Annotated in this window: 47 protein-coding genes (1 of these 47 running past the window's edge); 17 read left to right on the top strand and 30 right to left on the bottom strand. The window is 68.1% G+C overall.

Translation table 11 applies throughout. The features are described 5' to 3' along the window. The 3 genes from J8I34_RS18560 to J8I34_RS18550 form a co-directional block, all read right to left on the bottom strand. Positions 1–236: acyl-CoA dehydrogenase family protein (locus J8I34_RS18560; RefSeq protein WP_209806659.1), on the bottom strand; the 236-nt coding region annotated here is incomplete at its 3' end. Positions 237–272: 36 nt separating this feature from the next. Next, positions 273–749, bottom strand: a complete 477-nt coding sequence (locus J8I34_RS18555) for a PaaI family thioesterase (RefSeq protein ID WP_029047746.1) — start codon at positions 747–749, stop codon at positions 273–275. Positions 750–854: 105 nt separating this feature from the next. Next, positions 855–1,319 (bottom strand): MerR family transcriptional regulator, encoded by a 465-nt coding sequence (locus tag J8I34_RS18550; protein WP_209806658.1) that lies wholly within the window; start codon positions 1,317–1,319, stop codon positions 855–857. A gap of 221 nt (positions 1,320–1,540) precedes the next feature. Between J8I34_RS18550 and J8I34_RS18545 the strand changes: the two genes are divergently transcribed. Next, positions 1,541–2,617, top strand: coding sequence for an MBL fold metallo-hydrolase (locus J8I34_RS18545; RefSeq protein WP_029047748.1), 1,077 nt, complete (start codon positions 1,541–1,543; stop codon positions 2,615–2,617). Positions 2,618–2,639: 22 nt separating this feature from the next. On the opposite strand, the gene J8I34_RS18540 is transcribed toward J8I34_RS18545, so the two are convergent. From J8I34_RS18540 to argS, 5 genes are all read right to left on the bottom strand, one after another. After that, positions 2,640–3,473, bottom strand: coding sequence for a helical backbone metal receptor (locus tag J8I34_RS18540; RefSeq protein WP_209775885.1), 834 nt, complete (start codon positions 3,471–3,473; stop codon positions 2,640–2,642). 2 nt (positions 3,474–3,475) lie between these two features. Further along, positions 3,476–4,279, bottom strand: coding sequence for an SDR family oxidoreductase (locus J8I34_RS18535; RefSeq protein ID WP_029047750.1), 804 nt, complete (start codon positions 4,277–4,279; stop codon positions 3,476–3,478). A 93-nt stretch (positions 4,280–4,372) separates the two neighbouring features. Then, positions 4,373–5,008 carry a thiol:disulfide interchange protein DsbA/DsbL gene (locus J8I34_RS18530; RefSeq protein ID WP_029047751.1) on the bottom strand — a complete coding sequence of 212 codons (636 nt, stop codon included), beginning with the start codon at positions 5,006–5,008 and terminating at the stop codon, positions 4,373–4,375. Positions 5,009–5,163: 155 nt separating this feature from the next. Next, on the bottom strand, positions 5,164–5,919 hold the full coding sequence (locus J8I34_RS18525) for an SPOR domain-containing protein (protein WP_209775886.1): 756 nt from the start codon (positions 5,917–5,919) through the stop codon (positions 5,164–5,166). 100 nt (positions 5,920–6,019) lie between these two features. After that, entirely contained in the window at positions 6,020–7,807 is a 1,788-nt protein-coding gene (argS, locus tag J8I34_RS18520; RefSeq protein ID WP_209775887.1) for an arginine--tRNA ligase, read from the bottom strand. Between the two features lie 266 nt (positions 7,808–8,073). On the opposite strand from argS, the gene J8I34_RS18515 reads away from it, so the two are divergent. Continuing rightward, on the top strand, positions 8,074–8,397 hold the full coding sequence (locus tag J8I34_RS18515) for a DUF1840 domain-containing protein (RefSeq protein ID WP_209775888.1): 324 nt from the start codon (positions 8,074–8,076) through the stop codon (positions 8,395–8,397). A gap of 137 nt (positions 8,398–8,534) precedes the next feature. Here the strand turns inward: J8I34_RS18515 and J8I34_RS18510 are convergent, their stop codons facing one another. Next, entirely contained in the window at positions 8,535–8,960 is a 426-nt protein-coding gene (locus tag J8I34_RS18510; RefSeq protein WP_029047755.1) for a DUF883 family protein, read from the bottom strand. Positions 8,961–9,009: 49 nt separating this feature from the next. After that, positions 9,010–9,174: a DUF1328 domain-containing protein gene (locus tag J8I34_RS18505; RefSeq protein ID WP_029047756.1), complete on the bottom strand. Its 165-nt coding sequence runs from the start codon at positions 9,172–9,174 to the stop codon at positions 9,010–9,012. A 283-nt stretch (positions 9,175–9,457) separates the two neighbouring features. Here J8I34_RS18505 and J8I34_RS18500 point away from each other — a divergent pair, with 283 nt between their 5' ends. Then, positions 9,458–10,861, top strand: coding sequence for a sensor histidine kinase (locus J8I34_RS18500; RefSeq protein WP_209775889.1), 1,404 nt, complete (start codon positions 9,458–9,460; stop codon positions 10,859–10,861). A 43-nt stretch (positions 10,862–10,904) separates the two neighbouring features. On the opposite strand, the gene J8I34_RS18495 is transcribed toward J8I34_RS18500, so the two are convergent. From J8I34_RS18495 to J8I34_RS18475, 5 genes are all read right to left on the bottom strand, one after another. Next, positions 10,905–11,312: a response regulator gene (locus J8I34_RS18495; protein ID WP_209775890.1), complete on the bottom strand. Its 408-nt coding sequence runs from the start codon at positions 11,310–11,312 to the stop codon at positions 10,905–10,907. A 67-nt stretch (positions 11,313–11,379) separates the two neighbouring features. Continuing rightward, positions 11,380–12,012, bottom strand: coding sequence for a response regulator (locus J8I34_RS18490; RefSeq protein WP_029047759.1), 633 nt, complete (start codon positions 12,010–12,012; stop codon positions 11,380–11,382). A 297-nt stretch (positions 12,013–12,309) separates the two neighbouring features. Further along, the gene (locus J8I34_RS18485) at positions 12,310–12,753 is read right to left on the bottom strand and encodes a hypothetical protein (RefSeq protein WP_029047760.1); all 444 of its coding nucleotides are present in this window, start codon (positions 12,751–12,753) and stop codon (positions 12,310–12,312) included. Positions 12,754–13,018: 265 nt separating this feature from the next. Continuing rightward, positions 13,019–15,766: a methionine synthase gene (gene metH, locus J8I34_RS18480; protein WP_209775891.1), complete on the bottom strand. Its 2,748-nt coding sequence runs from the start codon at positions 15,764–15,766 to the stop codon at positions 13,019–13,021. A 16-nt stretch (positions 15,767–15,782) separates the two neighbouring features. Beyond that, a complete protein-coding gene (locus J8I34_RS18475) occupies positions 15,783–16,844 on the bottom strand; it encodes a homocysteine S-methyltransferase family protein (protein ID WP_209775892.1) in 1,062 nt (353 codons plus the stop codon). Between the two features lie 221 nt (positions 16,845–17,065). On the opposite strand from J8I34_RS18475, the gene J8I34_RS18470 reads away from it, so the two are divergent. Continuing rightward, entirely contained in the window at positions 17,066–17,458 is a 393-nt protein-coding gene (locus J8I34_RS18470; RefSeq protein ID WP_209806657.1) for a rhodanese-like domain-containing protein, read from the top strand. Positions 17,459–17,555: 97 nt separating this feature from the next. Here J8I34_RS18470 and J8I34_RS18465 read toward each other — a convergent pair whose 3' ends face one another. From J8I34_RS18465 to J8I34_RS18450, 4 genes are all read right to left on the bottom strand, one after another. Further along, positions 17,556–17,813 carry a BTH_I0359 family protein gene (locus tag J8I34_RS18465; RefSeq protein ID WP_012351433.1) on the bottom strand — a complete coding sequence of 86 codons (258 nt, stop codon included), beginning with the start codon at positions 17,811–17,813 and terminating at the stop codon, positions 17,556–17,558. 227 nt (positions 17,814–18,040) lie between these two features. Continuing rightward, a complete protein-coding gene (locus J8I34_RS18460) occupies positions 18,041–18,883 on the bottom strand; it encodes an alpha/beta fold hydrolase (RefSeq protein ID WP_209775893.1) in 843 nt (280 codons plus the stop codon). Positions 18,884–18,986: 103 nt separating this feature from the next. Beyond that, positions 18,987–19,982 (bottom strand): DUF3108 domain-containing protein, encoded by a 996-nt coding sequence (locus J8I34_RS18455; protein WP_029047764.1) that lies wholly within the window; start codon positions 19,980–19,982, stop codon positions 18,987–18,989. Positions 19,983–20,040: 58 nt separating this feature from the next. Continuing rightward, the gene (locus tag J8I34_RS18450) at positions 20,041–20,874 is read right to left on the bottom strand and encodes an IclR family transcriptional regulator (protein WP_029047765.1); all 834 of its coding nucleotides are present in this window, start codon (positions 20,872–20,874) and stop codon (positions 20,041–20,043) included. 196 nt (positions 20,875–21,070) lie between these two features. On the opposite strand from J8I34_RS18450, the gene J8I34_RS18445 reads away from it, so the two are divergent. The 7 genes from J8I34_RS18445 (at position 21,071) to rfaE2 (ending at position 28,182) form a co-directional block, all read left to right on the top strand. Next, on the top strand, positions 21,071–22,069 hold the full coding sequence (locus J8I34_RS18445; protein ID WP_371748098.1) for a Bug family tripartite tricarboxylate transporter substrate binding protein: 999 nt from the start codon (positions 21,071–21,073) through the stop codon (positions 22,067–22,069). Positions 22,070–22,174: 105 nt separating this feature from the next. Then, positions 22,175–23,155, top strand: coding sequence for a fumarylacetoacetate hydrolase family protein (locus J8I34_RS18440; protein ID WP_209806656.1), 981 nt, complete (start codon positions 22,175–22,177; stop codon positions 23,153–23,155). 132 nt (positions 23,156–23,287) lie between these two features. Beyond that, a complete protein-coding gene (locus tag J8I34_RS18435) occupies positions 23,288–24,124 on the top strand; it encodes an enoyl-CoA hydratase/isomerase family protein (RefSeq protein ID WP_029047768.1) in 837 nt (278 codons plus the stop codon). Between the two features lie 63 nt (positions 24,125–24,187). Then, on the top strand, positions 24,188–25,096 hold the full coding sequence (locus J8I34_RS18430; protein WP_209806655.1) for a PhaM family polyhydroxyalkanoate granule multifunctional regulatory protein: 909 nt from the start codon (positions 24,188–24,190) through the stop codon (positions 25,094–25,096). 45 nt (positions 25,097–25,141) lie between these two features. Then, entirely contained in the window at positions 25,142–26,437 is a 1,296-nt protein-coding gene (locus J8I34_RS18425; RefSeq protein WP_209806654.1) for a patatin-like phospholipase family protein, read from the top strand. Positions 26,438–26,632: 195 nt separating this feature from the next. Then, positions 26,633–27,496 (top strand): ferritin family protein, encoded by an 864-nt coding sequence (locus J8I34_RS18420; RefSeq protein ID WP_029047771.1) that lies wholly within the window; start codon positions 26,633–26,635, stop codon positions 27,494–27,496. Positions 27,497–27,687: 191 nt separating this feature from the next. Beyond that, positions 27,688–28,182, top strand: coding sequence for a D-glycero-beta-D-manno-heptose 1-phosphate adenylyltransferase (rfaE2, locus tag J8I34_RS18415; protein ID WP_029047772.1), 495 nt, complete (start codon positions 27,688–27,690; stop codon positions 28,180–28,182). A gap of 9 nt (positions 28,183–28,191) precedes the next feature. Here rfaE2 and J8I34_RS18410 read toward each other — a convergent pair whose 3' ends face one another. The 3 genes from J8I34_RS18410 to J8I34_RS18400 are packed head-to-tail and all read right to left on the bottom strand — an operon-like array spanning position 28,192 to position 30,207. Beyond that, positions 28,192–28,440 carry a hypothetical protein gene (locus J8I34_RS18410; RefSeq protein ID WP_209806653.1) on the bottom strand — a complete coding sequence of 83 codons (249 nt, stop codon included), beginning with the start codon at positions 28,438–28,440 and terminating at the stop codon, positions 28,192–28,194. A 49-nt stretch (positions 28,441–28,489) separates the two neighbouring features. Further along, complete coding sequence (locus J8I34_RS18405; RefSeq protein ID WP_209806652.1) at positions 28,490–29,329, bottom strand: type III pantothenate kinase; 840 nt, start codon at positions 29,327–29,329, stop codon at positions 28,490–28,492. Next, positions 29,326–30,207, bottom strand: a complete 882-nt coding sequence (locus tag J8I34_RS18400; protein WP_029047774.1) for a biotin--[acetyl-CoA-carboxylase] ligase — start codon at positions 30,205–30,207, stop codon at positions 29,326–29,328. Before J8I34_RS18400 ends, J8I34_RS18405 begins: the two co-directional genes overlap by 4 nt. Positions 30,208–30,431: 224 nt before the next feature. Between J8I34_RS18400 and J8I34_RS18395 the strand changes: the two genes are divergently transcribed. The 5 genes from J8I34_RS18395 to J8I34_RS18375 are packed head-to-tail and all read left to right on the top strand — an operon-like array spanning position 30,432 to position 35,386. Next, the gene (locus J8I34_RS18395; RefSeq protein WP_156914392.1) at positions 30,432–31,562 is read left to right on the top strand and encodes an MlaE family ABC transporter permease; all 1,131 of its coding nucleotides are present in this window, start codon (positions 30,432–30,434) and stop codon (positions 31,560–31,562) included. Then, positions 31,559–32,401 (top strand): ABC transporter ATP-binding protein, encoded by an 843-nt coding sequence (locus J8I34_RS18390; RefSeq protein ID WP_029047776.1) that lies wholly within the window; start codon positions 31,559–31,561, stop codon positions 32,399–32,401. Before J8I34_RS18395 ends, J8I34_RS18390 begins: the two co-directional genes overlap by 4 nt. After that, complete coding sequence (locus J8I34_RS18385; protein ID WP_035877830.1) at positions 32,398–33,339, top strand: MlaD family protein; 942 nt, start codon at positions 32,398–32,400, stop codon at positions 33,337–33,339. Before J8I34_RS18390 ends, J8I34_RS18385 begins: the two co-directional genes overlap by 4 nt. 20 nt (positions 33,340–33,359) lie before the next feature. Further along, on the top strand, positions 33,360–34,043 hold the full coding sequence (locus J8I34_RS18380) for an ABC-type transport auxiliary lipoprotein family protein (RefSeq protein ID WP_029047778.1): 684 nt from the start codon (positions 33,360–33,362) through the stop codon (positions 34,041–34,043). Positions 34,044–34,063: 20 nt separating this feature from the next. Further along, positions 34,064–35,386 (top strand): VanZ family protein, encoded by a 1,323-nt coding sequence (locus J8I34_RS18375; RefSeq protein WP_029047779.1) that lies wholly within the window; start codon positions 34,064–34,066, stop codon positions 35,384–35,386. A gap of 31 nt (positions 35,387–35,417) precedes the next feature. On the opposite strand, the gene pxpA is transcribed toward J8I34_RS18375, so the two are convergent. The 6 genes from pxpA to J8I34_RS18345 form a co-directional block, all read right to left on the bottom strand. Further along, a complete protein-coding gene (pxpA, locus tag J8I34_RS18370; protein WP_029047780.1) occupies positions 35,418–36,158 on the bottom strand; it encodes a 5-oxoprolinase subunit PxpA in 741 nt (246 codons plus the stop codon). Between the two features lie 72 nt (positions 36,159–36,230). Beyond that, a complete protein-coding gene (locus J8I34_RS18365; protein WP_209806651.1) occupies positions 36,231–37,250 on the bottom strand; it encodes a 5-oxoprolinase subunit C family protein in 1,020 nt (339 codons plus the stop codon). After that, a complete protein-coding gene (gene pxpB, locus J8I34_RS18360; protein WP_209775901.1) occupies positions 37,247–37,897 on the bottom strand; it encodes a 5-oxoprolinase subunit PxpB in 651 nt (216 codons plus the stop codon). Before pxpB ends, J8I34_RS18365 begins: the two co-directional genes overlap by 4 nt. A gap of 139 nt (positions 37,898–38,036) precedes the next feature. After that, positions 38,037–39,041, bottom strand: a complete 1,005-nt coding sequence (gene lipA / locus J8I34_RS18355; RefSeq protein ID WP_029047783.1) for a lipoyl synthase — start codon at positions 39,039–39,041, stop codon at positions 38,037–38,039. A gap of 40 nt (positions 39,042–39,081) precedes the next feature. Further along, positions 39,082–39,819 carry a lipoyl(octanoyl) transferase LipB gene (gene lipB, locus J8I34_RS18350; RefSeq protein ID WP_209806650.1) on the bottom strand — a complete coding sequence of 246 codons (738 nt, stop codon included), beginning with the start codon at positions 39,817–39,819 and terminating at the stop codon, positions 39,082–39,084. A gap of 164 nt (positions 39,820–39,983) precedes the next feature. Continuing rightward, on the bottom strand, positions 39,984–40,352 hold the full coding sequence (locus tag J8I34_RS18345) for a DUF2917 domain-containing protein (protein WP_029047785.1): 369 nt from the start codon (positions 40,350–40,352) through the stop codon (positions 39,984–39,986). A 249-nt stretch (positions 40,353–40,601) separates the two neighbouring features. On the opposite strand from J8I34_RS18345, the gene J8I34_RS18340 reads away from it, so the two are divergent. Then, positions 40,602–41,558, top strand: a complete 957-nt coding sequence (locus J8I34_RS18340; RefSeq protein ID WP_209760293.1) for a transcriptional regulator GcvA — start codon at positions 40,602–40,604, stop codon at positions 41,556–41,558. A gap of 1 nt (position 41,559) precedes the next feature. Here J8I34_RS18340 and J8I34_RS18335 read toward each other — a convergent pair whose 3' ends face one another. Together J8I34_RS18335 and J8I34_RS18330 are read right to left on the bottom strand one after the other, a co-directional pair. Further along, entirely contained in the window at positions 41,560–42,672 is a 1,113-nt protein-coding gene (locus tag J8I34_RS18335; protein ID WP_035877831.1) for a tyrosine recombinase XerC, read from the bottom strand. Positions 42,673–42,682: 10 nt separating this feature from the next. Then, on the bottom strand, positions 42,683–42,937 hold the 3' end of the coding sequence (locus tag J8I34_RS18330) for a DUF484 family protein (RefSeq protein WP_029047788.1). It continues 426 nt past the right edge of the window; only the last 255 of its 681 coding nucleotides appear in the window; its start codon lies off the right edge, out of view; it ends in the stop codon at positions 42,683–42,685.

The following is a 42,937-nucleotide window of genomic DNA, read 5'->3' as shown; positions in this document are numbered from 1 at the left end:
ATCGCGATCATGTGCGCCAGGTAGCCCATGTTGGCGCCGCCGTATTCCTCGGCCACGGTGATGCCGAGCACGCCGAGATCGCCCATCTTCTTCCAGGCGTCCATCGGGAACTGGTCGGTGCGGTCGATCTCGCCGGCGCGCGGGGCCAGTTCGGCCTGGGCCCACGTGCGCACGGAATCGCGCAGCATCTCGATGTCTTCGCCCAGATCGAATTTCAGGCCTGGCAGTTCGGTCATGTCGGTCTCCTGTTGGATTCGGTATGTATGAGTGCTTCAGACGTGGTCCAGGGTCTTGACCACGCACAGCGTCATCAGCATGGTGGCCACCTGCTTGCGGCGGCCCTGCTGCTCGACGTACACCTCGCCCTGCGCCACGATCAGCGTGCGCCCGGGCTTCAGCACCCGCCCCACCGCGACCAGGCGTTCGCCTTGCGCGGGGGATAGCAGGTTGATCTTGTATTCGGCGGTCAGCCCCGCCTCGCCCTCGCCCACCATCGACAGCGCGGCATAGCCGCAGGCGCTGTCGGCCAGCGCGCCGACCGCGCCGCCGTGGAAGAAGCCGTGCTGCTGGGTCACGCCTTCGGACCACGGCATCGCGATTTCGACCTCTCCGCGCGCCACCCGCTGCAGCGAGGCGCCGAAGCTGGTCATCAGACCCTGGCGCGAGAAACTGGTGGCGATGGCATCGGCGCGCGCGGCGGACAGCGCCTCGGGTTCGGCGGGTACGGCACTGGCGTTGGCAGACGTCATGGCAGGGATCCAGCGTGAATGCGGCGGTGAAGGCGTTGGAGTATTCTATTTACGTTTACGTAAACGTCAATCCGAATCGGCACGAAAGCCGTGCCGGGTGATGTATCAGGCCGATCGTTTCCGGACCGGCGCATCTCCGCCCTCCGTGGCCGCGGGCTTGCCGCCAGTCTGGGCGGCCAGCAAGTCCTGGCAATGGCGCTCATGCTGGTCGATCTCGGCAAGTTGCGCCTGCAGATCTTCCATCTGCCGCTCGAGCGCGCCGCGGTGGGCGGCAAGCGCGTGCAGGAAGCGTTCGAGCTGCGGTGCGGTGTCGCGCGGCGACTCGTAAAGGTCCAGGATCTCGCGGATCTCATTGAGAGTGAGCCCTAACCGCTTGCCGCGCAGCGTCAGCTTCAGCCGGGTCCGCTCGCGGCTGTTATAGACCCGCTTGCGGCCGCCCGGGCCTTCGCGCTCAGGGGCCAGCAGGCCCTGGTCTTCATAGAAGCGGATGGCGCGGGGCGTGACATCGAACTCGCGGGCGAGGTCGGTGATGGTGTACGTTGCGGAGGCGGGAGATTGCGTGACTGCCATGGGTGCGCCCAGTAAAGTGAACGGTCGTTCGTTGCGAAGTCAAGTTTTCGCTTAAGATGGAGACGAACCGTCAGAGTTGACGTTTACGTTAGCGTCAACACCGGCGACTGGCAACTGGCGCGAACCGGCGGATTGCCCCCTGCGCGCCTGGCATCGAGAAAGCCCGCCTGCCCCCGGCCGGATCACCGGCGCGGCACTAGGCTTCGAACAAGAGACTCCTCATGAATGCACTCGAACACCAGCTCCAATACCCGTTCGGCGACACCATGCCCGAGCCCGGCAGCAAGCAGGAAGTTGCCCCCGGCGTCTACTGGCTGCGCATGCCGCTGCCGTTCGCGCTCGACCATATCAACCTGTGGCTGCTGCGCGACCGCCTGGACGGGCGCGACGGCTGGACCATCATCGACTGCGGCATCACCAACGACACCATCAAGGCGCATTGGGAGACCATCTTCGCCAACGAGCTGGAAGGGCTGCCGGTGGTGCGCGTGCTGGTGACGCACAGCCATCCCGACCACGTCGGCCTGGCGCACTGGCTGTGCAAGCGCTTCGACGTGCGGCTGTGGATGAGCCTGGGCGACTACATGAGCGCGCGCGTGATGGGCACCGGCACCGGTGCCGGCTCCAGCGCGGGCGGCGACGCGGCCGCCGCGCACTTTGCGCGGCATGGCCTGACCGATCCCGACAGCCAGGAAAAGCTGCGTGCGCGCAAGACCTACTACCCGTCGCTGGTTCCTGACCTGCCGGCCCAGTACCGCCGCCTGATGGATGGCGACACTGTCCGGATCGGCACCGACGCGGCCACCTCGGGCTGGCGCGTGATCACCGGATTCGGCCATTCGCCCGAGCACGTGGCGCTGTACAACGAAGCGACCAATGTGCTGGTGTCCGGCGACATGGTGCTGCCGCGCATCTCGACCAATGTCAGCGTGTTCGACATGGAGCCCGAAGGCAACTCGCTGCAGCTCTACCTGGATTCGCTCACCCGCTACGAGCCGCTGCCGCAGGACGTGCTGATCCTGCCCTCGCACGGCCGCCCGTTCCGCAACCTGCATACCCGCATCATGCAGCTGCGCGAGCACCACGCCGACCGTCTCGCCGAAACGCTGGAGGCCTGCCGCGAGAAGCCGTGCTGCGCGCACGATATCGTCAGCGTGATCTTCAAGCGCCAGTTCGACATCCACCAGATGACCTTTGCCATGGGCGAGTCGCTGGCGCACCTGCACTGCCTGTGGCACCGCGGCGAGCTGCTGCGGCAGCTGGATGACGACGGCGTGTACCGCTTCCGGGCGGCCTGATATTGCCGACTGGAAACGCCGGCTAGTTGCCGGCCGCCAGCGCCGCCAGGTAGCGCACGCCATCCACCGCGCGGCTGCCGTACCACGACAGCATCTCGCCGTCGACCAGCAGCACCGGCTTGCCGAGCTGGCGCTCGAGCGCATCGGCGTGGTCTTCAGTGAAGCGATAGGGCTCGGTCGACAGCAGCACCAGGTCTAGCTCGCGCACCAGCGCATCGCTCCAGCGGAACGTGGGGTAGCGCTCTCCCGGTGCATTGGGGCGGCTGCAGTCGCCGCCTCCGCAGGCCTGCATGGCATCCTTGCCATCCGGCCACGTCTGCCAGTTGGCCAGCGCCAGCATGCGGCTGATATAGGTGTCGCGCGACACCGTCATCCACGGATCCTGCCAGATCGCGTAGAGCACGCGGCGCGCCGGCCAGGAACGTGCGCGGATGGCGTCCAGCTCGGCCTGCAAGGCCGCGCACAGCGATTCGGCCTCGGCACGGCGGCCAAAAATGCCCCCAAGCAACCGGTACAGCGGCACATTGTCTTCCGGCGCGCACGGATGCGTGACGATCACGTTGGGCACGAAGGCGCGGATCTCGTCGACGGTCTCGCGCCGGTTTTCGTCGATATTGACCACCACGTGCGTGGGCGCCAGCTCGCGCAGCCGCGCCACCCTGACGTCCTTGGTGCCGCCGACCTTGGGCACCGCGCGCACGGCCCGTTCCGGGTGGATGCAGAAGCCGGTGCGCGCCACCATCTGCGGCGCCAGCCCGAGCGCGAACAGCAGTTCGGTCACCGACGGCACCAGCGAGGCGATGCGCACCTCGCCGCTTGCCGCGGCGTGCTGCTGGCCAATGGCATCCGTCCACATGGTCAGGGCTCCCTGCTTTCCCCGCGCCGCGGCTTGCGCGGCGCGCCGGTCGCCAGCATGTCGTACAGCCAGCGCGGCATCACGTGCATCAGCCCAGCCACCACGCCCATCTGCCACGGAATCACGCGGAAGCGCCGGCCGGCGGCGATCACGCGCGCGGCCTTGCGCGCGAACACGTCGGCATCGGTCAGGAATGGCATCCGGTACGGGTTCTTCGCGGTCATCGGCGTGCGGATATAGCCGGGCGCGATCGTGACCACGCGGATGCCATTCGGGCGCTGCTCCAGCCGCAGGCTCTCCAGCAGCTTGATCACCGCTGACTTCGACGCGCTGTACGCACCGGCACCCGGCAGCCCGCGCACGCCGGCGACGCTGGCAATGCCGACCAGCGTGCCGCGCCGGCCGCCGGGGCCGGGTTCGCGCTGCTGCATCGCGTGCAGGAAAGGCTGGAACGTGGTCAGCACGCCGAACCAGTTGGTGTCCATCACCTGACGGAACGCATCCAGGTCCTCGCGTTCGCTGGCGACGGTGCCGACCGAGACGCCGGCATTGGCGATCACCACGTCCGGACAGCCGAAATGCCCGAGAAAGTCTTCCGCCGCCCTCGCCATCGCGTCGGCATCGCGCACATCGGCGCCGTAGATGCGCGCCGCACCCGGATTGGGCAGCGTCGCCACGAATTCGCGCAACGCATCTTCGCGCCGGGCTACCAAGCCGAGGATGGCGCCCTGCGACGCGTATTCGCGCGCCAGCGCCTGGCCGAGTCCGCTGGAGGCGCCGGTGAGGAAGACTTTAAGGGGACGCATGGAAGGATGCAGGCTGTCCGAAATGAAAAACGGCTGGTACAGGATACCAGCCGTTTGGCTAACCACCGGCCTGTGCAAGGCCGCCAGTCTTATTTACATCTTCTTCGCCTTCACCTGCTCCACCAGGTAATCCATGGCCTGGATCGCGCCCTGTTTGTTGCCGGTGATCGACGGCGAGGTCACGTACTTGCCCTGCACCACCACGGTCGGCACGCCGTCGATCTTGTAGGCATCGGCGATCTTGTTGGCGCGCTGCGCGTTGGTGGTCACCGTGAACGAGTTATACGCGTCCAGGAAGGCCTTGCGGTCGACGCCGTTCTTGGCCATGAAGTCCGCGATCTCGTTGCTGTCGAGCAGGCGCTTGCGCTCGACGTGGATGGCGTTGAAGACCTTCATGTTCATGGCGTCGAGCTTGCCGATGGCTTCGAGCGCATAGAAGATCTTGGTGTGCGGCAGCAGGTCGTCGCGGAAGGCGACCGGCACGCGCTTGAACACGACGTTGCTGCCCTGCTTCTTGACCCACGCCTCAAGGTCGGGCTCGAAGTCGAAGCAGTGCGGGCAGCCGTACCAGAAGAACTCGGTGACCTCGATCTTGCCCGGCGTGACCGGCTGCGGCGCCTTCAGGACCTGGTATTCCTTGCCCTCGGTGGGCGCGGCCTGGGACGGCGCGGACATCAGCAGGCCGCCCACGGCGGCGAACATGGCGAACAGTGCGGCGAGTTTCTTCATCTTGTGCGGCCTTGCGGTTGGGTCGATGAGCGTATGACCGCGGCGGCGGCGTCCGGTTCAGCCCGGGCGCCGGCCGCGTTGGTGACAAGGGTGTTGCGTTGGTTACGGCGTATTTATCGCTGTTTTCGTGGCGCTTTCGTGGCAAATACGCCAGCTTACTGCTTGGTGAAGCGGATCACGGACGCCTCGAAGCCCTGCGATTGCAGCCGCTCGCGCGTCTTGTTCATGTCTTCGATGCGGTTGTACGGGCCCATGCGCACGCGGTACATCTTGACGCCGTTGACGTCGCGCTCGGTGATCCGGGCCTCGAAGCCCTGCATCGCCAGGTTGGCCTTCTGGCGGTCGGCGTCGTCGGCCGAGCGGAACGCGCCCACCTGCAGCAGGTAGCCCACCTTGTTGGCGTCGGCCTGTGCGATCTCGGCAATCGGGTCGGACACAGGCTTCTCGGCCGGCCTGGTGGCGACGGGCTTGTCGGCGGGCTTTTCAACCGGTTTTTCAACCGGCTTTTCAACGGGCTTCTCCGCCGGGCGGGTGGCCGCCACCGGAGGCTGGCCATTCTGGTGCCCGTTCTGCTGGCTCGGCTGGGTGCTGGGCTTGGGCTCCGGCTCGGCGGCCTGGCCCACCGGCTTGGCCGGCGTCTTGCTCCACAGCGGCTTGTTCGGGTCGGTCGGGCCCTGGCCCTCGTCGGCGCGCTGCGCCGGCGGCGGCAGCTGGCTGGCGACATTGCCCGGCTCGCTCGGCCGCGGCGCGCTCTTCTGCTGGAACGGCGTCGGCGACTTGGTGATGTACAGGGCCACCACCACGGCGATGGCCAGCCCGACGATCAGCCCGAGCACAAGGCCCAGGAACGTCCCGCCGCGCTGCTGGCTGCGGCGGGCCTTGCGCGCATCGCGCTTGCGTTGCTGTTGCATGAAGTCCTCTTAGGTGATGCCGGGATTATAGGGCCACCGCCGGGCAGCCCTGTGCGCCCTTCTTTGCGCCCTTCGTTGCGTCCTTCCTTGCGCGCGTCGATTACATGCGGCGCGGCGCCGAGACGCCGATCACCGCCAGGCCGTTGCGCAGCACCTGGCGCGTCGCGGCCAGCAGCGCCAGCCGGGCGCGCTTGACCGCCTCGTCGTCGACCAGCACGCGGTCGGCATTGTAGAAGGCGTGGAAATCGCCGGCCAGGTCGCGCAGGTAGAAGGCGACCGCATGCGGCGCGAGCTCGGAGGCAGCGGCCGACAGCATGTCCGGGAACTCGGCCAGGCGGCGGCCCAGCGCCTGTGCCTGGGCGCTGGCCTCGGGGCCGGTCACGGCCGACAGGTCGGCGCCGGCCAGCTCGGCCAGGCGGCTTTCCCATTCGGCGCCGCCCCACGACTCGAAGATCGAGCAGATGCGGGCATGGGCGTACTGCACGTAGTACACCGGGTTCTCGTCGTTCTGCTTGAGCGCCAGGTCGACGTCGAACACGAATTCGGTATCGGCCTTGCGCGACAGCAGGAAGAAGCGCACCGCGTCGCGACCGCGGGTGAAGTGCTCCGGCCAGTCGGCCACGCCCTGCTCCAGGCAACCGCGAATGCTTTCATCACCGCCGTTGGACCATTCGATCAGGTCGCGCACCGTGACGTACGAGCCGGCGCGCTTGGAGATCTTGACCTCCTCGCCGTTCTTCATCACGGTGACCATCTTGTGCAGCACGTAGTCGGGATAGCCCTTGGGAATCCCCATGTCCAGGCCCTGCAGGCCGGCGCGCACGCGCGCGATGGTGCCGTGGTGGTCGCTGCCCTGCACGTTGATGACCTTGCTGAAGCCGCGTTCCCACTTGGTGGTGTGGTAGGCCACGTCCGGCACGAAATACGTGTAGGTGCCGTCGGTCTTCTTCATGACGCGGTCCTTGTCGTCGCCGTCGTCGGTGGTGCGCAGCCACAGCGCGCCTTCGCTCTCGTAGGTCTTGCCCTTGGCCACCAGCGACTGCACCGCGGCTTCCACGCGGCCGTCGCTGTACAGCGACGACTCCAGGTAGTAGCGGTCGAACTTGACGCCGAAGGCCTGCAGGTCGATGTCCTGCTCGTTGCGCAGGTAGGTCACGGCGAACTTGCGGATCGAGTCGATATCCTCGACATTGCCCGACGCGGTCACCGGCTCGCCGTCCGAGGCGCTGACGGTCTTGCCGGCGAGGAAGTCGGCGGCGATGTCGGCGATGTAGTCGCCGTTGTAGGCCGACTCGGGCCAGTTGGCGTCGCCCGGCTTCAGGCCGCGCGCGCGCGCCTGCACTGACAGCGCCAGGGTCTGGATCTGCACGCCGGCGTCGTTGTAGTAGAACTCGCGGTGGACATGGAAGCCCTGCCACGACAGCAGGTTGGCGAGGGCATCGCCCAGCGCGGCCTGGCGGCCGTGGCCCACGTGCAGCGGGCCGGTCGGGTTGGCCGAAACGAACTCCACCAGCACCTGGCCGTGCACGCCGCGCTCGCGCGCGCCGTAGTGGTCGCCCTCGGCAAGCACCGCGCGCAGCACGTCGGCCTTGGCGGCCGCGCTCAGGCGCAGGTTGATAAAGCCGGGGCCAGCGATCTCCATGGCCTCGACCAGGCCCTGCGCGCGCGCATCGGCCTGCACCGCGGCGACGATGCGCTGCGCCAGCTCACGTGGATTGCTCTTGAGCGCGCGCGCGACCTGCATGGCGACATTGCAGGCAAGGTCGCCATGGGCGGCCGCCTTGGGCCGCTCGAAAGTGACGGCGGGCAGGGAGGCATCGGCCGGGGCGAGCGCACGCACGGCATCGGTGAACGCAGCGGCAAGATTGGAGGTCTGAACAGGCAGCATGGATGTCGGAAGCCCTGTGGGCAAGTATTCAGGCGTCGCGTTCAGCCGGCTCGTCCGAGCGGCTTGAACGCGACACCAACGCCCTGATGCGGCATGTGACGGCAAAGGTACGCCGAGCCGCATAACAGGCATTGGAATCGGGAACGCGGAATTTTATCAGGTGCTATGCTGACATCATGCGCGAAGATGGCCCCGGGCCACAATCCATGCGGCGACCCGCCCCCGGGAACGCCGTTCCCCGCACGTCCGGAAAAGGAAACCACACCATGCTGATCACCTTCAAATCCCACGCTGCGCAAGACCTGATCATGATGAAGGATCTGGCCATCACGCTGCTGGGCATCATCGGCAAGCATCTCGGGGAACGAGGGGTGATCACCGTCGAAGAACTGCCACGCGCGATCCAGAAGCTGGAAGCGGCGGTGGCCGATGCCCGCCGCGACCATCCGGCCAACTCGGCGGTCGAGGAAGGGACCGCCGCCGCCGAGGACGAGGAAGAGCCGCTGCACCTGGGACAGCGCGCCTATCCCTTCCTGGACATGCTGCGCGCCTCGCAGCGGGAAGGGACCAACGTCTTGTGGGGCGTGTAGCCCGGCGGCAAGGCAGGCCGCGGGCGCACAAAAAAACGCCCGGCACCGCGTCGGGTTGCCGGGCTTCCGGACGAGGGCGCCGGAAAGGGGGGAATGCTTTTTTCGGCCCCGCCGCGCGGGGACCGGTGCCGCCAGGCCTACTCCTCTTCGTGGTGGCGGCCGTTGGCCAGCAGCAGGCCGAGCAGCGCACCGATGGCGGCGGCAATCGCTACTGCCTTGAGCGGCGATTCGACGACCCGCTGGCGCGAATGTTCGACCGCGCCATCCATCCGTTCGCGGGCGCGCATCATGCCATCGGTGGTCTGGTCGCGCAGCCGGTGCGCCATCTCGCTGGCACGGTCGCGCAGCCGCTGGCCGGCACGCAGGCTTTCGGCCGAGCCTTCCCGCGCCAGCACTTCGATGGTGTGCTCCAGCTGGGCGATCAGCGCCTTGACTTCGCCGGAAACCGGCGCGGCAGCCTCGCGCGAATCGCGTGCGGCGTGCTTGATATGGCGGATGGCGCTGTCAGCACTGTCGGACAAGTGGTTCAGTTCCTTCCGGACTTTGGGGTTCTGGGTCAGCATGGGGTCTCCTCAGGTTGCGATCGATACAGGAGCCGGCGCGCGGCCGGCGCTATCTCCTGCGAACCAGGCCCATCACCGCGGCCACCAGCGCCACGACCAGGAAGATGAAGAACAGGATCTTGGCGATTTCCACGGCGCCGGCAGCGATACCGCCGAAGCCGAAGATCGCCGCGATCAGGGCGATGACGAAAAATACGAGTGCATAGTGCAGCATGCTAGGCTCCCGAAGATGGCTGACCGGGCCGGCACTGGCCCGGGGCCCAAGTGAAGACTTGCGCCACAAGGTGCAAGCTCATAGCCTCATCGTAGGAAGCCTGCCGCCGCGCCAATACCGACAGCGAGCCGATTCGACTGTCAGCCGAGTCCTACAAGAGGCAGTACGGGTGCGGCACGCCCGAAACATCAAGGTTGACCCATGTGGATCGATGTGATCCCATGGGCGCTCCCTGGCGCTGCGCGGGCAAGCGGCGCGCCCCAAACACAGGACAAATGCCCCCATGCTCAAGCAATCATTTCTTCCTCATACGCTGCTGCTCGCGGGCGGCATCGTGCTGATGCTGGCGGTTCTGGTGGCGTCGGAAACCGGCAATATCCGCCTGCGCGAGAGCTACACCGACGTGATCCGCTCGCAGCGCGTGCAGACCGAGCTGGCCGCGCTCAACGGCGAGCTGGTCAATGCGGAGGCCGGCCAGCGCGGCTTCCTGCTGACCGGCAAGGAATCCTATCTTGAGCCCTACTACAAGGGCCTGCCTCGCATTGCCGAACTGATGGCGCAGATCCGCGCGGACTACGCCAACGACCCGGAGGGGCTGAAGATGTTCGGCGACACCTCCAAGCTGATCAACAGCAAGCTCAACGAGATGGCGCTGACGCTCGTCTACGGCAAGCGCGACCTGGAAGTGGCGCTGGACCTGGTCCGCACCGACTATGGCAAGCAGACCATGGACAATGCGCGCCGCGGGCTCGACCAGCTGCAGGCGCGCGAGGCGGGCTCGGTATCGCATCGGCTGGAAGGCGCGGAGAACGATGTGCAGCTATCGCGCTATGGCATCGGCCTGCTGACCGCGATCAATATCACCTTGCTGCTCGCGGTCGGCGTGGGCCACGCCAAGCGCCTGTCCATGGCCGAGGCGGTGCGCGCGCAGCTGGAAGAGGAAAGCGCCAAGCTGGACCGCAAGGTACGCGCGCGCACGCGCCAGCTGTCGGCGCTGGCGGCCCACCTGCAGCGCGTCACCGAAGACGAGAAGACCCGGCTGGCGCGCGAGCTGCACGACGAGTTGGGTGCGATCCTGACCGCCATCAAGCTCGACCTGCACTGGGTGCGGCGCCAGATCCAGGAGGCGCATCCGCAAAGCGCCGAGCGCCTCACGCGTGTGATGCTGCACGTAGACCAGGGTATCCAGATCAAGCGCCGCCTGGTCGAGGACCTGCGCCCCACCGTGCTGCTCAACCTCGGCCTGCGCGCCGCGGTGTGCCAGCTGGTGGAGGAAGTCGGTGCGCGCAACGGCTGGCAAACGGACGTCAGCGTGCCCGAGGACCTGCCGGCGCTGAGCGACGAAGCCGCGATCGCGCTGTACCGGATCGTGCAGGAATCGCTGACCAACGCCAGCAAGTACTCCGAAGCCAAGCGCGTCGGGGTCTGCCTGGCGTGCCGCGGCGAGCTGCTGACGCTGACCGTGCGCGACGACGGCAAGGGCCTGCCGGCCGACTTCGACGCCGGCAGCACCGCCGGCCACCACGGCCTGCTGGGCATGGAACAGCGCGTCACCGCGCTGGGCGGCAGCATGCAGATCGACTCGTCGGCGCACGCGGGCGTGCGCATCCACATCGAGGTGCCGCTGACGGCATCGGTGCTGGCGCCCGCGGAACAACCGGAAGGCGAAGAGCCTGCGCGCGCTTGACGCGTGCGGTGCTTGAGTTGTACTTGAGGGTTGCCTTGCCAGATCAGGACGGCGCCGCCGCGTGTTCCTCGATCACACGGAACACCTGTTCCAGCTCGAGTGACTTGTCGAAGAAATAATCGGCGCCCGCGGCTGCGCACTGGCTTCGGTACATCTGCACCTGGGCGTGGTTGGTATAGACAATGCGCACGGTATCCGTGCCTTTGCGCTGCATTGCGCGCAGCACATTGATGCCGTTGCCCTGGCGCAGCTGCAGGTCGACGATGACGACGTCGTACTTGCCGGTGTCGAGCAGGCGCAGGGCCATGGCTTCGGTGTCGGCCCAGTCCACGTTCTCGATAAACGGGAAATCCTTCAGGTATTCGAGCAGCATGCCTCGCAGGACCGCCGAGTCTTCGATCAGCAGTATGCTCAGCGCCCGGTAGGAAGTGTTCGAAGCCTGCTCCGACATGTTCTGGTTTGCGGGCCCGGTCCGGTGCGATCCGCCCGCAGGCCGCGATGCGGCCCGCGGCGTGCCGCTACTCGACCAGGCCGTTCTTGATGGCGTAGTAAGTCAGGTCCGCGTTGGTCTTCATGCCCATTTTCTCCAGGATGCGGGAACGATAGGTACTGACGGTCTTGACGCTGAGAAACAATTCGTCGGCGATCACCGACACCGACTGCCCGCGCGAGAGCTTGCAGAAGATCTGGAACTCGCGCTCGGACAGCATCTGGTGCACCGGCTGCTCGGTCGGCTTGTCGAGCCCGCCGATCAGCAGGTCGGCCACCGTGGCGCTGACATAGCGCCGTCCCTGCGCCACCGTGCGGATGGCCTTGACGAGATCGTCGGGCGCGCTTTCCTTGGTCAGGTAGCCTGAAGCCCCGGCACGGATCAGGTTGATGGCGTACTGGTCTTCGGGGTAGGTGGACAGGATCAGCACCGGCAGGTCAGGCTTGCGCTGCCGGATCAGCTTGAGCACATCGATGCCGTTGCGGTCGGGCATCGAGATATCCAGCACCAGCACATCGAATTCGGCATCACGTAGCCGCGCCATGACTTCGTCGCCGCTGCCGGCTTCGCCAGTCACCTGGATGTCGGGCTCTTCGGAAATGAATTGTCGCAGCCCGGCACGCACAATCTCGTGATCGTCAGCGATCAGGACGCGGATCATGTGGGGCTCCACGTGGTTGAACGGACCGGCACATTGCCCGGTGCAGTCGGGTGCAGGCGGAACCGCTTGCGTTGCTGTCATTGTAGTGCCGGCCGGGCGCGCGGGCTGTCGGTGTCAGGCTGACATGACGCGCGGCCACAACGCGTAAAGCGCACATGGACGGTTCCGCGGCTCAACGGTACGAGGCATGGCGTACAAAAGCAAAGCGGGACGGCCTGGAGTCCGTCCCGCTTTGCTGCGGCGCGTCAGGCCCCGGGAATCTCAGGGCCTGCGCGCCAGTGCCGGCTGGCGGCGAGCTTACTGCACCTTGGCGCCCGCCTCGGCGCCCGCGTCGACGCTGGCATCTGCCTTGGACTTCTTGGCCGACTTGGTGGTGTGCTTGTCGTGCTTGGCCTTGCTGCCGGCTTCGGCCTTGGCATCGGCCGACTTGCTGGCACCCTTCTCGACCGCCGCGCCGGCGGTGGACAGCCCCTTGTCAGCCGCAGTGCCCGCTGCCGACATGCCCTTGTCGGTTGCCGCGCCCGCGGTCGACAGGCCCTTCTCGGCGGCGCTGGTGGCGCCGGTGGCAGCGCTACCCGCGGTGTTCAACGCACCCTGCGTGGCGGCAGAGGGCGCCGGGGCGGTCACCGATGCGCCGACGTCGGCCTTCGCGCCGGCGCCCACACCAGTACCTTGTGCCATGGCCAGCGAGGAAGCGGCGGCGATCGACAGGGCGGACAGGGAGAGCAGCAGTTTCTTCATGGACAGACTCCTTTCAGGATGCCCCGCGGCGAAACATTCGTCGCGGTGTTCACGCGCTGGTGTTTGCGTGAATCGAGCCCTCAGTCTAGGGAGCGCACCGGCCCCGGTCTGTGAGGGATTGAAAGGCTCTGTAAGGAGTTGTGAGGCGCCGGATACACCGCCGCAAGCGGGCCAGGAAGCCGTCGCGCGAGGAAATTCCCTGTGGCATCAACGGGCTGGCGGCAAGGTCGCGCGGCCGTGGCCGGCGCCCTGCCGTCGCACCCCGTTACAGGTTGGGCGCGAGCGCGCGCTCCAGCGTGGCGCGCTCTTCATGCCGGCGCGACACCATGTCGTCGAGCTGGTCCTGGCCGATCTTGCCGATGGTGAAGTAGGTCGACTCGGCATGCGCCAAGTAGAAGCCGCTGACCGACGCGGCCGGCGTCATCGCCAGCGACTCGGTGATGCCCATGCCGATCTCGGCTGCGTCGAGGAACTGGAACATCGGGCCCTTGACGGTATGCTCGGGGCAGGCGGGATAGCCGGGCGCCGGGCGGATGCCGCGGTACGACTCGGCAATCAGTTGTTCGTTGGAGAGCTGCTCGCCCGCGTCGTAGCCCCACAGGTCCTTGCGCACGCGCTCATGCAGGCATTCGGCGAAGGCTTCGGCGAGGCGGTCGGCCAGCGCCTTCAGCATGATCGCGCTGTAGTCGTCGTGGTCGGCTTCAAACTGGGCTTCCTTCTTGTCGACGCCCAGGCCCGCGGTGACGGCAAACATGCCGACATAGTCGGCGATGCCACTGTCCTTCGGCGCGACAAAATCCGCCAGGCAGCGATTGGGCCGGCGCACGCCGTCCACCACCGGGCGCTCGCTCTGCTGGCGCACGTTGTGCCAGGTGAGCGCGACCTTGCTGCGGGTCTCGTCGGTGTAGATCTCGATATCGTCGTCGTTGACGGTGTTGGCCGGCAGCAGCGCGATCACGCCATTGGCGCTCAGCCAGCGGCCCTGGATCAGGCGCGACAGCATCGCCTTGCCATCCGAGAACACCTTGCGCGCCGACTCGCCCACGATCTCGTCGTTGAGGATGTCGGGGAATTTGCCGGCGAGGTCCCAGGTCTGGAAGAACGGGCCCCAGTCGATGTAGTTGGCCAGTTCCGCCAGGTCGTAGTTACGGAACACGCGGCGGCCGATGAACTTGGGCTTGGGCGGCACGTAGCCGCTCCAGTCGATCGGCGTCTTGTTGGCGCGCGCCTGCGCCAGCGTCACCATCGGGGTCGCCTTCTTGTTGGCGTGCTGGGTGCGGATGCGGTCGTAGTCGGTCTTCAGCTCGTCCAGGTACTTCGCCGCGCCTTCATCGGACAGCAGGCTCGACGCCACGCTGACCGAGCGCGAGGCGTCCGGCACGTACACCACCGGCCCTTCGTAGTTGGGCGCGATCTTCACCGCGGTATGCACGCGCGAGGTGGTGGCTCCGCCGATCAGCAGCGGAATCTTTTTCAAGCGGAAGTAGTCGTCGCGCTGCATCTCCGACGCGACGTAGGCCATTTCTTCCAGCGACGGCGTGATCAGCCCCGACAGGCCGACGATGTCCGCGCCCTCGACCTTGGCCTTCGCCAGGATCTCGTTGCACGGCACCATCACGCCCATATTGACCACTTCGAAGTTATTGCACTGGAGCACCACCGACACGATGTTCTTGCCGATGTCGTGCACGTCGCCCTTCACGGTGGCGATCACGATCTTGCCGCGCGCGCGCACATCGCCGCCGGCCTCGGCCAGCAGGCGCTTTTCTTCCTCGATGAAGGGCAGCAGGTGCGCCACCGCCTGCTTCATCACGCGCGCGCTCTTGACCACCTGCGGCAGGAACATCTTGCCGGCGCCGAACAGGTCGCCGACGATGTTCATGCCGTCCATCAGCGGGCCCTCGATCACCTCGATCGGGCGGCCGCCGCGCGCTTCTACCTGCTGGCGGACTTCCTCGGTGTCTTCGACGATAAAGGTGGTGATGCCATGCACCAGCGCGTGCGCCAGGCGTTCGCCCACGGGCACCGGCTGCTCGGGCGTGCCGCGCCAGGCGAGGTTTTCTTCCTTCTTGGCGCCGCCACCCTTGTAGCGGTCGGCGATTTCCAGCAGGCGGTCGGTGGAGTCCTCGCGGCGGTTCAGCACCACGTCTTCCACGCGCTCGCGCAGCTCGGGATCGAGCTGGTCATACACGCCGAGCTGCCCGGCGTTGACGATGCCCATGTCCATGCCCGCGCCGATTGCGTGGTACAGGAACACAGTGTGGATTGCCTCGCGCACCACGTCGTTGCCGCGGAACGAGAACGACACGTTGGAGACGCCGCCGCTGACCTTGGCGTACGGCAGGTTCTGCTTGATCCAGCGCGTGGCTTCGATGAAGTCCACCGCGTAATTGTTGTGTTCCTCGATGCCGGTCGCGACCGCGAAGATGTTCGGGTCGAAGATGATGTCCTCGGGCGGGAAGCCGACCTCATTGACCAGGATGTCGTAGCTGCGCTTGCAGATCTCGGTCTTGCGTTCGAAGGTATCGGCCTGGCCCTTCTCGTCAAAGGCCATCACCACACTGGCCGCGCCGTAACGGCGGATCAGCTCGGCATGGTGGCGGAACTGCTCCTCGCCCTCCTTGAGCGAGATCGAGTTCACCACGGGCTTGCCCTGCACGCACTGCAGCCCGGCCTCGATCACGTCCCACTTGGACGAGTCCAGCATGATCGGCACGCGCGCGATGTCCGGCTCGGAGGCGATCAGGTTCAGGAAGCGAACCATGGCGGCCTTCGAGTCCAGCATGGCCTCGTCCATGTTGATGTCGATGATCTGCGCGCCGTTCTCGACCTGCTGGCGGGCCACTGCCAGCGCTTCGTCGAACTGGCCGTTCAGGATCATCCGCGCGAAGGCCTTGGAGCCGGTCACGTTGGTGCGCTCGCCGACGTTGACGAACAGCGTGTCGTCGTCGATGGTAAAGGGCTCGAGGCCGGACAGGCGCATCGGGCGCGGGGGCAGTTTGTTCTCGCTCATGTTCTCGGGCTCCGGCTCAGGCGGCGTCGCGGTACTGGCCGGGCCAGGTGCGGGGTTTCTTGTCGGCCACGCGCTGGGCGATGGCGGCGATGTGCTCGGGCGTGGTGCCACAGCAGCCGCCCACCAGGTTCACCAGCCCGGAGGCGGCGAACTCTTCCACCAGCGACGACGTGACCTCGGGCGTTTCATCGAAGCCCGTGTCGCTCATCGGGTTCGGCAGGCCGGCGTTCGGGTAGCACGACACCGCGGCGTCGCAGATCTTGGCCAGCTCGGCAATATAGGGCCGCATCAGCGTGGCGCCGAGGGCGCAGTTCAGGCCGAAGGTGACCGGCCGCGCATGGCGCAGGCTGTTCCAGAACGCTTCCACGGTCTGGCCCGACAGGATCCGGCCGGAGGCATCGGTCACGGTGCCCGAGATCATCACCGGCACGCGTTCGCCGGTGTCCTCGAACAGCTGGTCGATGGCGAACAGCGCGGCCTTGGCGTTGAGCGTGTCGAAGATGGTCTCGACCAGGAACACGTCGGCGCCGCCTTCGAGCAAGGCCTTGCCCTGCTCGTAGTACGACTCGCGCAGCTCCTCGAAGGTGACGTTGCGCGCGCCGGGGTCGTTCACGTCGGGCGAGATGCTGGCGGTCTTGGGCGTCGGGCCGAAGGCGCCGGCAACGAAACGCGGCTTGTCGGGCGTGCTGTACTTGTCGCAGGCGGCGCGCGCCAGGCGCGCGGCCTCGACGTTCATCTCGTACGCCAGATCGGCCATCTTGTAGTCTTCCTGCGCCACGCGGGTGGCGCCGAAGGTATTGGTCTCGATCAGGTCGGCACCGGCGGCCAGGTATTGCTCGTGGATCTCGCTGATGACCTGCGGGCGCGTCAGCAGCAGCAGTTCGTTGTTGCCCTTCACGTCCACCTTGTGTTCGGCGAAGCGCTCGCCGCGGTAGTCGGCCTCGGTCAGCTTGTAGCGCTGGATCATGGTGCCCATGGCGCCATCCAGGATCAGGATGCGTTCTTGCAGCAGCCGGGGCAGCTCGGCAGCCCGGGTGTAGGGGCGCGGCGCGGCCGCGCGGGATTCAGGGGCACTCATGGCGGGGAACTCTGGAAAGGCGGCCGGCGCGCGATCATTGGACCGGCGGCGGGCGCTGCTGTGGCCGATGCTGGCCAAAGAGGAACGATTTTATCAGGTGTATCAAGGCCTTGCGGTTGCCTGTCAGGTCGTTGGCCGCCTACACTGAGAGGCGTAACCGTCACCAATCCGGCCATTCCGCGCCCTACCTCGTCCTTCCTCGTACTTTGTCCCCGCCGACCATGCAACACCTGTCCCCATCCGACGCCCAGGCCCTGCTGGCCGATTCGCCCGAGACGCTGTTCATCGACTGCCGCAGCGAGATGGAATACCTGTTCGTGGGCCATCCGAAGGGTGCGCACAACGTCCCCTGGAACGACGGGCCGGACTGGGAAGTCAACCCGTATTTCGTGCAGATGGTGAAGAAGCTGGCCGGCCATGTCTCGGCGCGGCCGGTGTTGCTGATCTGCCGCAGCGGCAACCGCTCGACGGCGGCGGCACGGGCGCTGGAGGGCGCGGGCTTTGCCAACGTCTACAACGTGCTGCACGGGTTCGAAGGCGATCTTGACGGGCAGCGTCACCGCAATACGCTCAACGGCTGGCGCCACGAAGGGCTGCCGTGGGAGCAGTACTGAGCCAGGATGCCGGACCCGGCCGCCAAAAACAAAAACGCCCGCCAGGGCGGGCGCGATGGCGGGTTGCCGGCCATGGCCGGCAACCACGCAAAGCCGCTCAGTGCATCACCAGCGGATGCGTCATCACGTTATCGAACTTGCCGAGAAAGTCGTCCACCTCTTCCACTGACGGCTCGCTTTCGATCAGGCGCTTGACGTCGGCGCGGAAGCTTTCAGCCAGCTGCCCGCCAAGGAAAATCTCGCGCTTCAGGTTCTTGTCGACGATTTCATAGCCACCGAACTCGAGCGGCGCTTGCTCGACATCCGCACCGAACTCGACGATGCAGTAATTGTCGCTGTTGTAGATCATTTGCATGGCACACCTCCTGGGCGTCATGGTTGGGCGGCATGCCCTTTTGATTCTTGCCTCGTCGATGTTGCCGTGAGGGGGGCGCCGCGGCTTTACCTCCAAACTTGGGGTGACCTGCGCCAAATCAAGGAGTTAAGCAGGTCACTGCGTTGCCACGTCATTGCTGCCTACATAGGTTGGGCATCGTCCTTCGCTACAAGTTTCTTGAGCCTGGCGCATCAGTGTGTTGTCTGTCACGGAACGTCGCACTGGCCGCCGCACGCCGCATTGCCGAGGAACGCGTCCAGCGCCGCGTGGAAGCGTTCGGGCTGCTCCACATGCACCAGGTGCGCCGCCTGCGGCATCACTTCCAGCCGGGCGCCTCGGATGGCGGCCGCAATGCTCTGCGCCATCGCCACGGTCGCGCCCTGATCGTTCTCTCCTGCTACTACCAGCGTAGGACAATGGATGCGGGAAAGCGCGCCGGCGAGATCGAAAGCCATGATCGCCTCGGCAACGCCCACGTAGCCGCGCACCGGCGTGGCCACCAGCATGGCGTGGATACGCGCCACCACATCGGGATGCGCGGCGCGGAAGTCCGGCGTCAGCCAGCGCTCCAGCGTGGCGTCGGCCATGCCGGCCATGCCATGGGCCTCGGCTTGGCCAATGCGGTTGTGCCACATCGGGTGGGCTTCCATCGGGGTCTGGCTGTTGGTGGCGACCAGCGCCAGCGACAGCAGCCGCTCCGGATGGCGCAGCCCGAGCGTCTGCCCGATCATGCCGCCGACCGAAATACCACAGAAATGGGCCTGCGGGATTTCGAGCGAGTCCATCACCGCGATCACGTCGTCGGCCAGCCGCGTCATGGTGTAGGGCCCCAGCGGCGCCTCGCTGCCGCCATGTCCGCGCAGGTCGGGACGCACCACGCGATAGCGCGACGCCAGGTGGCTGGCGGTCTGGTCCCACAGCGCATGGCTGGCGGCCAGTGCATGGGCCAGGATCACCCACGGTCCGTCGGTGCCGTCGATGCGCACGTAAAGCTCGGCGCCGTCGGCATGGACGCGGTGCGTTTCGGCGGGTGGCGTGGCAACAGTCATGGCTAGGCTCCTGTCAGTAAGAATGCGCCGAAACTCGGCAACGTTGACCCGGGCGAGGCGCCTTTTTAACGATTGTTGACATTCGCCCGGCGGCGGTGCGTGGCTATTGCCCGCCGTTGCCGCGGTACACCAGTTCGATCTGGGTGCCGTCGGGCTCGGTCTGCCGCAGCCGCACCGGCATCCAGCCTAGCGATTGCGCAAGCCATAGCTCGACCCGGCGACGGTCATTGGCGCGGCGCGGCAGCCGCACAAAGTGCTTCGCACGTACCACGCCGTTGCCCGTGTCGAAATCCTCTTCTCCAACATACTGCACTTGCATCGGTTCCACATCACGCGTATCGGCAACCTGGAACGTTTCCGTCACACCGGGGGTGACATAGCGTTGCGGATTGCCACGCACCAGGCCGACCAGCTGCAGGAACACGCTGAAGCGATCCTGCGACCCGGGCGGGAACGGCGACTGCGCGCCGTTGCGCAGCGTGGCGGTGCCGGCGGCGGTATCAAAGCGCGATGACTCGGCCTTGTTGCGCCGGTGCTCTTCGTAGCGTTCCGGCAACAGTCCCTGCTCGGACATCGCACCGCTGCTCTGGAACGCGAAGCGGAACCACAGCACGCGCGTTTCCACCGCGAGGCGGTAGCGGCGGCCATCGTGCTCCCAGCGGATCAGGCCATCGGGGTTCTGCACGCCGTTGACGAAGCTGGCGTAGTGGTACGTGGCGGGCGGCGGCGCGCTGTAGACGACGCCGCCGACGCCGCCCTGCGGACCGCCGGAAGGCGCCGGCGCGGGCGCTGCAGGTGCTGCCGGCGCTGTCCCGGTGCCGCCCGGCCCGGTCGCCATCTCCACCGGGCCTTGCGGGCTGGTCGCCAAGGGCGGGGCCGGCGGTTCAGGCTCGGGCTGGGGAGCCGGGACCGGCGCCGCGGGCTTCGGACGCGGCTGTGGCGCGGGGCGCGGCCTGGGCGGGGCCGGTGGCTTGGGCGGCGGCAGCAGGACCGCCTCCAGCGTCGGTGTGTTGCTGACGTCGAGCGGGATCAGCGGCCCCGGCATGCGCAGGAATCCCACCACCGCCAGCACGTGCACCAGCACCACCAGCGCAACCACGATCACCCAGCGCCGGCGGCGCCAGACGGCGGCATCCGGGCCCGGGCGGGCACGAAGACTAGGGCTGGCCGGTTTCTCCGGCCGGTGGGGCGGCACCAAGGTAGCCGAGTTCCGATGAGAGCTGTTGGGCGATATCGCGTACGCGACGATCCATCGTACCGCCCCATTCTGCATCGAACAGGCTCTGCGCGCCCAGTACGATTAACCCCATGGCGAGGTGGCCGTTGGCATCGAACACCGGCATCGAGAACGCATTGATGCCGGGCAGCACACCGCCGCGCGTGCGTGCGGCGCCATGCTCGCGGACTTCGGCACAGATCGCGTCGTATTCGGCCAGCGACGCCGGCATGTCCGGCACGGCGCCGTTGCCGCGCGCGCCCAGCTCGCGCTCGATCAGCGGCAGGGTCTGCTTGCGCGGCAGGTAGGCGCCGTAGAGCCGGCCGGTGGCGGAGTTGAGCATCGGCATCACGTCGCCCAGGCGCAGGCTCACGGTCACGGGGTGGCTGGATTCCTCCCAGTGCACGATGGTGGGGCCATGGTTTCCCCACACGGCGATGCCGGCGGTCAGGTCCATCTCGTCGCGCAGCTGCGACAGGATCGGCCGCGCCTTCTTCACCGGATCGAGCCGGTTGAGGCCGGCCAGGCCCAGCTGCAGCGCGAACGCGCCCAGGTCGTAGCGGCCGCTGACCGGGTCCTGCGCCACCGCGCCCAGCCGCATGAAGCTGACCAGGTAGCGGTGTGCCTTGGCCGGGTTCATGCCCGCGGCGGCGGCGAGGTCGCGCAGCATCATCGCGCGCGGCGACGCCGCCAGAGCCTGGAGCAGCTTGAAGCCCACTTCGATGGACTGGATGCCGGAGCGCAGCTTGGCGTCGTCTTCTTCGTTTTCAGCAATGCGTGACATGGACCAGCGGCGGGGGAGATCGGCGCCCGGGGATCCGGGCAAGTTCGTAGGTAAATTTACTATAGCGAAATCGATTTACCAATTTTTAAGCCGTCGGTAGACTTCCTTCGCAACAGACCCGGCGGCGCACGTGTCGATGCCTGCCGAACCGGGCCCCTTTTTAACACGGAGACTACCGATGCGCCCCCTGCGTCCCTTCCTCGGGCGTCGTTATGCCCATCTCATGCTGGCCGCCATGGCTGCCGCCGGCGCCATTATCGCCGCCAGCGCACCCGCTCACGCCGAAGAATGGCCCACCCAGCCAATCCGCTGGGTCGTGCCCTACCCCGCCGGCGGCGGAACCGACGTGGTGGCGCGCACCGTGGCCCAGGCCATCACGCCCGGGTTGGGCAAGCAGGTGGTGATCGACAACCGGCCGGGCGCGGCCACCATCGTCGGCGCCGATGCCGTCGCCCATGCCAAGCCTGATGGCTACACCGTGCTGACCGCCGACACCGCCACGCTGGCGGCCAATCCGTCCCTTTACAAGAAGCTGCCGTACAACCCCGACAAGGACTTTGTCTATATCGGCCAGCTGGCGCGCTTCCCGCTGGTGCTGGTGGCCACCCCCAAATTCCCGGCACACACGCTGAAGGAAGCCATCGAGTACGCGCAAAAGAACCCCGGCAAGGTCAACTTCGCCTCGCCCGGCGCAGGCAGCCCGCACCACCTGGCCATGGAGCTGTTCATGGACCAGGCCAAGGTCAGGATGACGCACGTGCCCTACAAGGGCGCGGCGCCGGCGGTGCAGGACCTGCTGGCCGGCCAGGTCGACCTGATGTTCCTGGACCTGGCCTCGGGCCAGCAGAACGTGGGCGCCGGCAAGCTGCGCGCGCTGGGCGTGGCCACGCCCAAGCGGCTGGCCGTGTTGCCCGGTGTGCCGACCGTGGCCGAAGGCGGCGTGAGCAACTTCGAGGCCTACGCCTGGCAAGGCATGGTGGCGCCGGCGGGCACGCCCAAGGCGGTGGTCACGCGGCTGAACGCCGAGCTGGTCAAGGCGCTGAAGACGCCCGAGGTGCAGAAGAAGCTGGAAGGCGTCGGGGTCGAGGCGGTGTCGAGCACGCCCGAGGAATTCGCTGCCTACGCCCGCGCCGAAGGCGAGCGCTGGGGCAAGCTGATCAAGGCCAAGGGCATCACGGTCGACTGAGCGATGGCCACGGTAGACTAGCGGCCAAATCAGCACTGTCGTTCCCGCTCATACCCAAAGGGCACGTGGGCGGGAACGACAGGCAACCCTACCGCATCGCATCCCATGAAACTCGCAACCCTGAAGGACGGTTCGCGCGACGGCCAGCTGGCGGTCGTGTCGCGCGACCTGAAGCAAGCCCACTTCGCCACCGATATCGCCGGCAAGCTGCAGACCGTGCTGGACGACTGGAATTTCTACGCGCCGCAGCTGCAGGACCTTTACGACGCGCTCAACACCGGCCGCGCGCGCCATCCGTTCGCATTCAACCCCAAGGACTGCATGGCGCCGCTGCCGCGCGCCTACCAGTGGGCCGATGGCTCGGCCTACGTCAACCACGTCGAGCTGGTGCGCAAGGCGCGCGGCGCCGAAATGCCCCCCGAGTTCTGGACCGACCCGCTGATGTACCAGGGCGGATCGGACGACTTCCTCGGCCCGCAGGACGACATCGTGTGCGCCAGCGAAGCCTTCGGCATCGACTTCGAGGCCGAGGTCGCGGTCATCACCGGCGACGTGAGGATGGGCGCCACCCCCGAGCAGGCCGGCGAAGCCATCCGCCTGGTGCTGCTGGCCAACGACGTCTCGCTGCGCAACCTGATACCGGCGGAACTGGGCAAGGGCTTCGGCTTCTTCCAGAGCAAGCCGGCCACCGCCTTCTCGCCCGTCGCCGTCACGCCGGACGAACTGGGCGAGGCCTGGCGCGAGCGCAAGGTGCACCTGCCGATGACGGTGCACTGGAACAGCAAGAAGGTCGGCCAGCCCGACTGCGGCACCGACATGGTGTTCGACTTCGGCCAGCTGATCGCGCATATCTGCAAGACCCGCAACGTGCGCGCCGGCAGCATCGTCGGCTCGGGCACGATTTCCAATGTCGACCGCAAGAAGGGCTACTGCTGCATCGCCGAGAAGCGCATGCTGGAGACCATCGACGATGGCAAGCCGAGTACCGAATTCATGAAGTTCGGCGACGCGGTCAAGATCGAGATGTTCGACGCGCAGGGGCATTCGGTGTTCGGTGCAATCGACCAGCTGGTGGCCGCGCCCTGAACCGGCCGCACCTGTCGGCGAGCGTCCGCAGGTGATGGGCGGCCGGATGCGCATATAATTTACCGACCGATCGGTTGGTTAATCCACGATGCAACCGGCGCAGCTGCGCGCCACTCACCTGACAGGCTACCCATGACTGCCCCCAACGACGCGTCTTCCACCGAACTTTCCGAACGCTACGCGCGCTACCGCGCGCTGACGCTGCGCCGCCACGGCGCCATCCTCGAGATCATCATGGGCGCGGCGCAGTCGGCCAACCAGAAGCTGGCCACCGCCGACGCCAACATGCACCGCGAGCTGGCCGAGATCTGGCGCGATGTCTCCGCCGATCCCGACATCCGCGTGGCGCTGATCCGCGGCGAGGGCAAAGGCTTTTCCGCCGGCGGCGACCTGGCCCTGGTGGAAGACATGGCCAACGATTTCGAGACCCGCACGCGCGTGTGGCACGAAGCGCGCGACCTGGTCTACAACGTCATCAACTGCGACAAGCCGGTGGTCTCGGCGATGCACGGCCCGGCCGTCGGCGCCGGGCTGGTGGCGGGCTTGCTGGCGGATATCTCGATCGCGGCCAAGACCGCGCGCATCGTCGACGGCCACACCCGGCTGGGCGTGGCGGCGGGCGACCATGCCGCGATCGTGTGGCCGCTGCTGTGCGGAATGGCCAAGGCCAAGTACTATCTGATGCTGTGCGAGTCGGTCAGCGGCGAAGAGGCCGAGCGGATCGGCCTGGTCTCGCTGGCGGTGGAAGAGGACGAACTGGTGGCGCGCGCCTTCGAGGTTGCCAACCGGCTGGCGGCAGGGTCGCAGACGGCGATCCGCTGGACCAAGTACGCCCTCAACAACTGGCTGCGCATGGCCGGTCCCGCTTTCGATACCTCGCTGGCGCTCGAATTCATGGGCTTTGCCGGCCCCGACGTGCACGAAGGCATGGCGAGCCTGCGCCAGAAGCGGCCGCCACAATTCAGGTAACGACGACGCAGCCGCGCGGCCCGCATCCGGGCGCGGGCTGCGCCGCACACGGAGCACGCGACCATGTTCGGACAGATTCCCGATTTCACCAACAGCTTCGACTTCATGCGCCGGCTGTGGGGCGCCGGCGCCGGCATGCCCGGCAGCCTGATGCCCGGGCTGCAGGCGATGACGCCGCCGATGGACCTGGATGACCTCGACAAGCGCATCGCCGACCTGAAGGCGGTGGAGAGCTGGCTGCAGTTGAACACCAACCTGCTGCGCACCACGATCCAGGGCCTGGAGGTGCAGCGCGCCACGCTGGTGGCGCTGCAGACCTTCGGCAACGCGCTATCGCCCGACGCCATGCAGACGGCAATGGAAAACGTGGCGCGTGCCGCCACTGCGCCCAGCGCAGCGCCGCCGCAGCGCGCCGGCGCCGACACCGGTACCGGCAGCGCAGGGCTGCGCGAAGAAGCGCCCGCGGCGCAGGCTGCGCCCCGGCCCGGCGCCGAGCCCGAGCCGGCTCCCGAGCCCTCGGCCGAGGCAGCGCGAGATGCGTCCTCCGAGGCGGCGCCCGAGGCAGCACCCAACGCCGCGGTGTGGTGGGACCTGCTGCAGCATCAGTTCAGCCAGATTGCCAGCAGCGCCGCCGCGGCCAGCATCGCACCGTTCAACATGGGCGCCTTCGGCGCCGCTGGCACGCCGGCACAGCCAGGCGCCACGCCCGCCGCCAAAACCACGCCAGGCAAGGCCGCTGGCAACGGCAATGGCGCCAGGGCGAGTGCCACGGCAAAGAGCGGCGCCACGGGTGCGGCGAAATCCGGAGCCACGTCAGCGGCCAAGTCCGCCGCGAAATCGGCTGCAAAGTCCGCCGCGAAGTCCGCCGCGAAGTCCGCCGCGAAGAAGCCCGCGGCAAAGAAGCCCGCCGCCGGCAAGACGGCCAACGCCACGCCCAACGGCAACGATGCTGCCAAGGACGGCAACGAATGACAGATCGCCGCACCGCCTGATCTGTCGCTACGCCGCGCCCCCGCCATGCACCGCGATCCCCTGCCAGGACACCATCCAGCCCCGCACAACGGCCCTGGCGCCCCTGGCACCCCTAACGGTCCTAACGGCCCCAACCCCGCCGCCACCGCGCTGATCATGATGGGTGGCGGCGCGCGCGCCGCCTACCAGGCCGGCGTGCTGTGCGGGCTGGCGCGCATCGCCGCGCGCCACGGCAAGGCGCATGGCGGGCTGCCGTTCGGCATCATCGCCGGCACCTCGGCGGGTGCGATCAACGGTGCCGGGCTGGCCATCCACGCCGGCGACTTCCAGGCCGCCACGCAAAGCCTGGGCGCGCTGTGGCACGGCATCCATGCCGACGACGTCTACCGCACCGACGTGCTGCGCGTGGGCATATCGGGCGCGCGCTGGCTGTCGACGCTGGCGCTGGGCTGGGCCACGCAGCGCAGGGCGCCGCGGGCGCTGTTCGACAACACGCCGCTAGGCAGCATGCTGGGCGAGCTGTTCGATCCCGCGCGGGTGCAGGCCAGCCTGGACAGCGGCGCGCTGCAGGCGTTCGCGGTCACCTCGCTGTCCTACAGCACCGGCCGCCATGTCACCTTCTACCAGTCGCACCACCGCATCCATCCGTGGCACCGCAGCCAGCGCATCGCGGTGCCGGCGCCGATCACGGTCGACCACCTGCTGGCCTCCGCGTCGATACCGTTCCTGTTCCCGTCGGTTCCGCTCGAGATCGACGGCCATCACGAGTGGTTCGGCGACGGCACCATGCGGCAGATGTCGCCGCTGTCGCCGGCGATCCACCTGGGCGCGTCACGCATCCTGGCGATCGGCGCGGCCTCGCGCCAGCGCTCGGGCTGGTTCGACACCGTGCCCGCCGGCGGCTACCCGTCGCTGGCACAGGTGGGTGGGCAGGCGCTGGCCAGCATCTTCCTGGACGGGCTCAATGCCGACCTGGAGAGGCTGCTGCATATCAACCGGCTGCTGGCGCGCATGCCCGAGATCGCCGGCGACCGGGAAGGATGGCGCCCGGTGCAGGTGATGACGATCTCTCCCAGCGAACCGATCGAAGCGCTCGCCGCCGAGCACCAGAAGCAGCTGCCGCGCACCGTGCGCGCGCTGCTGGCGCCCTTGGGCGGTACCGAGGCGCGCGGCGCCGCCTTCGCCAGCTACCTGCTGTTCGAGCCCGAGTTCACGCGGGCGCTGATGGCGCTGGGCGAGCGCGACGCCGAAGCGCAGGCCGCCGAGCTCGCCGCGTTCCTGTACGGCGTAGTGCCGGGCACTGCACCCGCCGCAACGCCCGAGGACGCGCTCTCGCCCTGAGCGGCCTGAGCGCCCTTCCTCCAGGCGCCGCTGCTGGCACTTGGCCGGCGCGCCGAGCCGCTGATCGCCCGCAATATGCAGCGGGCTGCGCCAAGCCTCTGCAAAAGTCGTTGCAATTGCCCCCATCCGCCCTAAAAAAGGGGAAGAGAATAATTCGCATCTGGTAGAATCTCGCCGTAATTTCAAAGGCTTACCATGCTCTACCCCGAACTGTTCAAATCGTTGGAAGCGGTCCGCTGGCACATGGACAAGGACATCCCCTGGGATACCTTCGACGCCAGCCTGCTGACGGACGACCAGGCCAAGACCATCCGCATGAACGCGATCACGGAATGGTCGGCCCTGCCGGCGACCGAGATGTTCCTGCGCGACAACCGCCACGATTCCGACTTTTCGGCGTTCATGAGCATCTGGTTCTTCGAGGAGCAGAAGCACTCGCTGGTGTTGATGGAATACCTGCGCCGCTTCCGCCCGGACCTGGTGCCGACCGAGGAAGAGCTGCACGCAGTGCGCTTTGAATTCGACCCGGCGCCGCCGCTGGAAACGCTGATGCTGCATTTCTGCGGCGAGATCCGCCTGAACCACTGGTACCGCCGCGCCGCCGAATGGCACTCGGAACCGGTGATCAAGCATATCTACCGCACCCTGTCGCAGGACGAGGCCCGCCACGGCGGCGCCTACCTGCGCTACATGAAGAAATACCTGGCCCAGTTCGGCGACACCGCGCGCGCCGCGTTCGCCAAGATCGGCGTGCTGATGGCATCGGCGCGCCGCACCGAAAAGCCGCTGCACCCGACCAACCTGCACGTCAACAAGGCGCTGTTCCCCAACGACACCGTGCAGTCGCGCCTGCCCGACCCGGACTGGCTGGAGAAATGGCTGGACGAGCAGATCCGCTTCGACGAAGGCTGGGAGAAGAAGGTCATCGAACGGATCCTGCACAATATGTCGCTGCTGTTCGAGCGCACCTTTGAAAGCGTGCAGGACCTGAACCGCTACCGCAAGGAACTGAACGCCCGCCTGCCAGGCTCCGGCGGCGCCCAGCCGGCACAGGCCTGATCCGGCGGCTTGCTGCACCCCGATAAAAACCTCGCTGCGGCGAGGTTTTTTGTTGGCGCCCGCCGCCATCGGTGGTGGCACCGGCCGGGCGAGCAGCGCTGAACGGACGGCGAACCTCACCGGACGGGGTACCATTCGGGCAAGCGTGCCGGCACCGCCAGCGCCGGCCTCCACCATCCGATCCATGACCCATGTCCCTACCCGCCTTCGAATCCAAGCTGACTCCCGCCGACAACCCCGCCGAGCTGGCCGCGCGCATCGCCGCGCTGCCGCGCCCGCTGGTGTTCACCAACGGTGTCTTCGATATCCTGCACCGCGGCCATGCCACCTACCTGGCGCAGGCGCGCGCGCTGGGCGCCAGCCTGGTGGTCGGCGTCAACAGCGATGCCTCGGTCAAGATGCTGGGCAAGGGCGACGACCGCCCGCTCAACCATGAATCGGACCGCATGGCGCTGCTGGCCGCGCTGGCGTCGGTCGACCTGGTGGCGATGTTCCGCGAGCAGACGCCGGTCGAGCTGATCCGGCTGGTGCGCCCCGACATCTACGTCAAGGGCGGCGACTATGACATCGATAGGCTGGAAGAAACCCGGCTGGTGCGCAGCTGGGGCGGCCAGGCTTATGCCATCCCCTTCCTGCACGACCGCTCCACCACCAAGCTGCTGACCAAGGTCCGCCAGGCCGGCTGAGCCGCACCCTCAGCCCTGGCGCCGGACCACCGGCAAGGTGCCGCGCGGCGCGGCACCTGGTGCGGGCAAAGGTGCCGGCGGCAGCAACAGCAGGCGCTCGGAGCGCACCTGCTGCCCGAGCCGGTGCGGCTCGCGCGGCGTGCCGAACCAGCCCCCGAGCGGATTGGCGCCGAACAGGCCGGCGAGCGCGGCCACCAGCAAGGCGTTGGCGAGCAGCAGCAACAGCAGGGCGATGCGCAGGACGCGTGGGGCGGGCATTGGAACGGCTGCGGGAGCGTGCGGGATTCGGTGGTGAAGGCGATGGACACTAAGCCTCGGCCGACGCCATCGCATGCAGGCCGAGCAGCACCAGATTATCGTGCATCTCGAAGGGCACCGCGAGCGCGCCAGCCAGCGCGGTGCGTGCGCCGCCAGACAGCAGGCAGCGCGTCGGCCCGCGTTCGCCCAGCGCGCGCCAGGTGCGTTCGATCGCGCCCGCCTGCGCGGCCACGCAGCCGGCGGCGATGGCGTCGTGGGTGTTGTCCGCCCAGCGCAGGTGCGCGCCGGCCACGGTGCCGGCCCCCTCCACCTCCTCCACCCCCAGCACCGGCAGCTGCGCGGTATTGCGCGCCAGCGTGCCGAGCATCAGCGCCAGCCCGGGCAGGATCAGTCCGCCTTCGAAGCGCGCGCGGCCATCCGCGCCGACAGTAACGATATCCAGCGTGGTCGCGGTGCCAGCCGTCACCACCAGCAGCGTATCGTGCGGCAGCCAGCGGTGCGCGCCGATGGCGCCAACCCAGCGGTCAACACCCAGCTGCGTGGGCTCGCGATAGCCGTTGACCAGGTTGCCGTGCGCCGCGGTGCTGCGCACCCACTGCACCGATGCGCAGCCGCCGAAGGCGTCGGCCAGCGCGGCATCGACGGCGGCGGCAATCACTGGGCCGGCGACATTGGTGATCCAGACCGCCGGCATCGGGCCGCTGCCGCGCAGCGCGCGCAGGTCGGCGGCCAGGGTCTTCAGCGCATTGTCATCGGCATGCGCCACCGCGCCGCCGTGCTGCCACGGCGTGGGCAAACCCGCCCCGGCTGGCAGCGGCGCGCCGGCTTCGCACCACGCCCATTTCAGGCGCGTGTTGCCGATGTCGATCAGCAGCTGCGGCACGCTCATGCGCCATCCTCCTGCCCCGGCGCGGGGCGCAGCGACAGCTCGCCGCTGGCGACCCGTTCCAGCCCCGCCGGCGTTTCAAGCAGCAGCTGGCCGGCCTCGTCGACGCCGCGCGCCATGCCTTCGGCGATCACCTTGCCGTCGTGCAGCAGCCGCACCGGCTGGTCGCGGTAGGCATCGGCGGCGGACCAGCGTGGCGCCATCGGCCCGAAGCCATGGGCCAGGAACGCGGTACGCATCGATGCCAGCCGCTCCAGCACCGCGGCCAGCAGGCGCGCCGCGTCGCGGCTGGCGTCGAAGCCCGGAACGGCCTCGGCCACGCCGGCCAGCTCGCGGCCCAGCGCGGCTTCCATCTGCGCATCGCGCACCAGGTTCAGGCCGATGCCGATGACGGCCCAGATCCGGTTCTGCCCGGCGCGCACCGATTCGATCAGGATCCCGGCCAGCTTGCGGCCGTCGATCTGCAGGTCATTCGGCCATTTCAGGCGGACGCGGGCGCCCAGTCGCGCTTCGACATCGCCGAGCGCCTCGGCCAGCGCCAGCCCCACCGCCAGGCTCAGGCCGGTGAGTTGTGCCGGCGCCAGCGCGAGCGGCAGCGCCACCGAGAAGGTCATGCCCGCCTGTCCCTGCCACGGCCGTCCCAGGCGCCCGCGCCCGGCGGTCTGGCGGTAGGCCAGGCGCAGCCGGCCGGCATCCGACCAGGGTGCGTGGCGGCACGCGGCGGTCAGGTCGGCATTGGTCGAGCCGGTTTCTTCGACCAGTTCCAGCGTCCAGTCGCGCAGTGCCGGCGACAGCGCGGCACGCAGGGCGGCGGGGTCGATGCGCCAGGGAGCGGACGGGCCCGGTGCGGGCGTAAGAGAGGTGTCAGGGGCGTCTGGCATGGGAAGCTGCGCTGGTGGCAATCGGCGGTGCGAAGGTGGTGCGAAGGTGGTGCAAAGGTGGTGCAAGGGTGGTGCAAAGACTGGCAGGCATGGCGCCTGCCCGACTGCCGCATTGTAGCCGCGCCGCGCGCTTGCTCCGTGCCCGCCCCTGCCGTGCATGGCCGCGGTCGCGCCAGCCGGGCGGGTGGCTTAGAATCGGGACTCGGCCATCACATCGCTAGCCCTTGGAACGCCAGACGACGCCAGACTTCCATATCACGCGCGGGGACGGAACCGTCAGCGTAGCGCTGCGTGGCGACTGGACCGCGCTCGCGCTGGCCGGCTGCCACCAGGCGCGCCATCTGCGCGCGCAGTTGCACGACCTGGCGCAGGCGCCGGAGCATGCGCAATGGTCGCTGGCCGAGGTGCAGCGGCTGGACCATATCGGCGGACAGCTGCTGTGGCAGGCGTGGGACGGCAAGATGCCGCAGCAGATCGAGGCCAGCGAGGGCCAGCGCCGTGTGTTCGAGCGCATCGCGGCGGTGCAGGACGAAGGCTGGACGAAGCACATGGTGGACCGCTTCAACCCGGTTATGCTGCTTGGCACCAACGTGCTGTCGTTCGGCGTGCAGCTGGCCATCGGCATCACCATGCTCGGCCAGCTGGCGTTCGACCTGATGCGCTTCGCGCGCATGCCGCAGCGCGGCCCCTGGCGCGAGGTCTCGGCCAATATCTACAACGTCGGCTACAAGGCGCTCGGCATCACCGCGCTGGTCGGCTTCCTGATCGGCATCGTGCTGTCGTACCTGTCGGCGAACCAGCTGCGCATGTTCGGCGCCAGCACGTTCATCGTCAATATCCTCGGCATGGCGGTGATCCGCGAACTGGGGCCGGTGCTGGCGGCGATCCTGATCGCGGGCCGGTCCGGCTCGGCCATCACCGCGCAGATCGGCGTGATGCGCGTCACCGAGGAGCTCGATGCCATGCGCGTGATGGGGATCTCGCATGGCTTCCGGCTGATCATGCCGCGCGTGATTGCGCTGGCCGTCTCGATGCCGCTGCTGGTGGCGTGGACCGACGTGATGGCGCTGGCCGGCGGCATGGTGGCAGCACGCATGCAGCTCGGCATCAGCGCCGCGTTCTTCCTGCGCGAGCTGCCCGACGCGGTGCCGGTGGCCAACCTGTGGCTGGGGCTGGGCAAGGGCGTGGCGTTCGGCATCCTGATCGCGCTGACGGCATGCCACTTCGGGCTGCGCATCAAACCCAATACGCAAAGCCTGGGCGAAGGCACCACGGCATCGGTGGTGACCTCCATCACCATCGTGATCCTGGCCGACGCGGTGTTTGCCATCCTGTTCAAGGACGTTGGGATATGAGCGCGCCAACGGAACCGGCAGCATCACCCGCACCGGCGCAGCGTACCGCGGTGATCGAGGTGCGCGACCTGGTCAAGCGCTTCGGCAAGGCCGTGGTGCACGACCACGTCAACCTGGACGTGTGGCGCGGCGAGCTGCTGTCGATCGTGGGCGGCTCGGGCAGCGGCAAGACCGTGCTGCTGCGCCAGATCGTCGGGCTGGAGCGGCCGACCTCGGGCTGCATCAAGGTCTTCGGCGAAGACCCGGCCAAATTGCGCCCGGCGCAGCTGCAGGCGCTGCGCAACCGCTGGGGGCTGCAGTTCCAGCGCGGCGCGCTGTTCTCGGCGCTGTCGGTGATCGACAATATCGCGCTGCCGCTGCGCGAGCTGCGAGCGCTGCCGGACAACCTGATCTGCCGGGCGGCGCTGCTCAAGCTGCAGCTGGTGGGCCTGTCGGCGCGTGATGCGGACAAGATGCCGTCGGACCTGTCCGGCGGCATGATCAAGCGCGTGGCGCTGGCACGCGCGCTGTCGCTGGAGCCGGAACTGCTGTTCCTCGACGAGCCCACCGCCGGGCTGGACCCGATGGCTTCGGACGACTACGTCGCGCTGATCCGGGAACTTCGGCGCGAGCTGGGCCTCACGGTAGTGATGATCACGCACGACCTCGACACGCTGGTGGCGCTGTCCGACCGCGTCGCGGTGCTGGCCGACCACAAGGTCATCGCCGCCGCGCCGATCCCGGAAGTGGTAAAGGTGGACCACCCTTTCATCCGCGAATATTTCCTGGGCGAACGCGCCCAGCGCGCCTTGCAGGCGCTGCCGCAGACCGGGCAGCCGGCGCCCCCCGGAGAAGCATGATGGAAAACAAGTCATACGCGTTCCTTGCGGGCGTGTTCACCATCGGCCTGGCAGTGCTGGTACTGTTCGCGCTGTTCTGGTTCAGCAGCGACCATGCCGTGCGCGTGCCGTACGACCTGGTCACGCGATCCACAGTCAATGGGCTCGGGCCGCAGGCCGACGTCAAATACCGCGGGCTGGCGGTGGGCAAGGTGGACTCGATCAAGTTCGATCCGGAGGTGCCGGGCCAGATCATCGTGCGCATCAGCGTCAACCAGGACACGCCTATCACGCGCACCACCTACGCCACGCTGGGCTTCCAGGGCGTCACCGGCATCGCCTACGTGCAGCTGGACGACACGGCGGCGCATGCGGGCGCCGAAGCCTCGCCGCCGCTGACCACCTCGCCCAAGGCGGTGGCGCGGATCGCCATGCGCCCGGGCTTCTTCGAAGAACTGGAAAAGCGCGGGGATTCGCTGCTGACGCAGGCCGAGACGCTGATGGCCTCGCTCAACGACATGTTCCAGGCCGCCAACCGCAATGAACTGATGACCGCGATCCGTTCGGTGCGCAAGACCGCCGAGGACTACTCGAAGCTGGCGGATTCGCTGGTGCCGGCCGCCAACCGCCTGCCGCGCGTGGCCGAGAACCTCAACGCCACGCTGGAATCGACGCGGCGCCTGACGCAGGAGCTGGCCAGCCCCAACGGCACGGTGCTGCGCACGGTCGACAGCGTCGGGCGCGACCTGCAGGGCGCGGCGGCGTCGGTGCAGACCGCGGCTGGCACCTTCAGCCAGGAGACCCTGCCGCAGCTCAACGGGCTTGCGCGCGATGCGCGCCAGACCGCGCGCAGCTTCGAGCGTGCCGCCGGCCAGTTCAACGATAGCCCGACCAGCGTGCTGTTCGGCGCGCCGGCGCCCGCGCCAGGGCCGGGGGAGCCGGGTTTCAGCGCGCCCTGATGTAACGACGACCCATCGCCATGCCAGAGAACGACAACCGCCGAGACTTCGCCGTGATCCCTGCCACCGAGAATTCACGCCAGCACTGCGGCTCCCGCACCGCCGCCACGCTGCTGGCGCTGGCCGGCGCCGCACTGGTGCTGTCCGGCTGCGCGCTGTCGCGCGGCACGCCGACCGTCACGTATGACCTGGGGCCGTCCGCCGCGCTTGCCGGCACGGCGGGCAACGCTGCCGGCGCAGCGCCCGCGCCGCTGCCCAGGCTGCGCGTATCGCAGACCGACGGGCCCGACTGGCTCGAAGGCAATGCGCTCTACTACCGCCTGCTTTACGCGCAGGCGCAGCGGCTGCAACCCTATGCCACGCAGCGCTGGGTGATGTCGCCGACACGCCTGTTCGACGAGCGCCTGCGCGAGTCGGTGTCGGCGCGCGGCAGGCTGGCCTGGTCCGGCGACACCAGCGTGCCAGGGCTGAAGGTCGACCTGCTGGCCTTCGAACAGGTATTCGACAGCGCCACCACCAGCCAGGGCGTGGTGCGGCTGCGCGCCACCGTGTACCACCACGGCCAGCTCGGCCAGCAGACCTTCGAGGCGCGCCGGCCCGCACCCAGCGCCGACGGCGCCGGCGGGGTCAAGGCGCTGGCCGATGCCAGCGATGCCGCCATCGCCGCGCTGCTCGACTGGACCGCCACGCTACCGCTAAAGTAAGAGAGACAAGGAGATTTGCCATGGAGCCGGCTGCCCCGCCGCCCTCCGCACCGCCCCCGGCACCCGCCGCGCAGCCGATGACGCAAACGGCAGCGCATCCGGCAGCCCAACCGGCAGCCCAACCGGCGGCGGTAGTGATCGTGACCGAACCCTCCGGCCCGCAATATTCGCCGCTGGCCCGCGTGGGGCTGCTTTGCTTCACGCTGCTGGTGGTGTATGCCAGCCTCTACCCGTTCTCGGGCTGGGTCGACAACGGCATCTCGCCGTTCGCCTTCGTCACCGCGCCCAAGCCGCGCTATATCACCGACTTCGACCTGCTGACCAATGTCATCGGCTATGTCCCCTTCGGGGCGCTGGTTGTGCTGTCATTGCATCCGCGCATGTCGGGCGGGCGCGCGACGCTGGTGGCGCTGTGCGCCGGCGCGCTGCTGTCGGCCTGCATGGAAGCCTTCCAGACCTGGCTGCCGAACCGGATCTCGTCCAACATCGACCTGATCACCAATGCGCTGGGCGCGCTGCTGGGCGGCGCGATGGTGGCGCCGTTCGCGCATGCGCTGATCGACGACGGCCGGCTGACCCGGCTGCGCCACGCGTGGTTCGAGCCGCATGCCAGCTTTGCCATCATCCTGCTGATGCTGTGGCCGTTCGCGCAGATCTTCCCGCAGGAGCACCTGTTCGGCATGGGCGGCATCGTGCGCGAATGGCTGACCGATCCCGAATCCTGGCCGATGCAGGTGCTGCAGATGCTGTTCCCTCGGCTGGAGGCGTGGCAGGTCCACATCGGCCTGCGGCCCGAGGACATGCAAAGCCAGCAGCTGCTGGAATCGCTGGTGACCGCCAGCAGCTGGATCGGCACCGGCCTGTTCGCCTCGATCGCCATGCGCCGCAACGCGCCGATGCTGCGCATCCTGGCCGGCCTGCTGGCCGCCGCGCTGCTGATCAAGGCCGCCGCCGCAGAATTGCAGTTTCCCGCCGACAGCGCCTTCAACTGGCTGTCCGAAGGCGGCCGCTTCGCGCTGCTGACCAGCTCACTGGTGCTGGCGCTGCTGCTGTACCTGCCGCGCTGGCTACGCGCGGTGCTGGCGATGGTGGCGCTGTTCACGCTGGTGGTGCTGACCAACGTGCTGCCGTCGAATCCCTATGCATGGATTTCCGAGCAGGGCTGGCGCATGGGCCGCTTCATCCACTTCAACAGCCTGGCGCAATGGCTGGGGTGGCTCTGGCCGTTCCTGGCGTTCTGCTATGTGATCTGGCGCTTCGAGCAGGTCAGCCTGCGCCGCCACGCCATGAAGAAGGCCGCGGCGCGCCGCGAGTCGGCCGCGGCCGGTACGCAGGAGCCGTGACAGCGTGACTGCGTGACTGCGGGCGCCGCCGTTAGTTGCCCGCGCGGATGGCGATGCCCTCGGCTGTGAGCCGGTCCCGGATGCGGCGCGCAAAGGCCAGCGCATGGGCACCATCGCCGTGCAGGCAGACGGTCTCGGCCTGGATCGGCACCCAGGTGCCGTCGATGGCGCGCACGCGTTTTTCGCGCACCATGGTCAGCGTCTGGTTCAGCGCGACTTCCTCGTCCTCGTGCAGCGCGCCGGGCGTGCCGCGCCTGACCAGCGTGCCATCGGGGTTGTAGCCGCGGTCGGCAAACACCTCCTGCTTGACGCGCAGTCCGGCCTCCCTGGCGATGTCGATCATCTGGCTGCCGGCCAGGCCGAAGAACACCAGGTCGGCATCGAAGTCCCGCACCGCGCGCACGATGGCGCGGGCCAGCGCGGGATCGCGCACGGCCTGGTTGTACAGCGCGCCGTGCGGCTTGACATGGTGCAGTTCGCCGCCCTGCGCGCGCACGATCGCCTCAAGCGCGCCGATCTGGTACAGCATGTCGGCGTAGACGTCCTCGGGGTCGCGCTGCATCTCGGTCCGGCCGAAATTCTCGCGGTCCGGATAGCTCGGGTGCGCGCCGATGGCAACCCCATGCTGCAGCGCCCACTTCACCGTCTGCACCATGGTGGCGGCGTCGCCCGCGTGCCAGCCGCACGCTACGTTGGCGGAACTGATCAGCGCCAGCAGCGCCTCGTCGTTGCCGCAGCCTTCGCCGAGGTCGGCGTTCAGGTCGATTTCCATTGCCATTCTCCCGGGCGGTGCGGCGAGAAGCCGCGGTACCGCCTTCTGTCGATGGGTTCAGGCGCTCCCGGCTCAGGCCGCCGCGCGGCTCAGCGTGCGCCGGCGCGCGGCGATGGCCATGCCGTCGCCCTGCCATTGCAGCGCCTGGTCGATCTGGCGCAGGTAGCGGTCCAGCTCCGCCTGAGCGGCGGCGGCTTGCGCCAGCGTCACCGGCACGAAGCGCACTGCCGCGCCCAGCGGCACCTGCGCCAGCCGCCACATGTCGGCGCCGATCACCACGCCGATCTTGGGATAGCCGCCGGTGGTCTGCGCATCGGCCATCAGCACGATCGGCTGCCCCGCCGGCGGCACCTGCATCACGCCGGGCACCACGCCGTGCGAAAGCAGGTCGGCGCTGCGCTCGGCGCGGCGCGCCAGCGCAGGGCCATTCAGACGCAGGCCCATGCGGTTGCTGTTGGGCGTGACGACCCAGTCGGCCTGCCACAGCGCCTGCTGCGATTCCGCCTCGAAGTCCTCATACTCCGGCCCCGGCAGCATGCTCACCGGCGTGGCCTTGCCGGCGGCGTCGGCCGGCAAGGCCCACGCGGGCGCCTGGACACCGATCCAGTCGCCATCGGCCGGCAGCCCCGCGCGTCCCACCGGCAGCCGGTCGCCCTCCTGCAGCGCACGGCCGTCGAGCCCGCCAAAGGCGGCTTTCAGGTCGGTACTGCGCGAGCCCATCACCGGCTCGACGGCGATGCCGCCGGCCACGCACAGGTAGGCATGCGTACCGCCGCGCGCCGGCGGCAGCACCAGGACTTTGCCCGCGTGCGCGTCGAAGGCATGCCAGGACCATACCGGCGTGCCGTCCAGCGTGGCGCCGCACTCGGCTCCGGCCAGCGCGACGCGCATGTCCGAATGGAAGCGCACTGCGGCGCGGCCCAGCGTGAATTCAATGACGGCGCACTCGGGCGAATTGCCCAGCAGCCGGTTGCCGACCGCCACGGCCAGCCTATCCATCGCCCCGCAACTGCCCACGCCGAAACGGCGAAAGCCGGTACGGCCCAGGTCCTGCACCGAGGCGAGCGCGCCAGGTCGGATGATTTCGATCACGCGATGATTTCCTCGGCGACAAAACGCACCGTATCGCCGGGCGCCAACAGGGACGGCGGATCGCGATCCGCGACGAAGAGTTCGATATCGGTGTGGCCGATCAGCTGCCAGCCGCCCGGCAGCACCGCCGGATAGATGCCGGTCTGCTCGCCGCCGATGCCGACCGACCCGGCCGGCACCGCCAGCCGCGGCTCGCGCCTGCGCGGCGTGGCCAGTTCGGGCACCAGCCCGCCCAGGTAGGCAAAGCCGGGCTGGAAACCCAGGAAATAGACCACGTACTCGCCGGCGGCATGGCGGCGCGCCACTTCACGCGGCGACAGCCCGGTATGCGCGGCCACATCGGCCAGGTCCGGCCCATGCCCGCCGCCGTAGCGCACCGGGATCTCCACCACCTTGCCGGTGGTGTTGCGCGCCTCGCCCGAGGCCCAGGCCTGCTTCAGGCTGCGCTCCAGCGCTTCGACATCGGCGCTGCCGTCGAAGATCACCGTCAGGTTGTTCATGCCCGGCACCACGTCGACCACCCCGCGCCATGCTTCCGCCCGGGCTGCCATCGCCCAGATGCGGCGCTGGACCTCTAGCGATGCGGGGGGCGCCACGCTGTAGAGCAGCGCTTGTTCGGCGAGGCGGTGGATTGTGCAAGGGCTCATGGGATTCCTGGTAGCGCACTTTTTACCAGTGTAGGCTGGCAGCCGGGGGAATGCGATGCGGAAAACAGGCCTGCGCAAAGCAAAACGGCCGGGGTGAATCCCGGCCGTTCTAAAACGCATTTCTTCAACCCGATGCGAATCAGGCAAACCCCGCCTGATGCGCCTGCTGGTCTGCGTGGTACGAGCTGCGCACCATCGCGCCCACGGCAGCGTGGGTGAAGCCCATCTTGTAAGCCTCTTCCTCGAACATCTTGAACGTGTCCGGATGCACGTAGCGCAGCACCGGCAGGTGATGGTTCGACGGCGCCAGGTACTGGCCGATGGTCAGCATGTCGATGTCATGCGCGCGCATGTCGCGCATGACTTCCAGGATTTCCTCGTCGGTCTCGCCCAGGCCGACCATCAGGCCGGACTTGGTCGGCACGTCGGGGTTGCGGCGCTTGAATTCCTGCAGCAGCTTGAGCGAGTGCGCGTAGTCCGCGCCCGGTCGGGCCTGCTTGTACAGGCGCGGCACGGTTTCCATGTTGTGGTTCATCACGTCAGGCGGGCAGGCCTGCAGGATGTCCAGCGCCTTGTCCAGGCGGCCGCGGAAGTCGGGCACCAGCACTTCGATGCGGGTGTCGGGCGACAGCTCGCGCGTCTGCGAGATGCAGTCGACATAGTGCTGGGCACCGCCGTCGCGCAGGTCGTCGCGGTCGACGCTGGTGATCACCACGTAGTTCAGCTTGAGCTGGGAGATGGTGCGTGCCAGGTTGCCGGGCTCATTTACGTCCAGCGGATCCGGGCGGCCATGGCCGACGTCGCAGAACGGGCAGCGGCGCGTGCACTTGTCGCCCATGATCATGAAGGTCGCCGTGCCCTTGCCGAAGCATTCGCCGATATTGGGGCAGCTGGCTTCCTCGCACACCGTCACCAGGTTGTTGGCGCGCAGGATGTCCTTGATCTCGTAGAAACGCGAATTGCCGGTGGCGGCCTTCACGCGGATCCAGTCCGGCTTCTTGAGCTTTTCGGCCGGCACGATCTTGATGGGGATGCGTGCGGTCTTGTCGGCCGACTTCTGCTTGCGGGTCGGGTCGTACGCCTCCGCGGGGGACTGCGGGGCTTCGCTGGAAGATGCGATCGGGGCGATCAGGGCGTCGCTCATACATTTCTCCGCACGCGCTCAGCGTGCATTTCGCTTTTGACTAGGAGGCCAGGGCCGGGTCGGCATTCACGTCGGCGGCTTCTGCCGCCAGCACGCGGGATTCGTGCGCTGCCAGCACTTCGCACAATGCAGCCGCCAGGCGCTGTGCGATGTCGGGTTGTCGTGCCGCGGTCACGGGCAACGGCGCGCCATCGGCATCCGCCACCGGGCAGGTGGCGCCCGCGGTAGCCATGTCGACCGTTTCCAGTCCGGCATAGCCGCAGGGATTGATGCGCAGGAACGGCGACAGGTCCATCTGCACGTTGAGGCTGACGCCATGGTAGCTGCAGCCGTTGCGGATCTTGAGGCCGAGCGCGGCAATCTTGGCGCCCTGGTGCGGCCCGCCGGACAGGTAGATGCCGGGGGCGCCGGGCTTGCGTTCGGCTGCGAGATTATACGCCGCGAGCGTGTCCAGCACTGCCTGCTCGATGGCGTGGACCAGCTCGCGCACCATCAGGTGGCGGCGGCGCAAATCGAGCAACAGGTAAGCCACCACCTGGCCCGGACCGTGATAAGTGATCTGGCCGCCACGATCGATTTGCACCACGGGGATGTTGTCATCAGGCGACAGCAGGTGTGCGGGATCGCCCGCCTGGCCCAGCGTGTAGACCGGCGGATGCTCGACCAGCCAGATCTGGTCGGGCGTCTCTGGCGTGCGTGCGGCGGTGAAGGCGCGCATCGCGTCGAAGCACGGCTGATAGTCCTCGCGGCCGCGTTCGATGATCTGAATCGGATGCATGGCGAGAGTGTAACGAAAAGGGCCGGCTTGCGCCGGCCCTGCCCTGTCACTGTCAGCCTTGCGGTGCCGGGAAATCGTCGGCCGCGCCACGCGACCAGGCCAGGCGCAAGTGCGCGCGGCGCCGGTGTGACGCGGACGATACCCCGTCCGCTTCCGTGTCGGCTTCAGGATGCGGCAGCCTGGTCCTGGTTAGGCGTCCATTCCGTGCCTCGAACCAGCCGGCGCAGGCTGCGGTACACCAGGTGCGGCACATCGGCCAGCGCCAGCGCCGGACGGCGTGCCTCGGCGATCAGCGCCAGGCGTACCGGTTCCTGCGCGCGCGGGTCGATGCTGACCACCACCTCGTCGCCGGAGCGGAGCAACAGGCTGCCGCCACAACGCAGCCAGTAGTCCTCCGAATCGCCTTCGCGCGTCAGCCATACGTCCATGCCATTGGCTTTCTCGACATGCAGGCGCTGGGCGGCGTGTACCGACAGGGCGGTGACTTCGCCAGGATTCAGGGTGAACACGGTCGTTGTGAGCACGGTTTTCATGGAGGTTCTCCGTTCAGCCGGCCGGGGGGCACTTGCGCCACACTGTCGCTTATGGGCAACGAATCCACGGAAACTGGCCCGGCAAGGGGACCGGGCCAGTTAAATCTTAGGGAATTCGCCGTTAAGTGAATCGCTACAGCGGGGGCCGGTGAAGGAATATTAGTGATTGCCCGGACACTATCAAAACGATATATTTTCTTTGTTCTTGTTAGTCAAACTCACATACACCCGACTTCACCGGAGGCAGCCATGGCCTGGAAGAGTGCCTGGGAAAAGGACCTGCCGCGCGGCTGGCACCGCGAATTGCCGCGCCTGCCGGCACTGACCGCCCTGCGCGCGTTCGAGGCGGCGGCGCGCCATGAGAGTTTTTCGCGCGCGGCGACGGAGTTGTTCGTCACCCACGGCGCGGTCAGCCACCAGATCCGCGCGCTGGAAGACGAGCTCGGCCTGCCGCTTTTCGAGCGCCACGGCAAGCGCGTGGCGCTGACCCCGGCGGGCCGCGTCTACGCCGAGCGCGTGCGCGACGCACTGCTGCAGATCGCCGATGCCACGCGCGTACTGCAGGCCGGCAACCGCGACAAGCGCCTGACTATCAGCACCATGCCCTCGTTCGCCGCGCGCTGGCTCACACCGCGCATCGGAAGCTTTATCGAGCGCCATCCGGAGCTGGATGTCGAGCTGCTGTCGTCGAACACGCTGGTCAACTTTGCCCATGAGGAAGTCGATATCGCGCTGCGCATGGGCAGCGGCGACTATCCCGGCCTGTACGTGGAAAAGCTGCTCGACGACGTCTTCTTCCCGATGTGCAGCCCCGGCTTCAATGGCGGCCGGCTGCCGCAGAAGCCGGAGGAGATGGCCGGCCTGCCGCTGCTGCGCGGCGAGGGCGATCCGTGGAAGCCATGGTTCGAGGCCGCCGGGCTGGACTGGCCCGAGCCGCGCAAGGGCCTGCTGATGGAAGATTCGTCGCTGCTGCTGCAGGCCGCGTCGGAGGGCCAGGGGATCGCGCTGATCCGCTCGTCGCTGGCCTACAACGACCTGCTGGCGGGGCGCGTGGTGCGGCTGTTCGATGTCAGCATCCCGTGCCCGTGGCTGCTGTACTTCGTCTGTGCGCCGGGCTCGCTGAACCTGCCCAAGGTACAGGCCTTCCGCAGCTGGCTGATGCCGGAGATCGAGCGCTTCCGCGAGGTGCTGGCGCAGTGGGAGTGATCTAGTCGCCGGCTTCGGCTTCGTCGTCGGCGGCGTCCACCTCGTCCGGCGGTGGCGGCGCCGAGCGCCGTCCCGCGCGCGGGTGCGCCTTATCGTAGACCTGCGCCAGGTGCTGGAAATCCAGCGCCGTATAGATCTGCGTGGTCGAGATGCTGGCATGCCCCAGCATCTCCTGCACCGCGCGCAGGTCGCCCGACGACTGCAGCACGTGCGTGGCGAACGAATGCCGCAGCATATGCGGATGCACGTCGGCCGGCACGCCAGCGCCCAGCGCGTGCTGCTTGAGCCGCAGCTGCACCGTGCGCATCGACAGCCGCCGCCCGCGCGGCCCCAGGAACAGCGCATGCGCGTCTTCGGGCGCCGCGCCGGGGCGCAACAGCGTGTCGCGCACGGCGATCCAGGCGTGCAGCGCCTCGATGGCCTTGCTGCCGACCGGCACCGTGCGCCGGCGTGCGCCCTTGCCGGTCACCGTCACCTCGGCGCCAGCCAGGTCGAGCCAGCCGCTGGACTGGTAGCCGTCGACGCTGGCATAGCGCAGGTCCAGCTGCACCAGTTCCGACAGCCGCAGGCCGCTGGAATAGAACAGTTCATGCACCGCATGGTCGCGCAAGGCCTGTGCATCGGTGCCGCCGGCGTGGGCAACCAGCGCCACCGCATGCTCGACCGACAGCGCCTTGGGCAGCGCATGGCCGGATCTCGGCGCGCGCACGCCATCGACCGGATTGACCGCGACGCCATGGCCATGGCGCGCCGCCCACTGGTAGAAGCCGCGCCACGCCGACAGCGTGCGGGCGATGCTGGTGCCGGCCAGCCCGCTGCCATGCAGCCGGGCGGCAAAGTTGCGGATATGGTGGGTCTGCAGTGCCAGCAACGCGACGCCGGGCGCGTAGCGCGCGGCATGCGCCTGCAGCACGCGCAGGTCGCGGCTATAGCTGGCAAGGGTATGGTCGGCCAGCTTGCGGCTGCCGCGCAGCCAGTCGAGATAGCGCGCGACCAGCGGATCGACCAGCGGATCGACCCGCGCATCGGACGTTGCATCGGCCGACGGAGACGCGCCGTCATCCGCCGGCGCCGGCGCGGGAGCGGGCTGGCGCGGCGGCCGGCGTGCGCTCACGGCATCGGCCTCAGTCGCGCAGGCGGTTCAGCGCGGCGCCGGCGACTTCGCCGATCTGCGCCAGGTAGGCGGTGCCCATGCCTTCATGGAAGCGGCGCGGGTCCGGCGATCCCAGCACCAGCAGGCCGAACGCGGCGCCCTGCATGTCAGCACCGGCATCGGCCGCGCGCATGGGCACGCGCAGCGCCACCATCGCCAGCGAGACGATATCGTCGCGCTCCAGCAGCGCCGCCGCCTCGAAGCCGCCGTTGGCGCCGCAGTACGG

It is taken from the genome of Cupriavidus phytohabitans (assembly GCF_017815025.1).
In the GTDB taxonomy this organism is placed as follows: domain Bacteria; phylum Pseudomonadota; class Gammaproteobacteria; order Burkholderiales; family Burkholderiaceae; genus Cupriavidus.
Note: the sequence above shows the minus strand (reverse complement) of the source record. Positions and strands in the feature narration are given on the sequence as shown.

What these genes read in the sequence shown, in the direction of transcription:
- J8I34_RS18555 (WP_029047746.1), bottom strand. Translation starts at nt 749, where the DNA reads ATGACGTCTGCCAACGCCAGTGCCGTACCCGCCGAACCCGAGGCGCTG.
- J8I34_RS18550 (WP_209806658.1), bottom strand. Translation starts at nt 1,319, where the DNA reads ATGGCAGTCACGCAATCTCCCGCCTCCGCAACGTACACCATCACCGAC.
- J8I34_RS18545 (WP_029047748.1), top strand. Translation starts at nt 1,541, where the DNA reads ATGAATGCACTCGAACACCAGCTCCAATACCCGTTCGGCGACACCATG.
- J8I34_RS18540 (WP_209775885.1), bottom strand. Translation starts at nt 3,473, where the DNA reads ATGTGGACGGATGCCATTGGCCAGCAGCACGCCGCGGCAAGCGGCGAG.
- J8I34_RS18535 (WP_029047750.1), bottom strand. Translation starts at nt 4,279, where the DNA reads ATGCGTCCCCTTAAAGTCTTCCTCACCGGCGCCTCCAGCGGACTCGGC.
- J8I34_RS18530 (WP_029047751.1), bottom strand. Translation starts at nt 5,008, where the DNA reads ATGAAGAAACTCGCCGCACTGTTCGCCATGTTCGCCGCCGTGGGCGGC.
- J8I34_RS18525 (WP_209775886.1), bottom strand. Translation starts at nt 5,919, where the DNA reads ATGCAACAGCAACGCAAGCGCGATGCGCGCAAGGCCCGCCGCAGCCAG.
- argS (WP_209775887.1), bottom strand. Translation starts at nt 7,807, where the DNA reads ATGCTGCCTGTTCAGACCTCCAATCTTGCCGCTGCGTTCACCGATGCC.
- J8I34_RS18515 (WP_209775888.1), top strand. Translation starts at nt 8,074, where the DNA reads ATGCTGATCACCTTCAAATCCCACGCTGCGCAAGACCTGATCATGATG.
- J8I34_RS18510 (WP_029047755.1), bottom strand. Translation starts at nt 8,960, where the DNA reads ATGCTGACCCAGAACCCCAAAGTCCGGAAGGAACTGAACCACTTGTCC.
- J8I34_RS18505 (WP_029047756.1), bottom strand. Translation starts at nt 9,174, where the DNA reads ATGCTGCACTATGCACTCGTATTTTTCGTCATCGCCCTGATCGCGGCG.
- J8I34_RS18500 (WP_209775889.1), top strand. Translation starts at nt 9,458, where the DNA reads ATGCTCAAGCAATCATTTCTTCCTCATACGCTGCTGCTCGCGGGCGGC.
- J8I34_RS18495 (WP_209775890.1), bottom strand. Translation starts at nt 11,312, where the DNA reads ATGTCGGAGCAGGCTTCGAACACTTCCTACCGGGCGCTGAGCATACTG.
- J8I34_RS18490 (WP_029047759.1), bottom strand. Translation starts at nt 12,012, where the DNA reads ATGATCCGCGTCCTGATCGCTGACGATCACGAGATTGTGCGTGCCGGG.
- J8I34_RS18485 (WP_029047760.1), bottom strand. Translation starts at nt 12,753, where the DNA reads ATGAAGAAACTGCTGCTCTCCCTGTCCGCCCTGTCGATCGCCGCCGCT.
- metH (WP_209775891.1), bottom strand. Translation starts at nt 15,766, where the DNA reads ATGAGCGAGAACAAACTGCCCCCGCGCCCGATGCGCCTGTCCGGCCTC.
- J8I34_RS18475 (WP_209775892.1), bottom strand. Translation starts at nt 16,844, where the DNA reads ATGAGTGCCCCTGAATCCCGCGCGGCCGCGCCGCGCCCCTACACCCGG.
- J8I34_RS18470 (WP_209806657.1), top strand. Translation starts at nt 17,066, where the DNA reads ATGCAACACCTGTCCCCATCCGACGCCCAGGCCCTGCTGGCCGATTCG.
- J8I34_RS18465 (WP_012351433.1), bottom strand. Translation starts at nt 17,813, where the DNA reads ATGCAAATGATCTACAACAGCGACAATTACTGCATCGTCGAGTTCGGT.
- J8I34_RS18460 (WP_209775893.1), bottom strand. Translation starts at nt 18,883, where the DNA reads ATGACTGTTGCCACGCCACCCGCCGAAACGCACCGCGTCCATGCCGAC.
- J8I34_RS18440 (WP_209806656.1), top strand. Translation starts at nt 22,175, where the DNA reads ATGAAACTCGCAACCCTGAAGGACGGTTCGCGCGACGGCCAGCTGGCG.
- J8I34_RS18435 (WP_029047768.1), top strand. Translation starts at nt 23,288, where the DNA reads ATGACTGCCCCCAACGACGCGTCTTCCACCGAACTTTCCGAACGCTAC.
- J8I34_RS18430 (WP_209806655.1), top strand. Translation starts at nt 24,188, where the DNA reads ATGTTCGGACAGATTCCCGATTTCACCAACAGCTTCGACTTCATGCGC.
- J8I34_RS18425 (WP_209806654.1), top strand. Translation starts at nt 25,142, where the DNA reads ATGCACCGCGATCCCCTGCCAGGACACCATCCAGCCCCGCACAACGGC.
- J8I34_RS18420 (WP_029047771.1), top strand. Translation starts at nt 26,633, where the DNA reads ATGCTCTACCCCGAACTGTTCAAATCGTTGGAAGCGGTCCGCTGGCAC.
- rfaE2 (WP_029047772.1), top strand. Translation starts at nt 27,688, where the DNA reads ATGTCCCTACCCGCCTTCGAATCCAAGCTGACTCCCGCCGACAACCCC.
- J8I34_RS18410 (WP_209806653.1), bottom strand. Translation starts at nt 28,440, where the DNA reads ATGCCCGCCCCACGCGTCCTGCGCATCGCCCTGCTGTTGCTGCTGCTC.
- J8I34_RS18405 (WP_209806652.1), bottom strand. Translation starts at nt 29,329, where the DNA reads ATGAGCGTGCCGCAGCTGCTGATCGACATCGGCAACACGCGCCTGAAA.
- J8I34_RS18400 (WP_029047774.1), bottom strand. Translation starts at nt 30,207, where the DNA reads ATGCCAGACGCCCCTGACACCTCTCTTACGCCCGCACCGGGCCCGTCC.
- J8I34_RS18390 (WP_029047776.1), top strand. Translation starts at nt 31,559, where the DNA reads ATGAGCGCGCCAACGGAACCGGCAGCATCACCCGCACCGGCGCAGCGT.
- J8I34_RS18385 (WP_035877830.1), top strand. Translation starts at nt 32,398, where the DNA reads ATGATGGAAAACAAGTCATACGCGTTCCTTGCGGGCGTGTTCACCATC.
- J8I34_RS18380 (WP_029047778.1), top strand. Translation starts at nt 33,360, where the DNA reads ATGCCAGAGAACGACAACCGCCGAGACTTCGCCGTGATCCCTGCCACC.
- J8I34_RS18375 (WP_029047779.1), top strand. Translation starts at nt 34,064, where the DNA reads ATGGAGCCGGCTGCCCCGCCGCCCTCCGCACCGCCCCCGGCACCCGCC.
- pxpA (WP_029047780.1), bottom strand. Translation starts at nt 36,158, where the DNA reads ATGGAAATCGACCTGAACGCCGACCTCGGCGAAGGCTGCGGCAACGAC.
- pxpB (WP_209775901.1), bottom strand. Translation starts at nt 37,897, where the DNA reads ATGAGCCCTTGCACAATCCACCGCCTCGCCGAACAAGCGCTGCTCTAC.
- lipA (WP_029047783.1), bottom strand. Translation starts at nt 39,041, where the DNA reads ATGAGCGACGCCCTGATCGCCCCGATCGCATCTTCCAGCGAAGCCCCG.
- lipB (WP_209806650.1), bottom strand. Translation starts at nt 39,819, where the DNA reads ATGCATCCGATTCAGATCATCGAACGCGGCCGCGAGGACTATCAGCCG.
- J8I34_RS18345 (WP_029047785.1), bottom strand. Translation starts at nt 40,352, where the DNA reads ATGAAAACCGTGCTCACAACGACCGTGTTCACCCTGAATCCTGGCGAA.
- J8I34_RS18340 (WP_209760293.1), top strand. Translation starts at nt 40,602, where the DNA reads ATGGCCTGGAAGAGTGCCTGGGAAAAGGACCTGCCGCGCGGCTGGCAC.